54 protein-coding genes and 4 tRNA genes (1 of these 58 running past the window's edge) are annotated in these 57,671 nt (G+C 63.6%); 49 read left to right on the top strand and 9 right to left on the bottom strand.

The genetic code is table 11. The annotated features are described in order from the left end of the window. The 4 genes in view from IEX97_RS04810 to leuD are tightly spaced (at most 27 nt apart) and all read left to right on the top strand, a layout consistent with a single transcriptional unit that may run on beyond the window. A protein-coding gene (locus IEX97_RS04810) for a 2-isopropylmalate synthase (RefSeq protein ID WP_188881455.1) crosses the window boundary here: on the top strand, positions 1-1,357 show its 3' portion. It extends 197 nt beyond the left edge of the window; 1,357 of the gene's 1,554 nt are visible here — the last part of the coding sequence; its start codon lies beyond the left edge, outside the window; its stop codon occupies positions 1,355-1,357. Next, a complete protein-coding gene (leuB, locus tag IEX97_RS04805) occupies positions 1,350-2,444 on the top strand; it encodes a 3-isopropylmalate dehydrogenase (protein WP_188881454.1) in 1,095 nt (364 codons plus the stop codon). The genes IEX97_RS04810 and leuB overlap by 8 nt, the downstream gene beginning before the upstream one ends. 27 nt (positions 2,445-2,471) lie before the next feature. Further along, entirely contained in the window at positions 2,472-4,028 is a 1,557-nt protein-coding gene (gene leuC, locus IEX97_RS04800; RefSeq protein ID WP_229776404.1) for a 3-isopropylmalate dehydratase large subunit, read from the top strand. After that, complete coding sequence (gene leuD / locus IEX97_RS04795; RefSeq protein WP_188881453.1) at positions 4,006-4,620, top strand: 3-isopropylmalate dehydratase small subunit; 615 nt, start codon at positions 4,006-4,008, stop codon at positions 4,618-4,620. Before leuC ends, leuD begins: the two co-directional genes overlap by 23 nt. Positions 4,621-4,812: 192 nt before the next feature. Here the strand turns inward: leuD and IEX97_RS04790 are convergent, their stop codons facing one another. Both IEX97_RS04790 and IEX97_RS04785 read right to left on the bottom strand, forming a co-directional pair. Beyond that, positions 4,813-5,334, bottom strand: a complete 522-nt coding sequence (locus IEX97_RS04790; RefSeq protein WP_188881452.1) for a disulfide bond formation protein B — start codon at positions 5,332-5,334, stop codon at positions 4,813-4,815. After that, complete coding sequence (locus IEX97_RS04785) at positions 5,331-5,996, bottom strand: DsbA family protein (RefSeq protein ID WP_188881451.1); 666 nt, start codon at positions 5,994-5,996, stop codon at positions 5,331-5,333. The genes IEX97_RS04790 and IEX97_RS04785 overlap by 4 nt, the downstream gene beginning before the upstream one ends. Before the next feature lie 270 nt (positions 5,997-6,266). Here IEX97_RS04785 and IEX97_RS04780 point away from each other — a divergent pair, with 270 nt between their 5' ends. The 13 genes from IEX97_RS04780 (at position 6,267) to IEX97_RS04720 (ending at position 19,737) form a co-directional block, all read left to right on the top strand. Then, positions 6,267-7,715 carry an alpha-L-fucosidase gene (locus IEX97_RS04780; RefSeq protein WP_229776402.1) on the top strand — a complete coding sequence of 483 codons (1,449 nt, stop codon included), beginning with the start codon at positions 6,267-6,269 and terminating at the stop codon, positions 7,713-7,715. 55 nt (positions 7,716-7,770) lie between these two features. Continuing rightward, positions 7,771-9,069, top strand: coding sequence for a glycoside hydrolase family 27 protein (locus tag IEX97_RS04775; protein ID WP_188881477.1), 1,299 nt, complete (start codon positions 7,771-7,773; stop codon positions 9,067-9,069). Further along, positions 9,066-10,082: a zinc-binding alcohol dehydrogenase family protein gene (locus tag IEX97_RS04770; RefSeq protein ID WP_188881449.1), complete on the top strand. Its 1,017-nt coding sequence runs from the start codon at positions 9,066-9,068 to the stop codon at positions 10,080-10,082. Before IEX97_RS04775 ends, IEX97_RS04770 begins: the two co-directional genes overlap by 4 nt. Positions 10,083-10,112: 30 nt before the next feature. Continuing rightward, positions 10,113-10,880 carry an SDR family NAD(P)-dependent oxidoreductase gene (locus IEX97_RS04765; RefSeq protein ID WP_188881448.1) on the top strand — a complete coding sequence of 256 codons (768 nt, stop codon included), beginning with the start codon at positions 10,113-10,115 and terminating at the stop codon, positions 10,878-10,880. 100 nt (positions 10,881-10,980) lie between these two features. Beyond that, positions 10,981-11,175, top strand: a complete 195-nt coding sequence (locus IEX97_RS04760) for a hypothetical protein (protein WP_188881447.1) — start codon at positions 10,981-10,983, stop codon at positions 11,173-11,175. Then, positions 11,172-11,558, top strand: coding sequence for a D-ribose pyranase (rbsD, locus tag IEX97_RS04755; protein WP_188881446.1), 387 nt, complete (start codon positions 11,172-11,174; stop codon positions 11,556-11,558). The genes IEX97_RS04760 and rbsD overlap by 4 nt, the downstream gene beginning before the upstream one ends. 85 nt (positions 11,559-11,643) lie before the next feature. After that, complete coding sequence (locus IEX97_RS04750) at positions 11,644-12,624, top strand: aldo/keto reductase (protein WP_188881445.1); 981 nt, start codon at positions 11,644-11,646, stop codon at positions 12,622-12,624. A gap of 149 nt (positions 12,625-12,773) precedes the next feature. Continuing rightward, entirely contained in the window at positions 12,774-14,030 is a 1,257-nt protein-coding gene (locus IEX97_RS04745) for an alpha-L-fucosidase (protein ID WP_188881476.1), read from the top strand. A gap of 29 nt (positions 14,031-14,059) precedes the next feature. Continuing rightward, a complete protein-coding gene (locus IEX97_RS04740; protein WP_229776400.1) occupies positions 14,060-14,989 on the top strand; it encodes a fumarylacetoacetate hydrolase family protein in 930 nt (309 codons plus the stop codon). A 26-nt stretch (positions 14,990-15,015) separates the two neighbouring features. Continuing rightward, entirely contained in the window at positions 15,016-16,215 is a 1,200-nt protein-coding gene (locus IEX97_RS04735) for an ROK family transcriptional regulator (protein ID WP_188881443.1), read from the top strand. Positions 16,216-16,516: 301 nt separating this feature from the next. Then, positions 16,517-17,680 carry a Gfo/Idh/MocA family protein gene (locus IEX97_RS04730; RefSeq protein WP_188881442.1) on the top strand — a complete coding sequence of 388 codons (1,164 nt, stop codon included), beginning with the start codon at positions 16,517-16,519 and terminating at the stop codon, positions 17,678-17,680. Between the two features lie 42 nt (positions 17,681-17,722). Next, positions 17,723-18,523: a 5-deoxy-glucuronate isomerase gene (gene iolB / locus IEX97_RS04725; RefSeq protein WP_188881441.1), complete on the top strand. Its 801-nt coding sequence runs from the start codon at positions 17,723-17,725 to the stop codon at positions 18,521-18,523. 62 nt (positions 18,524-18,585) lie between these two features. Continuing rightward, positions 18,586-19,737 carry an MFS transporter gene (locus tag IEX97_RS04720; protein WP_188881440.1) on the top strand — a complete coding sequence of 384 codons (1,152 nt, stop codon included), beginning with the start codon at positions 18,586-18,588 and terminating at the stop codon, positions 19,735-19,737. Here IEX97_RS04720 and IEX97_RS04715 read toward each other — a convergent pair. After that, positions 19,718-20,701, bottom strand: coding sequence for an aldo/keto reductase (locus tag IEX97_RS04715; RefSeq protein ID WP_188881439.1), 984 nt, complete (start codon positions 20,699-20,701; stop codon positions 19,718-19,720). The genes IEX97_RS04720 and IEX97_RS04715 overlap by 20 nt on opposite strands. Before the next feature lie 159 nt (positions 20,702-20,860). Between IEX97_RS04715 and larE the strand changes: the two genes are divergently transcribed. The 4 genes from larE (at position 20,861) to IEX97_RS04695 (ending at position 24,766) form a co-directional block, all read left to right on the top strand. After that, complete coding sequence (gene larE, locus IEX97_RS04710; protein WP_188881438.1) at positions 20,861-21,688, top strand: ATP-dependent sacrificial sulfur transferase LarE; 828 nt, start codon at positions 20,861-20,863, stop codon at positions 21,686-21,688. Positions 21,689-21,752: 64 nt separating this feature from the next. Next, a complete protein-coding gene (gene larB, locus IEX97_RS04705; RefSeq protein WP_188881437.1) occupies positions 21,753-22,547 on the top strand; it encodes a nickel pincer cofactor biosynthesis protein LarB in 795 nt (264 codons plus the stop codon). Then, positions 22,544-23,860 (top strand): nickel pincer cofactor biosynthesis protein LarC, encoded by a 1,317-nt coding sequence (gene larC, locus IEX97_RS04700; RefSeq protein WP_188881436.1) that lies wholly within the window; start codon positions 22,544-22,546, stop codon positions 23,858-23,860. The genes larB and larC overlap by 4 nt, the downstream gene beginning before the upstream one ends. Before the next feature lie 33 nt (positions 23,861-23,893). Then, complete coding sequence (locus IEX97_RS04695; RefSeq protein ID WP_229776398.1) at positions 23,894-24,766, top strand: aldo/keto reductase; 873 nt, start codon at positions 23,894-23,896, stop codon at positions 24,764-24,766. Between the two features lie 172 nt (positions 24,767-24,938). Here the strand turns inward: IEX97_RS04695 and IEX97_RS04690 are convergent, their stop codons facing one another. Next, positions 24,939-26,132: a GntR family transcriptional regulator gene (locus IEX97_RS04690; protein ID WP_188881434.1), complete on the bottom strand. Its 1,194-nt coding sequence runs from the start codon at positions 26,130-26,132 to the stop codon at positions 24,939-24,941. A 213-nt stretch (positions 26,133-26,345) separates the two neighbouring features. Between IEX97_RS04690 and IEX97_RS04685 the strand changes: the two genes are divergently transcribed. From IEX97_RS04685 to IEX97_RS04610, 16 genes are all read left to right on the top strand, one after another. Continuing rightward, positions 26,346-28,424, top strand: a complete 2,079-nt coding sequence (locus IEX97_RS04685) for a beta-galactosidase (RefSeq protein WP_188881433.1) — start codon at positions 26,346-26,348, stop codon at positions 28,422-28,424. Between the two features lie 42 nt (positions 28,425-28,466). After that, a complete protein-coding gene (locus IEX97_RS04680; RefSeq protein WP_188881432.1) occupies positions 28,467-30,140 on the top strand; it encodes a ribulokinase in 1,674 nt (557 codons plus the stop codon). A 79-nt stretch (positions 30,141-30,219) separates the two neighbouring features. Next, positions 30,220-31,629, top strand: coding sequence for an L-fucose/L-arabinose isomerase family protein (locus IEX97_RS04675; protein ID WP_188881431.1), 1,410 nt, complete (start codon positions 30,220-30,222; stop codon positions 31,627-31,629). Positions 31,630-31,712: 83 nt separating this feature from the next. Then, positions 31,713-32,810, top strand: a complete 1,098-nt coding sequence (locus IEX97_RS04670; protein ID WP_188881430.1) for a M24 family metallopeptidase — start codon at positions 31,713-31,715, stop codon at positions 32,808-32,810. 150 nt (positions 32,811-32,960) lie between these two features. Then, positions 32,961-34,118 (top strand): Gfo/Idh/MocA family protein, encoded by a 1,158-nt coding sequence (locus tag IEX97_RS04665; RefSeq protein ID WP_188881428.1) that lies wholly within the window; start codon positions 32,961-32,963, stop codon positions 34,116-34,118. Between the two features lie 20 nt (positions 34,119-34,138). Continuing rightward, the gene (locus IEX97_RS04660; protein ID WP_188881427.1) at positions 34,139-35,107 is read left to right on the top strand and encodes a sugar phosphate isomerase/epimerase family protein; all 969 of its coding nucleotides are present in this window, start codon (positions 34,139-34,141) and stop codon (positions 35,105-35,107) included. Continuing rightward, positions 35,098-35,739, top strand: a complete 642-nt coding sequence (locus tag IEX97_RS04655; protein ID WP_188881426.1) for a ThuA domain-containing protein — start codon at positions 35,098-35,100, stop codon at positions 35,737-35,739. The genes IEX97_RS04660 and IEX97_RS04655 overlap by 10 nt, the downstream gene beginning before the upstream one ends. Before the next feature lie 110 nt (positions 35,740-35,849). Further along, positions 35,850-36,974 carry a Gfo/Idh/MocA family protein gene (locus IEX97_RS04650; protein ID WP_188881425.1) on the top strand — a complete coding sequence of 375 codons (1,125 nt, stop codon included), beginning with the start codon at positions 35,850-35,852 and terminating at the stop codon, positions 36,972-36,974. 54 nt (positions 36,975-37,028) lie between these two features. Beyond that, positions 37,029-37,850, top strand: coding sequence for a sugar phosphate isomerase/epimerase family protein (locus tag IEX97_RS04645; RefSeq protein ID WP_188881424.1), 822 nt, complete (start codon positions 37,029-37,031; stop codon positions 37,848-37,850). 46 nt (positions 37,851-37,896) lie between these two features. Next, positions 37,897-38,868 carry a Gfo/Idh/MocA family protein gene (locus IEX97_RS04640; RefSeq protein WP_188881422.1) on the top strand — a complete coding sequence of 324 codons (972 nt, stop codon included), beginning with the start codon at positions 37,897-37,899 and terminating at the stop codon, positions 38,866-38,868. 30 nt (positions 38,869-38,898) lie between these two features. After that, the gene (locus tag IEX97_RS04635; protein ID WP_229776396.1) at positions 38,899-39,969 is read left to right on the top strand and encodes a Gfo/Idh/MocA family protein; all 1,071 of its coding nucleotides are present in this window, start codon (positions 38,899-38,901) and stop codon (positions 39,967-39,969) included. A gap of 77 nt (positions 39,970-40,046) precedes the next feature. Next, the gene (locus tag IEX97_RS04630) at positions 40,047-41,438 is read left to right on the top strand and encodes a bifunctional folylpolyglutamate synthase/dihydrofolate synthase (protein ID WP_188881421.1); all 1,392 of its coding nucleotides are present in this window, start codon (positions 40,047-40,049) and stop codon (positions 41,436-41,438) included. A gap of 91 nt (positions 41,439-41,529) precedes the next feature. Further along, the gene (comA, locus tag IEX97_RS04625; protein WP_188881420.1) at positions 41,530-42,501 is read left to right on the top strand and encodes a phosphosulfolactate synthase; all 972 of its coding nucleotides are present in this window, start codon (positions 41,530-41,532) and stop codon (positions 42,499-42,501) included. Between the two features lie 177 nt (positions 42,502-42,678). Beyond that, positions 42,679-43,812: a citrate synthase gene (locus IEX97_RS04620; protein WP_188881419.1), complete on the top strand. Its 1,134-nt coding sequence runs from the start codon at positions 42,679-42,681 to the stop codon at positions 43,810-43,812. 183 nt (positions 43,813-43,995) lie between these two features. Then, positions 43,996-44,217 (top strand): alpha/beta-type small acid-soluble spore protein, encoded by a 222-nt coding sequence (locus IEX97_RS04615; protein ID WP_188881418.1) that lies wholly within the window; start codon positions 43,996-43,998, stop codon positions 44,215-44,217. Between the two features lie 272 nt (positions 44,218-44,489). Then, positions 44,490-44,876, top strand: a complete 387-nt coding sequence (locus IEX97_RS04610) for a phage holin, LLH family (RefSeq protein ID WP_188881417.1) — start codon at positions 44,490-44,492, stop codon at positions 44,874-44,876. Between the two features lie 73 nt (positions 44,877-44,949). On the opposite strand, the gene IEX97_RS04605 is transcribed toward IEX97_RS04610, so the two are convergent. Further along, positions 44,950-45,369 carry a CBS domain-containing protein gene (locus IEX97_RS04605; RefSeq protein ID WP_373289404.1) on the bottom strand — a complete coding sequence of 140 codons (420 nt, stop codon included), beginning with the start codon at positions 45,367-45,369 and terminating at the stop codon, positions 44,950-44,952. A gap of 120 nt (positions 45,370-45,489) precedes the next feature. Then, positions 45,490-45,855 (bottom strand): hypothetical protein, encoded by a 366-nt coding sequence (locus IEX97_RS04600; RefSeq protein WP_188881415.1) that lies wholly within the window; start codon positions 45,853-45,855, stop codon positions 45,490-45,492. 301 nt (positions 45,856-46,156) lie between these two features. Between IEX97_RS04600 and IEX97_RS04595 the strand changes: the two genes are divergently transcribed. The 4 genes from IEX97_RS04595 to IEX97_RS04580 all read left to right on the top strand — a co-directional run bounded on the left by IEX97_RS04595 (position 46,157) and on the right by IEX97_RS04580 (position 49,802). After that, entirely contained in the window at positions 46,157-46,672 is a 516-nt protein-coding gene (locus tag IEX97_RS04595; protein ID WP_188881414.1) for a hypothetical protein, read from the top strand. Positions 46,673-46,858: 186 nt separating this feature from the next. Next, the gene (locus tag IEX97_RS04590) at positions 46,859-47,917 is read left to right on the top strand and encodes an efflux RND transporter periplasmic adaptor subunit (RefSeq protein ID WP_188881413.1); all 1,059 of its coding nucleotides are present in this window, start codon (positions 46,859-46,861) and stop codon (positions 47,915-47,917) included. After that, complete coding sequence (locus IEX97_RS04585) at positions 47,914-48,600, top strand: ABC transporter ATP-binding protein (protein WP_188881412.1); 687 nt, start codon at positions 47,914-47,916, stop codon at positions 48,598-48,600. The genes IEX97_RS04590 and IEX97_RS04585 overlap by 4 nt, the downstream gene beginning before the upstream one ends. Then, positions 48,600-49,802: an ABC transporter permease gene (locus tag IEX97_RS04580; protein ID WP_229776395.1), complete on the top strand. Its 1,203-nt coding sequence runs from the start codon at positions 48,600-48,602 to the stop codon at positions 49,800-49,802. The genes IEX97_RS04585 and IEX97_RS04580 overlap by 1 nt, the downstream gene beginning before the upstream one ends. 74 nt (positions 49,803-49,876) lie before the next feature. On the opposite strand, the gene IEX97_RS04575 is transcribed toward IEX97_RS04580, so the two are convergent. Next, a complete protein-coding gene (locus IEX97_RS04575; protein ID WP_188881410.1) occupies positions 49,877-50,716 on the bottom strand; it encodes a zinc metalloprotease HtpX in 840 nt (279 codons plus the stop codon). Between the two features lie 348 nt (positions 50,717-51,064). On the opposite strand from IEX97_RS04575, the gene IEX97_RS04570 reads away from it, so the two are divergent. Then, positions 51,065-52,195 (top strand): glycosyltransferase, encoded by a 1,131-nt coding sequence (locus IEX97_RS04570; protein WP_188881409.1) that lies wholly within the window; start codon positions 51,065-51,067, stop codon positions 52,193-52,195. On the opposite strand, the gene IEX97_RS04565 is transcribed toward IEX97_RS04570, so the two are convergent. Further along, entirely contained in the window at positions 52,170-52,802 is a 633-nt protein-coding gene (locus IEX97_RS04565) for a hypothetical protein (protein WP_188881408.1), read from the bottom strand. The genes IEX97_RS04570 and IEX97_RS04565 overlap by 26 nt on opposite strands. 143 nt (positions 52,803-52,945) lie before the next feature. Between IEX97_RS04565 and IEX97_RS04560 the strand changes: the two genes are divergently transcribed. Further along, complete coding sequence (locus IEX97_RS04560) at positions 52,946-53,611, top strand: rhomboid family intramembrane serine protease (protein WP_188881407.1); 666 nt, start codon at positions 52,946-52,948, stop codon at positions 53,609-53,611. A 239-nt stretch (positions 53,612-53,850) separates the two neighbouring features. Further along, positions 53,851-54,246, top strand: a complete 396-nt coding sequence (speD, locus tag IEX97_RS04555) for an adenosylmethionine decarboxylase (protein ID WP_188881406.1) — start codon at positions 53,851-53,853, stop codon at positions 54,244-54,246. Positions 54,247-54,695: 449 nt separating this feature from the next. On the opposite strand, the gene IEX97_RS04550 is transcribed toward speD, so the two are convergent. Next, on the bottom strand, positions 54,696-55,043 hold the full coding sequence (locus IEX97_RS04550) for a PepSY domain-containing protein (protein ID WP_229776393.1): 348 nt from the start codon (positions 55,041-55,043) through the stop codon (positions 54,696-54,698). Positions 55,044-55,708: 665 nt separating this feature from the next. Here IEX97_RS04550 and IEX97_RS04545 point away from each other — a divergent pair. The 5 genes from IEX97_RS04545 (at position 55,709) to IEX97_RS04525 (ending at position 57,582) form a co-directional block, all read left to right on the top strand. Then, positions 55,709-55,783: transfer RNA gene (locus IEX97_RS04545), tRNA-Ala, on the top strand. An 81-nt stretch (positions 55,784-55,864) separates the two neighbouring features. Then, positions 55,865-55,940: transfer RNA gene (locus IEX97_RS04540), tRNA-Phe, on the top strand. 60 nt (positions 55,941-56,000) lie between these two features. Next, positions 56,001-56,075: transfer RNA gene (locus tag IEX97_RS04535), tRNA-Gly, on the top strand. A gap of 70 nt (positions 56,076-56,145) precedes the next feature. After that, positions 56,146-56,220, top strand: a tRNA-Cys gene (locus IEX97_RS04530). A 723-nt stretch (positions 56,221-56,943) separates the two neighbouring features. After that, entirely contained in the window at positions 56,944-57,582 is a 639-nt protein-coding gene (locus IEX97_RS04525) for a hypothetical protein (protein ID WP_229776392.1), read from the top strand. Positions 57,583-57,671: the final 89 nt, after the last annotated feature.

Genomic DNA, 57,671 nt, shown 5'->3' with positions numbered 1-57,671 from the left:
CTGCGTCGTCGCCGGACTGGCGAGATCGACGGAGCGGGACATCGATGCGGTTTGGGAGGCGGTCCGGGAGGCCGCGCAACCGCGCCTGCATGTGTTCATCGCCACGTCGCCCATCCACATGGAGTACAAACTGCGCATGACGCCGGAACAGGTGCTGGAGACGGCGGTGGCGGCGGTGCGTTACGGCGCCAGGCACTTCTCGGATATCGAGTGGTCGGCCGAAGACGCCACCCGCAGTGATTGGGATTTTTTGGCTTTGATCATCGAGCGGGTGATTGACGCCGGCGCCACCGTGATCAATCTGCCGGACACGGTGGGATACATCACGCCGGACGAATACAAGCGGATGTTTCAATATCTGCTGGAGCGGGTGCCGAACATCCACCGCGTCAAGCTGTCCGCGCACTGTCACGACGACCTCGGGTTGGCGGTCGCCAACACGTTGGCCGCCATCGAGGCGGGTGTCCATCAGGTCGAGGGGACCATCAACGGGATTGGCGAGCGGGCGGGCAACGCGAGCCTGGAAGAGGTCGGTGTCGCGCTGGCCATTCGCAAGGAATATTACCAGGCGACGACGCGCCTGAACCTGCGCGAGACGGTCCACACCAGCAAGCTGGTGAGCAAGCTGACGGGCATGGTGGTGCCGCCGAACAAGGCGGTGGTGGGCGTCAACGCGTTCGCGCATGAATCGGGGATCCACCAGGACGGCGTGCTCAAACACAAGCTCACCTACGAGATCATCCGTCCGGAAATGGTGGGATGGACCAGCAACTCGATGGTCCTCGGCAAGCACTCCGGCCGCCACGCGTTCCGCGAAAAGTGCGCGGAGCTGAAGCTCGAACTGAGCGAGGCGGAGTTCGAGCAGTTGTTCAACGCGTTCAAGGCGTTGACGGAGAAGAAAAAAGAGATCACCGACGACGACATCCTGGCTTTGTACATGGAGATGAACAGCCAGGCGGCCGACAGCAAATACGAGTTGCAGTTCTTGCATGTGTGGTACGGGACGAACGGCACGACGACGGCGACGGTGGGCATCCGCTGCCCGGACGGCCGGGTGGTCGAGGAGGCGGCGACCGGCAAGGGCAGTGTGGAGGCCATCTACAACACCATCGAGCGGGCGCTCGGGACGTCGCTCCAGCTCATCGACTACCGGATCCAGTCGACGACGGGCGGGCGCGATTCGCTCGCGGAAGTGTACGTGAAGGTGGAGACGGAAGGATGGACGGGCAACGGCCGCGGCGTCGACAACGACGTGTTGGCCGCTTCGGCCAAGGCGTATTTGGACGCCATCAACCGGATCCATCTGAAGCAACAGTGGGAGCAATCCACGACGACGGGGAGTTCTGCGCATGCGTGAAGGGGTAAAACGGATTGCGGTCCTGCCGGGAGACGGCATCGGACCGGAAATTACCAGAGAAGCGGTACGTGTCCTCGAACTGATTGCCGAGGTCCGCGGTCACCGGTTTGACTTGGTCTACGGGAAAATCGGCGGGATCGCCGTCGATGAAGAAGGGACGCCGTTGCCCGACGAAACGGTGCGGCTTTGCCGGGAGAGCGACGCGGTGCTCCTCGGCGCGGTCGGGGGGCCGAAGTGGGACAAAGGCCCGACGCATCTGCGGCCGGAGACCGGTTTGCTCGGCATCCGCAAGGCGATTGGGCTCTATGCCAATTTGCGCCCGATTACCGTGTTTCCGAGCTTAATCCATGCTTCCACCCTGAAGCCGGACGTGCTGGCGGGGGTCGACATCCTCATCCTGCGCGAGTTGACGGGCGGGTTGTACTTCGGCCAGCCGCGCGGCCGGCGCCAAACGGCGGACGGCGTCGAGGTGGTCGACACGCTGCAGTACAGCGAGCACGAGATCCGGCGCATTCTGCGCCTTGGTTTTGAATTGGCGCGGGCGCGGCGCAAGCGCCTCGTCTCGGTGGACAAGGCGAACGTGCTGGAGAGCAGCCGCCTGTGGCGGGAGATTGCCGAAGAGGTGGCCCGCGACTACCCTGACGTGGAGCTGGTGCACATGTTGGTCGACAACGCGGCGATGCAGCTCGTCCGCAACCCGCGCCAGTTCGACGTCCTGGTGACGGAGAACATGTTCGGCGACATCCTGAGCGACGAGGCGGCGATGATCACGGGGTCCATCGGGATGCTGCCGTCCGCCAGCCTGGGGTCCGAAGGACCGGGTCTGTATGAGCCCATCCATGGTTCCGCGCCGGACATCGCCGGGCAAAACGTGGCCAATCCGCTGGCCACCATCCTGTCGGTGGCGCTGATGCTGCGCCATTCGCTCGGGATGGAGGACGAGGCGCGCGCGGTGGAAGCAGCCGTCCGCGCGGTGCTCGACGCCGGCCACCGCACGCGCGATCTCGCCGGGCCGGGGGAACCGGCGTTGACCACGGCGGAGATGGGCGATAAGGTGCGCGCTGCGCTGCGGGCATGCTTGTCCTGACGCATGCCGCGGGATGGCATGCAGGCCATGGCATGCCGGGGGACGTGCCGCTTCGGGGCGGACATGGAGCGGACATATGGAGCGGACATTCTGAGTCAGAAGGACGAGGTGAGGACGGTGACGCAACAGTCGCCCAAAACGCTGTTTGATAAAATCTGGGAGTCGCACGTCGTCGTGGCGGAGGAAGGCAAGCCCAGCCTGCTTTACATCGACCTGCACCTGATCCACGAGGTCACCTCGCCGCAGGCGTTTGAAGGCTTGCGCCTCGCCGGCCGCCGGGTACGCCGGCCCGACCTGACGTTCGCGACGATGGACCACAACGTCCCGACCGATAATCCGTTTGACGTGCGCGATCCCATCGCCAAGAAGCAGATTGAGACCCTGATTCAAAATTGCCGTGAGTTCGGCATTCCGCTCGCGGACCTGGAGAGCCCGGACCAGGGAATTGTGCACGTCATCGGGCCGGAATTGGGTCTCACGCTGCCGGGCAAGACCATCGTGTGCGGCGACAGCCATACCTCCACCCACGGCGCATTCGGCGCGTTGGCGTTCGGCATCGGCACGAGCGAGGTGGAGCACGTGCTGGCGACCCAGTGTCTCTGGCAGGCGCGTCCGAAGACGATGAAGGTGGAGATTTACGGCGAGCGCCATCCGGGGATCACCGCCAAAGACATCATCCTCGGCGTCATCGCGAAATACGGCGTCGGATTCGGCACCGGGTATGTCATCGAGTTCGCCGGCCCGGTCGTTCGCGACATGAGTATGGAAGAGCGCATGACCGTCTGCAACATGACCATCGAGGCCGGAGCACGCGCCGGCTTGGTGCAGCCGGACGAGAAGACGTTCGCTTACTTGCGCGGCCGCCGGTTTGCGCCCAAGGGCGAGGCGTTCGATCGCGCCGTGGAAGCGTGGAAACAGCTCGCGACCGACGAGGGCGCTGTGTACGACAAGGTGCTGACGTTCGACGTCTCATCGCTCGTGCCGCAGGTCACGTGGGGGACCAACCCCGGCATGTGCGTCGGCATCCACGACGTCGTGCCGGATCCCGATTCCTTCCCGACGGAAGTGGAGCGCAAAGCGGCGCGCCAGGCGCTTGCGTACATGGGTCTTACACCCGGGATGAAGATCACCGACATCAAGATCCAGCACGTGTTCATCGGCTCGTGCACCAACGCGCGCATCGAGGACCTGCGTGCCGCCGCGCGCGTCGCCAAAGGCCGCAAGGTCGCACCGGGCGTGCGCGCCATCGTCGTACCCGGATCGAAGCATGTGAAGGCGCAGGCGGAGAAGGAAGGCTTGGACAAGGTCTTCATCGAAGCCGGGTTCGAGTGGCGCGATCCGGGGTGCAGCATGTGCTTGGCCATGAATCCGGACTTTGTCCCGCCCGGCGAGCGGTGTGCGTCCACGTCGAACCGCAACTTCGAAGGGCGGCAAGGGCGCGGCGCGCGCACGCACCTGGTGAGCCCGGCCATGGCCGCCGCGGCTGCCATCGCCGGCCGTTTCGTCGACGTGCGCGAGCTGCTCGACGGCAAGGTCGCACTTCCGGAAGGAGGGGATTCGCTTGGAGCCGCTCATTCGGCATAACGGCTTGGTCGCGGTGCTCGACCGCGTCAACGTCGATACCGACCAGATCATCCCGAAGCAGTTCTTGAAGCGGATTGAGCGGTCCGGGTTCGGCCAGTTCCTGTTCTACGACTGGCGGTACCTGCCGGACGGGTCGCTCAATCCGGATTTTGAGTTGAACCAGCCGCGGTTCCAGGGCGCGACCATCCTCTTGACCCGCGACAACTTCGGGTGCGGTTCGTCGCGGGAACACGCGGCGTGGGCCTTGCTCGACTACGGGTTCCGGGTCATTCTGGCCCCGTCGTTTGCGGACATCTTTCATAACAACTGTTACAAGAACGGGATCCTGCCCATTGTCCTTCCGGCGGCCGACATCGATACCCTGTTCGAGCGGGCGCGGCAAGAGGGGTATCGCCTGACGGTGGACTTGGAACAACAGGTGATCACCGACGACGCCGGCTTGACCATTCCCTTTCAGATTGACCCATACCGCCGGCAGCTGCTGATGGAAGGGCTCGACGACATCGGCGTCACGTTGAAGCACGAGGCGGCCATCGCCGCGTATGAGGAGCGGCGCAAGTCGTTCCCCCATGCGGCAGAATTCGCAGGCTGAACAGGGTTCGCGGTGAACGAGGGTACACGGTGAACAAGCGCAGGAGCTGTCCGTTCATTGGGGAGGCTCGGTGTGAGTTGGCCCCCGCGGATGGCTCCTGCGCTTTTTTTGTGGCTTTTGCATGGTGCGGTACGACGAGAAGCTTGCGCACGTGGTGCTTCGCGCGAGCGGCCTTCGGAGAGATGGCTTGCATCATGCGGAGGGCCGGGATGCACGCGGACGGAGGCGTTCTGTGCGCCGTACGCGATCCAGGCATCCCGCGATAATGACGAACGCCAGCAGCGAGAGCAGCGGGACGCGGATGAAGCCGAAAAGGTGAAGCGGATCGGATGTGCATGGCGTCTGCGGAGCACACGGGATCACACGCCCCAAACCGGGGATGAGCTGTTCGAGCCACTGCGTCAGGGCGATGGCCGCACCGCCGAGCGCGAGGGGCAGTGCGTACCGGGTGACGCCCGCGTCGTCGTGGTACACGGCGATACCGAGCATCACCGGCAGTGGAAACATGCAGATCCGTTGGTACCAGCAGAGCGTGCACGGCACCGCGCCGAGCACGAGGCTCAGAAAGAGGCTGCCGAGCGTGGCCGCGAGCGACGTCACCCAGGCGAGGTACAGCCATGTCCGGCACGCCGCGCGCGGGTGTGCCGGATGCACGCCGTTCTCGGACGGTGACCCGGTGGCATTCGCTTGCGAAGGCGCAGCTTGACGTTTCATCGCATCGCCGCCTTGATCATGGATTCAATCTGTGAGGCGTCGAGCGGGTCGGGCACCGGTTGGCCGTTGACGAACACGCTGGGCGTCGCGTTCACGCCCAGTCTCTCGCCTGCGGCGAGATCGCGTTCCACGCTTGTGCGCTCCCGCCCATCGGCCAAGTCGCGCAACACCTGCCTTGCGTCGACACCGGGCACATCGGCCGCGATGAGCCGGGCGAGAAAGGACGGTGTGGCCCAGATGGCCGCCTCAGCTTGCTGATGGCGGTAGAGCGCGTCGGCGAACGTCCAAAACGCAGCCGGGCGCTGCCGGTACACGCTGTAAGCAGCTTCGGCCGCCGTGAACGAGTCCTTGTTGATGATGGGGAAGGCGAAAAAATAGAGCTTGGCCTTTCCTGGCCGAATCGCGTCCCGCCAGAGCACAGGCAGGACGTGAGTTTGCCAGTATTTGCATGACGTGCATTTGAAATCCGCGAATTCCAGAATGGTCACCGGCGCGCCGGCTGACCCGAGCCGAGGGTGATCGGCCACGCTCAGGTTTTTCGCTGCCAGCGATTGTTGCATGCGGATGCCGCGCTGGTGCAGGACATCCCACGTGACGATGGCCGTGAACAAGGCGATGGCCGCGCCGAGCGTGGCCAAGAAGAGCGTTCGGGTGTGTGACATGGATCTGTTTCCGCTTCCTCGTGCGACCTTGTTTGCGTGGCACGGGCAAGAAATGCCACTCCTTCTGCTGCTGCGCCAACAGCAGCACAAAGGGCGTCGGCCACTCGATATGGACAGTATATCAAAATGCTTGGGGATCGGCTCCATGAATGAACTGAACATTGATGAAAGTGGATGAAGAAGTACAATGATGATTGAGCATTCATGGATAGCCATCCGTTCGGAAGAATCGGTCTTGCAATCTTTTTATGGAAAGAGAGGCGTGAGACGATGTACCTGCAACACAAACGAGCTGTTTTGGAGGTGATTCAGCAAGGCCCTTTCGCGGCGAACTGGGAGTCGCTGCAGGGGTATCAAATCCCGCAATGGTATCAGGATGCGAAATTCGGGATTTTTATCCATTGGGGTGTATATTCGGTTCCAGCGTTTGCAAATGAATGGTATCCTCGCAACATGTACATCGAAGGTTCGCGGGAGTATCACCATCATCGCGAAACCTACGGCCCACATACTGAATTCGGTTATAAAGATTTCATTCCGTTATTTCGAGCGGAGAAATTCGATCCGAATGAATGGGCAGGTATATTTCGAAGGGCGGGAGCCCAGTTCGTTGTCCCTGTGGCCGAGCACCATGACGGTTTTGCCATGTATGATTGCAGTTACTCTGAATGGAATGCGGTGAAGATGGGGCCAAAACGGGACATCATTGGCGAGCTTGCGGACGCTGTCCGTCGTCAAGGCCTGGTGTTCGGCGTATCGAGCCACCGAGCGGAACACTGGTGGTTCTTCAACGGAGGTATGAAGTTTCCTTCAGATGTTCAAGACGCGCGTTTTGCTGGATTGTATGGGCCAGCGCAACCTGAGACACTGCCTCCGAATGAAGAATTCCTTGACGACTGGCTGTTGCGGACCTGTGAGCTTGTGGATAAATATCAGCCGCAAATCGTGTGGTTTGATTGGTGGATTGAGCAACCGGTATTTCAACCTTATTTGCAGATGTTTGCTGCGTATTATTACAATCGCGCAGCGCAATGGCAGAGAGGTGTCGTCATCAACTATAAAAACCAGGCCTTCCCTGAAGGAACTGCCGTTTATGACATTGAACGCGGTCAGTTTGCGGATATTCATCCGCGATTTTGGCAAACAGACACATCTGTTGCCAAGAACTCGTGGGGTTATGTACAAGGGCAAGATTACAAGAGCGCAGAATCGCTGATTGGCGATCTTGTGGATATTGTCAGTAAGAACGGTGCGCTGCTCTTAAATATTGGACCGAGACCAGACGGCACCATTCCTGAGCCGGAGATGCAGATTTTAACAAAAATTGGTGATTGGTTAGCTGTCTATGGTGAAGCCATTTATGGTACGCGTCCATGGAAGGTATACGGTGAAGGGCCAACCAAGGTGGTAGGGGGGAGTTTCAACGACACCAAGCGTGCTACGTTTACAAGCGAAGATATTCGGTTTACCACGCGAGGTGAGATTTTGTATGCCATTGCGTTGGGATGGCCGAGCAACGGACAATTGGTGATTCGTTCGCTCGCAGATGGGATTGCGCTGTATCCTGGCGAGATTGGCAGGGTTGAATGGGTGGGTTCACATGCGTCTGTCACATGGCGGCGAGAGAAGCAAGGGCTCGTGATTGATTTACCGGAACAACGTCCGGCAGGGAATGCGTTTGCTTTGCGGATTATTCCCGCTGCAGAACAACGCAGATGAAAAATCGGAGCCTTCGGAAAGCCGTTTCACATCCACACGGAAAGCGGGGATGGGATTGAAACATTTCCAATTGGCGTGGACTCCTCCGATGGGTTGGAATAGTTGGGATTGTTACGGGGCCAGTGTGACGGAGGATGAGGTGCGCGGAAACGCGGAATACATGGCGAGATATTTAAAACCGTTTGGTTGGGAGTACGTGGTCGTCGATATTCAGTGGTATGAACCAAGCGCGGATTCATCCAAGTATCATGCGTTTGCGCCGTTGGTGATGGATGAATATTCACGTTTGCTCCCCGCCCCGGAACGATTTCCGTCGGCCGCGAAAGGTCAGGGATTTCGTCCCCTCGCGGATTATGTACACAGTCTGGGACTCAAGTTTGGGATTCATATCATGCGCGGGATTCCGCGGCAAGCCGTCCATGCCAATACACCGATTCTTGGTACGGATAAGCGGGCAAGGGATATCGCGCATACGAACTCCATTTGTCCGTGGAATACGGACATGTACGGAGTGGACGCGCACAAGGAAGGCGCCCAGGCCTACTACGATTCCTTGTTTGCTCTGTATGCCGAATGGGGGGTTGACTTTGTCAAGGTGGACGATATCGCGGCGTCACGATTATACGATTGTCATCCTGATGAGATTCGCATGATCCGCAGGGCCATCGATAAAAATGGCAGGCCCATGGTGCTGAGTCTTTCACCTGGTCCGGCACCTTTGGAATACGCGGAGCTCTTCCGGAAGCACGCCAATATGTGGCGGATGACCGATGATTTTTGGGACGATTGGCATCTGTTGCGCGCCATGTTCGAGCGGTGTGAGAAGTGGATGGTTCATTCAGGACCTGGTCATTGGCCTGATGCGGACATGCTTCCGTTAGGACATATCGGAATCCGAAATGTGGACGCTGGCGGTGACCGCTGGACGCGATTTACGAAAGATGAGCAGGTCACGTTGATGACCCTGTGGGTCATCTTTCGCTCGCCGCTGTTTTTTGGCGGAGAGCTGCGCGACAACGATGCGTGGACATGGTCGTTGCTCACCAACGAGGAGGTCCTGACCGTTCACAGGCAGAGTTACGGCAATCGCCAAGTATACCGTGACGAGGACAGGGTGTGTTGGATGGCGTATGCGCCGAGCGGTGACATCTACGTGGCGTTGTTTAACCTCTCGGATGTTCCGGCCACCATCGATGTATCGTTCCCGGAACTTGGTGTGGCCTCAGGTCGGTTTTGGGTACGAGACCTATGGGCGCGGGAAGATTTGGGAGAAAGGACGGACGGTCTGGAACCGAAGATTCCGGCGCATGGGGCAGTGTTGTACAAGTTATCCTCCACGGAGGCAAGCATATGAAATGCATTGTCTGTCAAGAACCAAAACGGTTCGTCAAGAAGGATGTTCCCATCCCGACCAGGCAACCCGGAGAGGCTCTGGTCAGGATTCTGCGTATTGGGATATGCGGTACAGACATCCATGCCTTTCACGGGAATCAACCCTATTTCACGTATCCTCGCGTTCTCGGACATGAACTGGCTGGTGTCATTGAAGAAATGGATTCCGATTCAGACCTCAGCGTCGGCGATCAAGTGGCCGTCATCCCCTACTTGCATTGCGGTACGTGTGTTGCGTGCCGAAATGGAAAGACGAATTGTTGTGTAAACATGCGCGTGCTTGGCGTCCATGCCGACGGTGGCATGGCAGAGTTCATCACGGTTCCAACTTCCCATTTGATTCGAACGAATGGATTCTCACTTGAGCAGTCGGTCATTCTGGAACCGCTCAGCATCGGGGCGCATGCCGTGCGAAGATCGGGGCTTGCCGCCGGACAAACCGCATTGGTCATCGGTGCAGGTCCAATCGGGTTGGGCACCATGTTGTTTGCAAAACAACGAGGGGCAAGGGTCATTGCCATGGACATCGACCATGCACGGCTAGAGGTGTGTCACGCATTTGCGCGTGTGGATGCGACGGTGGATGCACGCATGCGGCCATGGGAAACACTCGCGGCGTTGACGAACGGAGAGTTTCCGTGGGTGGTGTTTGATGCTACGGGCAACGCCGAGTCGATGGCGGCGGCCATCCAAGCGGTCGCCCACGGCGGGACATTGGTCTACGTGGGATTGGTCAACGGAGAAATTCGTGTGTCCGATCCGGAGTTGCACAAGCGTGAATTAACCTTAATGGGTAGTCGAAATGCGACCAGGGAAGATTTTGAACTTGTACTCCACGCTGTGGCAAAAGGATTTGTGGACGTAAACCGTTATATTACGCATCGTGTGGCGTTTGACGATTTCATCGACACGTTTGCGGATTGGATAAACCGAAAAGCATGCGTGATCAAGGCGGTTATCCAGCTGTGTTCCTAGCTCGCGGATGCAACGAGAGGGGGATGGATGGTGCGCGTCGCAGATAAGGTCGCCATCATCACGGGTGCTGGTTCGGGGATTGGCGAAGCGACGGCGAAGCTGTTCGCGCGGGAAGGCGCCAAGGTGGTGGTGGCGGATGTTCATCGAGAGAACGGGGAACGGGTCGCACACGACATTGTGGCCGGTGGCGGGGAGGCGGTGTTCATCCCCGTGGACGTGACGAACTGGGCGCAGGTGGAGGCGATGGTCGAACAGGCGCTCGCCACCTTCGGCCGCATCGATATATTGTTCAACAACGCCGGCATCGGTTGCGTGGGTATGCTGCACGAAATCGACGAGGCGGTCTGGGATCAGGTCATGGCTGTGAACGTCAAGGGGGTGTACCTGGTCGCCAAGGCGGTGGTTCCGCACATGATGGCGCAGCGAAGCGGGGTCATCATCAACATGTCGTCGTGCATCGCGACGACCGGCCTGGCGCTGCGTGCGGGATACGCGGCATCCAAGGGGGCGGTCTACTCCTTGACGAAGTCGATGCAGGTTGACTACGCGCCCTACGGCATCCGTGTGAACGCGCTGCTCCCGGGCACCATCTACACACCGTTTGTCGAAAACTACCTGCGCCACTCGTACGCCGACCCGGAGGAAGCGCTGGCCGCCATCAAGAAGCGCCAGTTGACCGGGGAGTTGGGCACGCCGGAGGACGTGGCGTACGCCGCTCTGTACCTGGCTTCCGACGAGGCGAAGTTTGTCTACGGTGCCGGGCTGGTGGTCGACGGCGGCGTGACGGCTGGGAAGTAGTCTTATTTTGTGATGCTTGGCATGTCAAAGCACGCCGGACCATGGGTGCACTACAGTTCACCGCAGTTCACCAAGCCATACACGGAGGGGGGCGGCCTGGATGACGAAGTGGGAATACACCACGTGCACGCCGGGTGAACTGGCTGCGCGCGGGGAGCAGGGATGGGAGTTGGTGACCGTGATCGTGCAGGACGGCCAGGCGGTGTGCTATCTCAAGCGGCCGCTGCCCTCGCTCAGCGAACGCATCACGTTGGAGCAGCGGCGGGCGTACGTGGGAGGAGAACCCGCGCGATGAAAAAGTCCGGCATCCTGCATCCCCAACTGTTGTCTCTCCTCGCCCGTACAGGGCACACCGACTACTTCACCGTCTGCGATCGCGGCTTTCCGGTGCCCGCGCACGTGGAGCGGATTGACTTGGCGCTCGTCGACGACGTGCCGACGGTGCTCGATGTGTTGCGGGCGGTCGAGCGGGAGTTTTCCGTGGACCGTATCATCGTGAGCGATGAGATGAGGATGGTGAGCCCGGGGCGCTACGAGGTCATCCGTCGCGAGTTCCCGAGTATGAACATCGAGTCGGTGCCGCACCTGGAGTTGAAACGGCTTGCCGCCCAGGGCAAGGCGGTGGTGCGCACCGGCGACACCTGTCCGTACGCGAATTTGATCATTGTCTCCGGTTGAGTAGAATGGGGAGGTGTTGGGTGAATTTTATGACTTCACCGCCCAGCCAGCACACTATCCAAACCGAGTGCAAGGAGGCGTGGACATGGAGTACACCTATCTTGGCCGTTCCGGTCTGAAAGTGAGCCGTCTGTGCCTGGGCACGATGAACTTCGGGCCGAAGACGGAGGAGAAAGAAGCGTTTCGCATCATGGACGCGGCGCTCGACTTTGGCATCAACTTTTTCGATACCGCCAACGTCTACGGCGGCGTGGAGCACCGCGGCTGGACCGAGGAGATCATCGGCCGCTGGTTCGCGCAGGGCGGCGGCCGCCGCGAGAAGGTGGTGTTGGCCACCAAGGTGTACGGTGACGGCATGGACCCCAATGATGGCCCAAACGGCGAACGGGGCCTGTCCGCGTTCAAGATTCGGCGGCACCTGGACGCGTCGCTGCGCCGGCTGCAGACGGACCACATCGAGCTGTACCAGATGCACCACGTGGACCGGAACGTCACGTGGGACGAGCTGTGGGAAGCGTTCGAGATCGCGGTGTATCAGGGTAAGATTGGCTACGTGGGCGCCAGCAACTTCGCGGGATGGCACCTGGTCAAAGCGCAGGCGGCCGCGAAGGAGCGCCATTTTCTGGGCTTGGTTTCGGAACAGCACAAGTATCATCTGTTGTGCCGCTGGCCGGAGTTGGAGGTGTTGCCGGCGGCGCAGGACCTCGGCATCGGCGTGATCCCCTGGAGCCCGCTTGCCGGCGGTCTGCTCGGCGGTTCCGCCCTCCATCCGCAGCCGGGGACGCGCACGTACGAGCAAGAGGGTGCGCGCCAGAAGTACCGGCCGCAGCTCGAAGCGTTCAGCAAGCTGTGCCGGGAGATCGGCGAGCGTGAGGACGTGGTGGCGTTGGCATGGCTGCTCGCCAATCCGGCGGTGACCGCGCCCATCATCGGGCCGCGCACGGTGGAGCAACTGGAGCGTTCCCTGCGCGCGGTCGAAGTGAAGCTCGACGCCGAGGTGATGAAGCGCCTCGACGAAATCTTCCCGGGTCCCGGCGGTCCGGCGCCCGAGGCGTACGCGTGGTGAGACGGACGCCCGGCGGCCTTGCCGGAAAGAAGTGCGTCCCTGTGGCGGGGAAGCCGCCGCAGGGACACATTTTCTCCGCGCTGGCGCCAAGCCAGTGTGCATGAGCGAGGGGGGATGAGTCCGTGGCGCACGGCACATATGCCACCGATATGGAACGAATGGGGTGGTTTTTGGACGCCCGGTTCGGGATGTTCATCCACTGGGGGTTGTACGCTATCCCGGCGCGGGGGGAGTGGGTGCGCAGCCAGGAGCGGTTGAGCGTCGAAGACTATCGGCCCTATTTTGAAGCATTCAATCCAACCCGTTACCAGCCGCGGGAATGGGCCAAAGCGGCGAAGGCGGCCGGGCAAAAGTACGCGGTGATGACCGCCAAACACCACGACGGGTTCTGCCTCTTCGACAGCGCGCTGACCGATTACAAGGCGACCAACACGCCCGCCGGCCGGGACCTCATCCGGGAATACGTCGAAGCGTTCCGGGCGGAGGGGTTGAAGGTGGGCTTGTATTACTCGCTCCTCGACTGGCATCACCCCGATTACCCGGCGTACGGCGATCCGCACCACCCGATGCGCGACAACCCGGCGTTTCGCGACCGCAAGCACGACTTCTCCCGCTACGTCGCTTACCTGCACGGCCAGGTGCGGGAGCTGCTGACGAACTACGGCCGGATCGACATCATGTGGTTCGATTTCTCGTACGGCGAGATGGCGGGGGAGGCGTGGCGGGCGACCGATCTGGTGCGGATGGTGCGGGAACTGCAGCCGCACATCATCATCGACAACCGGTTGGGCGGGAACATCCGCAGCGCGCACCCCGAGCCGTACGCCGGCGATTTCGCGTCCCCGGAGCAGATCATCCCGCCGGAGGGCGTGACGAATGAGCTGGGTCAACCGATTCCGTGGGAGGCGTGCATCACGCTCAACCACCACTGGGGGTATTGTGCGGCGGACAACGATTACAAAACCCCGAAGCAGGTGGTGCGCGCCCTGGTGGAGTGCGTGAGCAAGGGCGGCAACCTGTTGCTCAACGTGGGTCCGAACGCCAAAGGGGAGATCCCGCAGCCTTCGCTCGAGATTCTATCGGAGGTGGGGCGATGGATGAGAGCCAACGGCGAGAGCATCTACGGCTGCGGCCGCGCCGACCTGCCGAAACCCGAGTGGGGCCGCTATACGCAAAAGGGCAACCGCCTGTACGCGCATGTGTTCGACCGGCCGATAGGGCCCGTCAACTTCCGCGGTTTGGCGGGGAAGGTGAAGCGGGCGCGCCTCTTGGCGGATGGTTCCGAGCTTCGGCTGGAGCGGCCGTGGAACGCCACCGAGTATGCGGATGACGCGTTTGTAACCTTGCCCGGTGCCGGGCTGCCGGACGAGATCGACACCGTGATCGAGTTGGAACTCGTGGAGTAACCAGGACATGTCGAGCAGGAGGGAGCGCAGTGAAGCTGTTGATGTTTCAGCAAGCGGTCGATCGCGGTGAACACAGCGCGGGTGTAGTGCCGGCGCGCGGTGCGTGGCAGCTCGGTGTGGCCGAGGGCGGCCGGGTGCTCGACGTGGCTGCCGCCGCCGCGCGGGCGGGCATCCCTGCACCGACGACACTGGAGGCGGTGTGGTCGCAGTCCGACGGACTGGCGCGTTTGCGCGCGTTGGCGGAAACCGCCGCGGTTTGGGAAGACGTTTGGCTCGCCGAGCACGCCGTCCGCTTCGGCCCGTGCGTGCCTGCACCCGGCAAGATCCTCTGCGTCGGACTCAACTACCGGCGGCATGCTGCCGAGTCGAACATGCCGGTGCCGGAGACGCCGGTCTTGTTCCCGAAATACGCCAATGCCTTGGCCGCGCACGGTGAGACGATTTACGCGCCGCTTTCTGCGCAAAAGCTCGATTATGAGGCGGAGTTGTGCATCGTCATCGGGCGGCGGGCCAAGCACCTGTCCCGGGAAGAGGCGCTTTATGCCGTGTTCGGATACTGCAACGCGAACGACCTGTCGGCAAGGGATCTGCAGTTTCGCACCAGCCAGTGGCTGCTCGGCAAGACGTGTGACGGGTTCTGCCCCATCGGCCCGTACCTGGTCACCGCCGATGAGGTGCCCGACCCGAATGCGCTTTCCATCCGTTGCTTTGTCAACGGCGAGCTGCGGCAGGATTCCAACACCGCCGACATGGTGTTCTCGTGCGCCGAGTTGGTCCATTATGTGTCGCAATACATGACCCTCGAGCCGGGCGACCTGATTCTCACCGGGACACCCGAAGGGGTCATTCTCGGCTACCCGCCCGAGCGGCAACGCTGGCTCGACGCGGGGGATGAGGTGACGGTGGAGATTGAGGGGCTGGGACGGTTGACCAACCGGTTGGCGCGCGAGCAGATCTGAAGGCTGGAAGAACAGGAGGGGGCGAGATGCCGAGGAACTCGACGGACACCACCATCGCCCGGGAACGGAACAAGCGGACCATCCTGAACCTCATCCGCACGCGCTACCCCATCTCGCGCACCGAATTGGCCGCCATCAGCCGGCTGAACAAGGCCACGGTGTCGATGGTGGTCAGCGATCTCATCCGCAAAGGCATCGTCGCCGAAGCCGGGTGCGCGGCTTCGGCGGTCGGCCGGCGGCCGGTGTTGTTGCGCTTCCTGGCGGACAGCGCTTACGTGATTGGCGTGGTGTTGAATGTCGATCGCGTTCGTCTCGCCGTGACCGATCTCGAGGGCCGCGTGGTGCACGAGGCGGAGCGAGCGCTCACCGACGTGCGCCAGGCGCAGATCTTACAGGAAATGACACGCATGATGGAGGAAGCGATGGCGGCCGCGGCGAAGACGCCGCGCGGTGTGGTCGCCATCGGGATTGGGTTGCCGGGGTTGGTCGATGACCGGCGCGGAGCCGTGCTGTTCACGCCGAACATGGACCTCCATCACGTCGAGCTCAAGCGGTACTTGCGCGAGCGTTTTTCCGTCCCGGTGTTTGTCGACAACTCCGCCAACGTGTCGGCGTTTGGTGAAAAACTGGTCGGTGCGGGCCGCGCATGGGATCATTTTGTCTACATCAGCGTTTCGACCGGCATCGGGGCGGGCATCGTCATGAACGGAGAGCTTCAGCGCGGTGCGGACGGGTTCGCCGGGGAGATTGGCCACATGGTGGTCGAGCCGGACGGCCTGCCTTGCTCGTGCGGTTCAAACGGCTGCTGGGAAATGTACGGGTCGTTGAAAGCGCTCTACCGGTGGGTACAACCGTACGTCGCCGGCGAGTTGCCCGCGTATCACCCATCCGTGCTCGATCACGTGATGGCGGCGGCCGCCGCGGGTGAGGTGTGGGCGGCGGACGCGCTGGCCAAGGTGGGCCGGTACCTCGGCATTGGGTTGGCGAACATCGTGAACATCCTGAATCCGCAAGCGGTGCTCATCGGCAACGACATGGCGCGCGCGGAGCCGTGGCTGCGGCCGGTGGTGACCGAGGTCATCGCGGCGCGTTGCTCTCCGGAATTGCGTGAACACCTCGCGGTGGTGTTCGTCCCGAACGGACACAACACCGCCGTGGTGGGGGCCGCGTCGCTCGGCATTCACGGCTATCTGGAGAGCCTGGTGCGCCAAGGGGCGCGCGCCTAGAACCATCCCGGCACGCTCCCGGCACGCATCCGGCAGGACCGTCGATCTGGTGCACACAGGAGGACGAAATCCGCACCACGGCGCACGGCAGAGATGAACGAACGCGGGAACGAGATCGCAGGCGTTTGCGCGGCATGCGGCTTTGCAAAGCGGAGCAGGCGGATCGTCCGATGTGCCCAATTCGTTTGTTTTCTTAAACTAGCCTTGCTACGCTGAACGCGAGGAGTCGCACCAGGTCCGCGCGGCCGCATGCAAGGCGCTGCGTCCGGCGCGGCGGTGCAGGGAAGAAAGGAGATGCCGGATGGAAGAGGTTCGCATTGGCATCATCGGGATCGGCAATATGGGGACGGGACATGCCACCTACCTGGCGCGCGGGGAGGTGCCGGGCGCTCGTTTGACCGCGGTGTGCGACACCAATCCGGACCGCCTGGCATGGGCGCGTGCCAACCTGGGAGAAGGCGTGGCGCGGTTTGAGCACCCGGAGGCGCTCATGGACTCCGGGCTCGTCGACGGGGTGATGATTGCGGTCCCGCACTACGACCACCCGCCACTCGCCATCGCGGCGTTACGGCGCGGCCTGCATGTGCTGATTGAGAAGCCGGCCGGCGTCTATACCAAACAGGTACGCGAGATGAACCGGGTGGCGGCGGAGAGCGGCAAGGTGTTCGGCATCATGTTCAACCAGCGCACCAATCCGCTCTACCAAAAGCTGCGCGACCTGATCCAGAGCGGCGAACTGGGTGAGCTCAAGCGCACCATCTGGATCATCACCAACTGGTACCGGTCGCAGAGCTATTACGATTCCGGCGGCTGGCGCGCCACCTGGGCAGGCGAAGGGGGCGGGGTGCTCGCGAACCAAGACCCCCACCAGCTCGATTTGTGGCAATGGACGTTGGGCCAGCTGCCGAAGCGGGTGCGGGCGTTCTGCGGCTTTGGCAAGTGGCACGACATCGAGGTCGAAGATGACGTGACGGCGTACGTGGAGTATGAGAACGGGGCGACCGGCGTGTTCATCACCTCGACGGGCGAGGCGCCGGGGACCAACCGGTTCGAGTTGTCCGGCGACCGCGGGAAGATCGTGATTGAGGACGGGAAGCTGACGTTCTGGCGGCTGCGGGTGCCGGAGCGGCAGTTCAACCGGGAGTACCGCGGCGGATTCGGGCAGCCGGAGTGCTGGAAGTGCGAGATCCCCATCCAGGGCACGGAGACCGGCCACAAGGGGATTACCGCCAACTGGGTGAGCGCCATCCTGCACGGGACACCGCTTTTGGCACCTGGCGAGGAAGGCATCCGCGCCCTCGAGCTTGCCAATGCCATGCACCTGTCGGCCTGGACGGACGACTGGGTCGAGATCCCGGTGGATGAGGACTTGTATTATCACCACCTGCAGGAGCGCATCCGGAACTCCAAGTACAAGAAACCGGCCGGACCGGCGCGGACGCTCGACATCGAGCGGTCGTTTTGATTGGATGCCGCCCGCGCACTGGCGGCGAAGGGGTGAACGCAGATGCTGCTGATTCGTCACGTTCCTCATATCGGATACCGCGAGGTGGTGGGCCCGGACAACGGCGTGCTGCGCCTGTTGCGCTTCGGGACGCTCACCTTGCCGGCCGGCGAGGCGTTCACGGCGGAGACCGGCGAAGACGAGGCGGTGCTCGTGTTGTTGTCCGGCCGGGCGAATGTGCAGGTGGACGGTTGGACGTTTTCGGGCCTCAGCCGTCAGGATGTGTTCACCGAACGGGCGACCGCCGTCTACGTCCCGCGCGCGACCCAGTACACCGTGCACAACGAGGGTGACGGCGTGCTGGAGCTCGCCGTATGCCGAACGCCGGCGCCGGTGCGTTATGAACCGTTTTTGGTCACGCCGCAGGACGTGCAGGCGCGGGAGGTGGGGCGGGACAATTGGCGGCGGTCGGTGCACGACATCGTGGTGGCCAACGCGGAGGGGCGCGTACACCGGATCATCGTCGGCGAGACGTTCAATCCGCCGGGGAATTGGTCCAGCTATCCCCCGCACAAGCACGACACCTACCAGCCTGGTGTGGAAGCATGCATGGAAGAGGTATATTATTACCGTCTCCGCCCGCGGCAAGGGTTTGGCCTGCAGCACATCTACACCGCAGACCGGTCGCTCGATGAGGCGCACGCGGTCCGGCACGGCGATGTGTTCCTCATCCCGCATGGGTATCATCCGGTCTGCGCGGCGGGGGGTTATGAACTCTACTACTTGTGGCTGATGGCTGGCGAGACGGACCGGGTGATGATCCCGCACGACGATCCGGCGCACGCATGGGTCAAACAGGTGTGAGACCGCCCCGGACATGCCGCCCGGGACGCGCGCCGCCACAGCTTGCGAACGGAGGCGTGCGCGTGCGCGGACGGATCGCCCTGTACTACCTGGTCTATTACGGCGGCCTCGGGGCCGCCTTCCCGTTTCTCACGTTGTATCTGCACGCGCGCGGGATTTCCGCGGTGGTCATCGGCATGCTGATGGCGGCCAATGCGCTGGCCGGCATGGTGGCACAGCCGTGGCTCGGCGCGCTGAGCGACAAAGCGCGCGACGCGCGCACGGTGCTGATGGTGAGTGCGCTCTTGTCTCCGGTGGCCTTGGCTGGATACGTGGCAGCACACCGCGGTTGGCTGCTCTGGGTCACCGCGGTGGTGACGGCCGTGCTGCAGTCGGCGAGCGGCCCCATCTTCGACGCCATCGCGGTGCGCGCGGGTGAGGAACACGGTTTCTCCTTCGGCCAAGCCAGGCTGTGGGGCGCGCTGGGATTCGCAGTGTCCACCGTGATCGCGGGATATGCGTACGGCCGCTTTGGCTATGCCCATTTGTTTTGGGTGTACGCGGTGTTCTCTTTGGCCAGCGCCGCGGTGCTCCTCGCCTTTCCGCCGCAGCCGCGGCGGGCCGGGATGCCCATCCTTTCCGGCGTGCGGGAGGTGGCGGGGGATGCCCGGTTCTTGGGGTTTACCTCCATCTGCTTTCTGCTGTCTTTGACGTCGGCGGTGAACTTCTCGTTCTTTGGGCTGTATTATCAAGCGCTGCACTACCCGTTGACGGGCCTTGGCGCCAATTTCTCCGTTGCAGCCGTCGTCGAAATTCCGTTCTTCTACATCTCAGGCTGGTTGCAGGCGCGGTTCGGGCGACCGGCGGTGCTTTGCTTTGGGGCGGGGATGTACGCCGTGAAGTACGCGGTCGTGGCTGCGGCTCCTCCCTTATGGGTGTTGTTGGCCGTCCAGGCGTTGGATGGGGTCGGTTTCGCGCTGACGAACAGCGCATCGGTCGAGATGGTGAACGCGTTGGTGCCCGCGCGCTGGAAAGCGACGGGGCAGACCGCGTTCGCTGCCTTGTCGTCGGGGTTGAGCAACATCGTCGGCACCGCGGCCGGCGGCTTGGTGATGGCCGCCGCCGGTCCGCAGTGGTTGTACGGTGCCCTCGCGGCTGCGGCCGCCGCAGCCGCACTGGGGTTTGTCGCGTTCGGCAGATGGTCGGGCGAGCGGCTCAATACGGCCCCCGAATGAACGGTTTGACCTTCTCTTCATAGAACTGTTGCAGGCGTGCGCGTTCGTCCGCGCTGAAACCAGGGACGTCGAGGGTGGCCAGGTTGTCCTCCACCTGCGCGGCGTTTTTAAAGCCCGGGATGACGCAGCTGACTTCGGGGAAGTCGAGGATCCAGCGCATCGCGGCACGCGCCATGGTGCCGCGCCCTTCGGCAATCCAGCGCAGTTCGTCAGCCAGCTCCACGCCTTTCTCAAAAGGCAGACCCGCGAACGTCTCCCCGACGTTGAACGCCTGGCCGTCGCGGTTGAAGTGGCGGTGGTCATCGGGCGGGAACGTGTCCGTCTTCTTGAACTTGCCGGTCAACAGGCCGCTCGCGAGCGGCAAACGGACGAGGATGCCCACGCCTTTCGCGGCCGCCTGCGGAAACAGTTCGGTCGCCGGCTTTTGGCGGAAGATGTTGAAGATGACTTGCAGGGCGCGTACGCCGGGGTATTGGATGGCGGTCAGGCCCTCGGCCACCGTCTCCACGCTGACGCCGTAATGGCGGATCTTGCCCTCCTGCTGCAGCTTGTCCAGGACTTCGAACACCGTGCCCTGGCGGATGATCTCATGCGGCGGGCAGTGTACCTGGTAGAGGTCGATGGTATCGCGCTCCAGCCGGCGCAAGCTGGCTTCGCAAAAACGGCGCACCGAGGCTTCGGAGTACGTCTGGGGATCGTGGATGTCGGCGGCGCGGCAAAACTTGGTGGCGATGTAGATGTCGTGCTTGCGCCCTTTGGTGGCGATGGCGAGCAGCCGCTCCGCCCGGCCGTCCCCGTAGACGTCGGCGGTATCGAAGAAGTTGACCCCCGCGTCGATGGCCCGCGCCAAGCCGTTCAGCGCCTCGCGTTCGTCGACGGTGCCCCAGCTGCCGCCGATGGCCCAGGTGCCGAAGCTGACTTCGCTGACGCGCAGGCCCGTGTTGCCCAGTTCGCGGTAACGCATCCGTCTCCCCCTCAACTTCTTGTTGTTCAAACGTAAACATTCTATACTAGTCTCGTGCCTGGGCGAAAGCGCTGCCCAAGGCCCTGCCGTCGGCTGTGCAGCTATCACAAAGTTTTGACGATGCGGCGGTTCTGCCTGCCGCCAGGAGGTGCGGTCGTCATGGATCAGATTGCACAAAAATTCGAGACGTTGCAAGCCATCCTGGCTGAATTGCAGCGGGTGGTCGTCGCGTTTTCCGGCGGCGTGGACAGTACGTTCCTGTTAAAAGCGGCGCTCGATGTGCTTGGGCGGGACAACGTCCTGGCCATCACGGCGGATTCGGAGACGTATCCCGCGCGCGAGCGGGAGGAGGCTGTCCAGTTGGCGGCCGAGCTGGGCGCGGTGCACGAGGTGATTCATACCAGCGAGCTGGACATCCCCGGGTACGCGGAGAATCCCGTCAACCGCTGTTATTTCTGCAAACAGGAGTTGTTCTCGCACCTCATCCCCATCGCGAACGCACGCGGCTTCTCCCATGTCGTCTTCGGCGCCATCGCGGACGATCTCGGTGAGCACCGTCCGGGCTTGCAAGCGGCGCGGGAACGCGGCGTACGGGCGCCGCTGCTCGAAGCCGGGTTGAAGAAAGCGGAGATCCGGCACCTTTCCCGGCAGATGGGGCTGCGCACATGGGATAAACCGTCGTTCGCCTGCTTGTCCTCCCGCATCCCGTACGGAGAGCGGATCACGCTCGAGAAGTTGTCGATAATTGAACAGGCGGAGGCGTTCCTGATGCAGCTTGGTTTCCGCCAGGTGCGTGTGCGTCAGCACGACAAGCTGGCGCGGATTGAGGTGGCGCCCGACAAGCTGATGGACGTGGTGGCGGTGGCGGAGACCATCACCGCGAAGTTGAAAGAGATTGGTTACGCGTACGTCAGTCTCGACCTGCAGGGCTACCGTTCGGGCAGTCTGAACGAGGTGTTGCCGGTGCAGCAGGTGCGCGGGGCGTAAGGCCACGGCGTGTGACAGGGCGTAAGACCACGGCATGTGACTGATTGAGGATGAGGAGCGGAAGATGCGCACATATCGAGACATCCTGACTGCGGTGGCATCCGGACAGCTTGCGGTCGATGAGGCGCTCGCCGCATTGCGCGGTGCCGACAGTGAGGATTTGGGTTACGCGAACATCGACCATCAGCGCACGTTGCGCAAGGGATTTGCCGAGGTCGTCTATTGCGAGGGCAAGACGGTGGAGCATGCGGCGGAGATCCTGGCCCGCCTGGCGGCGCGCGGTGAATCGAACGTGCTCGGGACGCGCGCCAGCGAGGCGGTGTACCTGCGGTTGCGCGAAGAGGTGGCGGACGCGGAGTACCATCCCGTGGCGCGAACCATCCTCATCCGGCGCGGGCCGCAACGTGCGGCGGGCGAGATCGCCGTCGTCGCGGCCGGAACGTCCGACCTCCCGGTGGCCGAGGAGGCGGCGGTGACCTGTGAGGCGATGGGCAGCCGCGTCACGCGCGTCTACGACGTCGGCGTCGCTGGGTTGCACCGGCTGTTGCGGCGGATCGACACCATCCGGCGCGCGCGCGTGATTGTCGCGGTGGCTGGCATGGAAGGGGCACTGGTGAGCGTCCTCGCGGGATTGGTGGATAAACCGGTCATCGGCGTGCCCACCAGCGTGGGTTATGGCGCTCAGCTGCGCGGGTTTGTGCCGCTCATGTCGATGTTGACCTCTTGCGTCCCCGGCATGGCGGTGGTCAACATCGACAACGGGTTCGGTGCCGGGTACTTGGCGAGCATGATCAACCGCATGGCCGGGCATGAAGGTTCGGCCGCAGCGCACGAAGAAGGGGACGACGAAGCGAGATGAACGTGGCGAAGATCGAGTGTCCGGCCGGCGCCAGCGGCGACATGTTCCTCGGGGCTTGGTTGGACCTGGGGGTGGATGAAGCATCCTGGCGGCGCATGCTCGCCGGGTTGGCGGTGGACGAGTACGAGATTGTGGTGGAACGGGTGAAGCGGCGCGGCATTGCGGCGACGAAGGTGCACGTCCATACGCGGCCGAGTCCCCATCACCGCCACCTGCGCGACATCCGGGCCATCGTGGATGCGAGCGACCTGCCGGACGTCGTGAAGGAGAAGACGATGGAGGCGTTCACCCATCTGGCCGAGGCGGAGGCGGCGGTGCACGGCACCACGCCCGAGTCGATCCACTTTCATGAGGTGGGGGCGGTCGACGCCATCGTCGACATCGCGGGGACGATGATTGCATGGCACCTGTTGGGGCAACCGGAGTGTGTGGTGGGCCCGATTGAAGTGGGTGGCGGGACCGTCGAGTGCGCGCACGGCCGCATGCCGGTGCCGGCTCCGGCGACCGAACGGTTGCTGCAGGGGTATCCGACGTACTCTTCAGGCGTCTTTGGCGAGACGACGACCCCGACCGGCGCGGCCATTTTGCGTACATTGGCCAAGCCGGCCGAGCGGCGGGTGTTCATTGGGCACAAGAGCGGGTACGGTGCGGGGACGAAGGAATTGCCGGTCGCCAACGTCCTGCGCATCCAGCTCGGTGCATGGGCGGACGTGTCTGCGGACGCTGCGGCCATCCCGGACACGGCGGGTGTATTCGCGCGCATCCTCCCCGTAGCGGCGGGCGATGCCGCCGCCCGCGCGGCGGGATGTGCAGCCGGGGATGTGCGCCAGGTGGAGGCGGTGGTCATCGAGGCGAACGTCGACGACATGAGCCCGGAGGCTGCGGGTTACGTCCTCGAACGGCTGCTGGGGGCGGGCGCGATGGACGCCTGGTGGGTGCCCGTGGTGATGAAGAAGGGGCGGCCCGCGCTCATGTTGCGTGCCCTGTGCGCACCGGACGCTGCGCATCAGGTGGCGCGGGAGGTGTTTCTCCAGACCTCGAGCATCGGGCTAAGGGCGTACCGGGTCGACAAGCTGGAACTGGCACGCGAGTGGGTCGAGGTGACGACGCGTTGGGGGCCGGTGCGCGTCAAGCTCGCCCGCTGGGACGGGCGGATGGTCAACATGGCGCCGGAGTTTGAAGACTGCCGCCGGATCGCCGAGTCCTGTCAGGTCGCGGTGAAAGAGGTGTATCAGGCCGCGCTGGCCGAATGCGTGTTGCGGTTCCAGACAGAGCATCCTGGAGATGGCAGCCATCGTGGTTTGGAACCGTGACCATAGATCCTGATGTGCACCCCTGAGGGAGGGATGAGCGTGGAAACGCGCCGGTTGGGCCGGATTGGCCACATGAGTTCCGTCATCATCTTCGGGGCGGCGAGCCTCAGCGACGTGTCGCAGGAGGAGGCGGACGCCTCCATCCAGTTCGCGCTCGACAGCGGCATCAATCACTTCGATACCGCCGCTTCGTACGGCGAATCGGAGCTCCGCCTCGGGCCTTGGATGCCGAAGATCCGGAACAAGATCTTCCTCGCGACGAAAACGGGGGAACGGACCCGCGATGAGGCCATGCGGTCGATTGAGCGGTCGCTCAAGCGCTTGCAGGTGGATTCCGTCGATCTGATGCAGCTGCACGCGGTGACGTCGTTTGAAGAGCTGGACCAGTGCACGCGCAAGGGGGGTGCGTTGGAAGCCGCCATCGCCGCCAAGGAGCAAGGCATGGTGAAGCACATCGGCATCACCGGCCACGGCCACCTGGCTCCGAAAGTGCACCTTGAAGCCCTGCGCAGGTATCCGTTTGAGACGGTGCTGACGCCGTACAACTTCATCCTCTACAACAACCCGGAATACCGCCAGGCGTTCGACGCCTTGGTGGAAGAAGTCAAGCGCCAGGATGTGGGCCTGATGACCATCAAGGCCATCGCGCGGGGCCCGTGGCCGAGCGAGGACGCCAAGAAGTACGCCACGTGGTATGAGCCGTTCGACGACCAGGAGCACATCGACCGTTGCGTGTCGTTTGTGCTGTCGCGGCCGGAAATCACGGGGCTCGCCAGCGCGGGGGATGTGCGTCTTTTGCCCAAGATCGTCGAGGCGTACAAGCGGTACCGGAAGCTGTCGGGCGAGGAGCAGGAGGCCTTGATGGCGACCGCGGGCAGCTATGCCTCGCCGTTCGGGCCGTTTTGAGCGCGGTCGCGGCGTGCAGCATCCTCTCGTTTCTTGGACGGAAGCGTGCGCGCCGGCCGCGCCGGATCTGCGCATCCGCGTGGTCTAGCCCGTGCGAAAGCGGCCGGCCTGCAGAGGCCGGCCTGTTTTCGCACGGGCTGCTCCGTTTGCGTACGCATCTCCGTTCCGCGGGTCAGTCCAGGGGAACGCGCCGCACCGACGTGCCGAGGACGAGTTCGGGTGTAAACACAAATTCGCGCGGGCGCTCTGCCGCCGTTTCGTTTCCGCCGTCGGCCGCGCCGGCGTGTTCGCGGGCGTTGGGCGTGGCACAAGGCACGGCGCGCGCCTCGGAAATCATTTCCAGAATCCACTCGGCTGCTTTGACGCCCATCCGAAACTTGGGATGGCGCACGGTGGTCAGTTGCACTTCCCCGGCCAACGCCAGCTGAAAGTCGTCGAACCCCACCACGGAGATGTCCTCCGGCACGGAGAACCCATGCTGCTTGCAGGCTCGGATCAGCTGCAGCGCGATGTAGTCGTTGTAACAGACCACCGCCGTCGGCCGTTGTCCCGGCAGATGACGGGCAAAGCGGTCGATGTACAGGGCGGCGACCGTATCCATGTCGGGCGTTTCATAAGACAGCAGCCACTCTGGGTGGAGCGGGGCGCCGAACGCGCGCAACGCACGGACGAAACCGCGCAGGCGGTGCCTGCCTTGCATGTCGTCCTGCTTGAAGATGCCGCCGATGAAGCGATGTCCCATCTCGAGCAGGTGGCGGGTGACCTGTTCACATCCGCCTGCATCGTCGACGCGGATGCACGGCACGCCGAGCTCCAGATAATCGCTGTGCAGCATGACCATCGGCACCTGCCGCTCCAATAAGCGAAAATAGTGAGCCAGGTTCGGATTCGGATAACTGCTCTTCGTCGCTTCCACGATGACCGCTTCTGCGCCGTGTTCTAGGATGGATGAGATGGCCTGAGCCTCCTGCTGGAAATCATTGCGGGTATTGAGCAGCAGGATGGTGAAACCGCGCGGGGTGAGCACCGACTCCATGCCTTCGATGATGGACGGAAAGATGTAATCCGAAATGTAGGTCGTGACGACCGCGACCAGGCCGGAGCGCGGTCTTTGCACGTGGACGTGCGGGTCTGGCGCCGGTTGCCCCGATGCCACGAACGTGCCTCTCCCTTGTTCGCGGATCAGCCAACCCTCGTGTGCAAGCTCCGTGATGGCCTGGCGCACGGTATGGCGGCTGATCCCGTACTGGCTTGCCAATTCGTGTTCGGATGGAATGGCGTCTCCCGGTTGAAACCTGCCGCTGTGAATCCAACTCAGAATCTCGTGTTTCAATTGTCGGTACTTCGGTGTCGTCTTCCGCTTCATCGCATGCACTCGTTCCCTGTTTTTCTCCAGCGTACCACAAACCTCGCCGTGATGTTTTGTACGTACCACATGATCGTAAGCCTTGTCAACCAGACAAGTTTATCCTGTTTGGCGTTCCGGTTCATTTCCGTGTGATGAGTTGACAACGCTTGCATTTGTCTATAGTATGACAGTATCCATGACCTTGTTCGTACAATATGCGGGGGGCGTAAAATGGCAAAGCGGCTCCATGTGGACCGTTTCATGCTCGGGGTGTGTTACTACCCCGAACAGTGGCCGGAACACCTTTGGGCGGACGATTTTCAACGCATGCGGGAACTCGGTTTTTCCATCGTGCGCATGGGGGAGTTTGCTTGGTCCATCTTCGAGCCGGAGGAAGGCCGGTTCACATTCGACCTGTTTGACCGGGCCATCGATCTCGCCCACCAGCACGGGCTCAAGGTCATTCTCGGCACACCGACCGCGACGCCGCCCGCGTGGTTGACGCACAAGTACCCGGAGGTGCTGAACGTCTCCCGGGAAGGCGTCGTGTACCAGCACGGCCAGCGGCGGCACTACAACTACAACGCGCCCATCTACCGCGCTTTGTGCGCGCGCATCGTCGAACAATTGGCGAGCCATTACAAAGACCATCCGGCGGTCGTCGGCTGGCAGATCGACAACGAGCTCAACTGCGAGATCGACGTCTTCTATTCTCCGGCCGATCACGCCGCATTCCGCGAATGGCTCAAGCGCAAATACGGCACCCTCGCCGCCCTCAACGAGGCGTGGGGCACGGTCTTCTGGAACCAGACGTACTCCGATTGGGACCAGGTTCACCTCACGCGCCCCACGGTGAGCCAGTCGCCGAATCCGCACCAAGCGCTGGATGAGAAGCGGTTTTTCTCCGACAGCGCCATCTCGTTCGCCAAGCTGCAAGCCGACATCATCCGGCGGATTGCACCGCACCACTGGATCACGACCAACGGCATCTTCGGGCACTTGGACAGCCATCGGCTGACGGAGGAAGCGCTTGACTTCATCTCTTACGATTCTTATCCCAACTTCCATACCATATGGCCCGATGAGGGGCCGCGGCCGCTGTTCGACCGCAGGTGGAGTTGGCATCTTAGCGTGGCGCGGAGCATCTCACCAAACTTCTGCGTGATGGAGCAGCAGTCCGGACCCGGCGGCTGGGTGAACCGGATGGCCGCGCCTTCTCCGAAGCCTGGACAGATGCGCTTGTGGACCTACCAGTCCATCGCGCACGGCGCGGACATGTTGCTGTACTTCCGATGGCGCACGGCCGTGTTCGGCACGGAGATCTACTGGCACGGCCTCAACGACTACCACAACCGGCCGAACCGGCGCCTGGCCGAGGTGGCGCGCATCGGAGAGGAACTAAGCAGGATTGGAGAGCGGATCGTCGGCAGCCGGTATGTGGCTGACGTAGGGATCCTGTGCGATTACGACAACGAGTGGGACGGTGAGTTTGACGTCTGGTACGGGCCGCTCATGCGCAAGAGCGTGCTGGCGTGGTGCAAGGCGCTGCAGCGCAACCACATCCCGGCGGACGCCGTATTCATCCGGCCCGAGACGACCGTGGGCGACCTGGCTCGGTACAAGGTGCTCATCTATCCGCATCCGGCCATCCTCACGGAACGGGTGGCGCAGGTGTTGTCCGATTACGTGCAGGCGGGCGGGACGCTCGTCTTCGGTTGCCGCACCGGCTACAAGGACGAGCGCGGCCACTGCCGGATGGCGCCCATGCCCGGGCCCGTGGCCGGCTTGTGCGGCATCGAGGTCGCCGATTTCACCCTCATCGGGCCGCAGCAGACGCCGCCGGTCATCCATTGGATGGATGCCCGGCTGACCGACGTGGCCGCGGAGGGGTTCAATGACATCTTGCGCGTGACGGCCGGCGACGCGGAGGTGGTGGCGGTGTACAAGGGGGACTATTACGACGGCGAGCCGGCGGTCGTCCGGCGCCGGGTTGGCCAAGGCCAAGTGGTGTATTACGGCGCGGCGTTTCATGAGGAGGCCGCGCGGCAGGTGTGCCGCCTGCTCGGGCTGCAATCCCCCATGTCCGGCGTGATGGACCTGCCGGAAGACGTGGAACTGGCCGTCCGGGCGCATGAGCCAGGCGGTGCGCGGTACGTCTTTCTGTTGAATTACAGCCATGCACCGCAGTCTGTGCGCCTCCATCAGTCGTTTGCCGATGTGCTGACAGGGCGCTCGGTGCACGGCCGGGTCGAGATGGCTCCGTTCGACGTGTTCGTCCTGGCGAGCGGGGAGCCGGCTGCCCGCGCGTGAAGAGCGCACAAAGGTGAAAGGTCGAGAAGGAGGGGGTTTGCCGTGTACAGCATCGGGATTGATTATGGTACCGAGTCCGGGCGAGTGCTCATCCTCAACCTCGCCAACGGCGAGGAGATGGCGACCGTGGTCGTGCCGTACCGGCACGGCGTGATCGACGACGTCCTGCCGGAGACGGGAGAGCCGCTGCCGCCCGATTGGGCGTTGCAGGACCCGGATGATTACATCCATGTGCTCACGGAAGGCATTCCGGCCGCATTGGCGAAGGCCGGTATCCGGGGCGAGGAGGTCATCGGCATCGGGATCGACTTCACGTCGTGCACCGTCCTGCCGGTGACGCGGGACGGGATCCCGCTGTGTGCGCTGCCGGAGTGGCGGCGGAACAAGCACGCGTGGGTGAAACTGTGGAAGCACCACGCGGCGCAGCGCATCGCGGACCGCATCAACGAGGTGGCGGCGGCGCGCGGGGAGACGTTCCTCTCCCGCTACGGCGGGCGGATTTCGTCCGAATGGTATTTTCCCAAGTTGCTCGAGGTGTTCGAGGAAGCGCCCGAGGTCTACGCGGCGTGCGACCGTTTCATCGAGGCCACCGACTTCATCGTTTGGTTTCTCACCGGGCGCGAGGTGCGTAACTCGTGCACCGCGGGGTACAAGGCGATGTGGTCGGAAGAGGAAGGGTTGCCGAGTGACGACTTCTTCCGGGCGCTCCATCCGTCGTTCACGCAACCGGCGGAGAAGCTGGGCACCACGTTTTATCCGCTTGGCACCCGCGCCGGATACCTGCGCCCGGACGTGGCCGACATGCTCGGGTTGACGACCCGTGTCGCGGTTGCGGTGGGCAACGTCGACGCCCATGTGTCGGTGCCAGGGTGCGGGGTGTCGGAGCCGGGCACCTTGGTCATGGTGATGGGGACGTCCATCTGCCACTTGACGGTCACGAAGGAGGAGATTCGCCTCCCGGGCATCACCGGGGTGGTCAAGGACGGCATTCTCCCGGGTTGGTACGGCTATGAGGCCGGCCAAGCCGCGGTGGGCGACATGTTCGCCTGGTTCGTGCAGCACGCGGTCCCCGGTGACTACTTCGCGGCAGCCGAAAAGGCGCACTTGAACATCTATGAGCACCTGGAGCGCTTGGCGGCCCGGTTTGCTCCCGGGGAAACGGGATTGGTTGCGCTCGATTGGTGGAACGGCAACCGCAGCATCCTCGGCGACGCGGATCTGACCGGTGTCATCGCCGGCTTGACGCTGGCCTCGACGCCGGAAGCCGTCTACCGGGCGTTGCTCGAATCGACCGCGTTCGGCACGCGGCGGATTGTGGAAAACTTCCAGGCGCACGGCGTCGCGATCCGCGACCTTGCCGCCTGCGGCGGCATCGCGCACAAGAGCCCGCTCTTGATGCAGATTTACGCCGACGTGTGCGGACTGCCGGTGACGGTGCGGGCGTCGAGCGAGATCCCGGCGCGCGGCGCCGCGATGTTCGGCGCGGTGGCCGCAGGGCCGGAGGCGGGCGGATTCCGTACGATTCAAGAGGCGAGTGCGGCCTTGGCGCCGCCGGTGTTGCGGGTGTATCAGCCGAACGGCGCGGCGAAGTCCGTGTACGATCGCGTCTACGCCATCTACAAGGATTTGTACGAGATGTTGGGCCAGTCACGTGTGGATCTGTTGCATGCACTCAAGCGCATTCGCTTGGATGTCACGGGATCGCAACGTATCTAAGCAGGAACCCGGCAACGGCTGTCGAATTGCACTTGTCGGCAGCCGTTTGGGCCTGACCACGAAGGAGGACGCGACGAGGATGAAGAAATCGCTGACATTCGGTCTTATCGTCGGGAATCGCGGCTTCTTCCCGAGCCATCTCTGCGAATCCGGGCGCCAACACATGATTGAGGTGATTGAGGCGGCGGGGCATCGCGTCATCGCCCTCACGCCGGAGGATACGCCGTACGGCAGCGTGGAAAATTATCACGACGCCCAGAAGTGCGCCAACCTGTTCAAGGCGCATGCCGACGAGATCGACGGCATCATCGTGACCCTTCCGAACTTCGGTGACGAGCGTTCCATCGCCCAGACCATCCGCCTCTCCGGGCTGCGGGTGCCGGTGCTCGTGCAGGCGACGCCGGACGACGCGGGCAAGATGGGGATCAGCTCCCGGCGCGACAGCTTCTGCGGCAAGATCTCCGTCTGCAACAACCTGTATCAGTACGGCATCCCGTTCTCCTTGACCGCGCTGCACACGGTCGACCCGAAATCGGAGGCATTCCGGCAAGATTTGGAGCGTTTCGCCCAGGTCTGCCGCGTGGTCGGCGCGACGCGCAACCTGCGCATCGGGGCCATCGGCGCGCGGCCGGCCAACTTCAACACGGTCCGCTACAGTGAGAAGCTGCTCGAGCGCTATGGCATCTCGGTCGATACGCTCGACCTCTCGGAGGTGCTCGGCCGCATCGGCCGCCTGGCGGATGACGATCCGGCGGTCACCCGCAAGCTGGACGAGATCACGTCATACGTCCAGACGCGCGGCATTCCGCGGGAATCGCTGATCAAGATGGCGAAGTTCGGCGTCGTCGTCGAGCAGTGGATGAACGACCTCGAATTGAAGGCGTCCGCCATCCAGTGCTGGACGGCCATCGAGGAGTTCTTCGGGGTCGTGCCCTGCACGCTGATGAGCATGATGAGCAACAACCTGTTGCCGAGCGCCTGCGAAGTCGACGTCATGGGCATGGTGTCGATGTACCTCCTGCAGGCCGCGTCGGGGACACCGAGCGCCATTCTCGACTGGAACAACAACTACCAGGGCGACCCCAACAAGGCGGTGGTCTTCCACTGCAGCAACCTGCCCAAGCACTTCTTCCAACAGGCGGAGATGCATTATCAGGAGATCATCGCCGGCACCGTCGGCAAGGAGAACACGTACGGCACGGTGTACGGCCGGATCCGCCCCGAGGCGTTCACGTACCTGCGCCTCAGCTCGGATGACACCGCCGGCAAGATCAAGGCGTACGTCGGCGAGGGCCGCTTCACCGACGACGAACTCAAGACGTTCGGCGGGTACGGCGTCGTCGAGGTGCCGCGTTTCCAGAGCCTGCTTCAGTACATCTGCAAGAACGGGTTCGAGCATCACGTCTCGGTCAACCTGTCCAGGACGGCTGCGGCCATCCGCGAGGCGCTCGAAACGTATCTGGGTTGGGAAGTCTATTTGCATGAATGAACGTGTATGCTTCGGGAGGAACACGGCTTGCGCCGCGGTCGAGCAGGACGGCGGCGCGGGCGGAACGCGAGGAGGCGAGGTTGGTGCGGTTGCGCGCCGAGTTTGACGAGAAGGTCGCACGCGTCCGCCGCTTGGCGGAAGAGAAGAAGTTGGACGGCATCCTCATCGCGGGTGTCGCGAACTTCCGCTGGTTGTCTTCCGGGGCGCTGAACGTGGTGTCCCGGCAGGCGGTGCAGGGCGAGGTCGCCTTGTACGTGACCCAGGATGCTGTGCACCTGTTGGCCAACGTGATCGAGATGCCGCGCCTTCTGGAGCAAGATTTTACCGGACTGCCTGTGGAGGCTCACGTGTTTCCGTGGTACCAGTCGTTGGCGGAGCAGGTGTGGAAACTGCCCGGGTCGCGCCGAGGAAGCGACATCCCTTTGCCGGGCCTGGTGGCGCTCGGGGATGAGGTGCGCAGCCTGCGCTATCCCATGACCTCGTATGAGGTGGAGCGGTACATGGAACTCGGCCGCGATGCGGCCAGGGTCATCGAAGACGTGATGGCCGGCGTGCAGCCAGGGATGACCGGCCGCCAGATCATGGCCAAAGTGGACGGGGCGTTGCTCGAGGCAGGCATCCTCCCTATCGTGTCCCTGGTCGGCATTGACGATCCGGTCCTCAAGTACCGCCATCCCATCCCGAACGACCGGCCGTTCCACCATACGGCGATGATGGTGTCGTGCGCGGAGCGGCACGGTCTCATCGTGGCGCTGACCCGGACGGTGCACAACGGACGGCTCAGCGACGAGGCGCGCCAACATCACCACCGTGTGCAACGGGTGCTGAGCGAAATGGTCGCCGCCACCAAACCCGGGCGCAAGGTGGCGGACGTGTTGTCGCACGCCCAGGCGGTGTACGAGCGGCTCGGGTATCCCGGAGAGTGGCAAAAGCACCATCAAGGCGGCGGGATTGGCTATGAGACGCGCGACTTTATCGCCACGCCGCAGTCCACGGAGGTCGTGCACAGCGGGCAGGCGTTCGCATGGAACCCCTCGATCCCTGGGTACAAAGCGGAAGACACGTTCCTCATCACGGACAGCGGGCCCGTCCTCGTCACCGCGAGCGGCGGACCGTGGCCGCGCAGCGAGATTACGGTCGGCGAACTCACGTTGTCGCAGGCGGATATCTTGGAACTGTGAACAGGGCACGCGGCCCGGGCGGAATGCCCGGGCTGTTTGTTTCAATCAAGCGTTTTCAAACGGGATCGGATATTTTAGAATGGTCATGGGGCGAACCAAGTCTTGCACAGCGGTGGCCATAGGAAACCGTCGCAAAGGAGTGTGAGGCGAATGCAGGAAGTCCGTGTCGGCATCATCGGGTACAAGTTCATGGGCAAAGCCCACAGCCATGCCTATCACGACATCCCGCTGTTCTTCCCGGACGTGCCGAAGCCGGTGAAGCAGGTGATCTGCGGCCGGGACGCTTCCGACGTGGAAAAGGCGCGCCAGCAGTTCGGCTGGGCGCACGCCGTGACCGATTGGCGCGAGGTGGTGGCGCGCGACGACGTCGACTTGATTGACATCTCCGCCCCCAGTGACGTGCACCATGAAATCGTCCTTGCGGCGGCGCGCCACAAAAAACACGTGTTTTGCGAAAAACCATTGGCGCTCACGCTTCAACACGCCCGCGAGATGTTGGCGGCGGTGCAGGAAGCGGGCGTCGTGCACATGATTGGTTTCAACTACCGGTTCGCGCCCGCCGTCCAATTGGCGAAGTCGCTCATCGCCAGTGGCCGCCTTGGCACCATTTACCACTTCCGTGGTTGGTTCTTGCAGGATTGGATTGTAGATCCGGAATTTCCGCTGGTGTGGCGGTTGCGCAAGGAGGTGGCAGGGTCCGGGGCGCTCGGTGACTTGGGGGCGCACGTGATCGACATGGCGCGCTTTTTGGTGGGCGAGATTTCGGAGGTCGTCGGCCTCGCGGAAACGTTCATCAAGCGGCGGCCGCTCGCGGCGGAAATGACCGGACTTTCGGCCAGCGGTGAGGCGTCCGGCGAGTACGGCGAGGTCACGGTCGACGACGCGACGGTCTTTTTGGCGCGGTTCGCCAACGGCGCCATCGGCACGTTTGAGGCGACGCGGTTTGCGCCGGGCCACCGCTGCACCCACGCGTTCGAGATCAACGGCAGCAAGGGCAGCGTCCGCTTCGACTTCGAGCGGATGAACGAACTCGAGGTGTTCTTCCGCGACGACGACGCCGACGTGCAGGGCTTTCGGCGCATCCTGGCCACCGATCCGCCGCACGCGTTTGCCGACCGCTGGTGGCCGGCCGGTCACGGCCTCGGCTACGAGCACACCATCGTCCATGAGGTGGTGGAGTTGCTCGCGGCGCTGCGCGACGGGCGGCAACCGGTGCCCAACTTTGAAGACGGGCTGCGCTGCCAGGCGGTGCTGGAGGCGGTGGAGCGCTCCATCGCGGAGCGGGCCTGGGTGAAGGTTGAGATTTGACCACAAGGAGCGGATGCACAGTGAAACTGGGCGTGTTCACGGTACTGTTCGGTCAAAAACCGCTGGAGGAAGCGTTGGACTACATTGCCGCGAGCGGCCTCGAAGCGGTGGAGATAGGCTGCGGCGGGTATCCCGGAAAGGCGCACTGCAATCCGGAAGAGCTCCTGGCGGACGAGAGCAAGCTCAAGGCGTTCCGGAAGGCCGTCGAGCAGCGGAACCTGGAGATCAGCGCCCTCAGCTGCCATGGGAATCCGTTGCATCCCAACAAAGAAATTGCGCGCCGCTTCCACGAGGATTTTGTGAACGCCGTCTTGTTGGCGGAGCGGCTTGGCGTGAAGACCGTCATCACCTTTTCCGGTTGCCCGGGAGAGTCGGAGCACTCGCAGAACCCGGCTTGGGTGACGTGCCCGTGGCCGGAGGACTTCCTCCACGTCCTCAAGTGGCAGTGGGAAGAAAAGGTCATTCCGTATTGGCGGGAGCAGGATAAGTTCCTCAAGGCGCATGGCGTACGGGTGGCCATCGAATCCCATCCGGGCTTTGTCGTCTACAACTCGGAGACGATGCTGCGCCTGCGCGAGGCGTGCGGGGACAACATCGGGGTCAACTTCGACCCGAGCCACCTCTTCTGGCAAGGTATGGATCCGGTCGCCTGCTTGAAGGATCTGGCGAAGGCGGGGGCGCTGTACCACTTCCATGCCAAGGACACCGCCATCGATCCGCAGAACACCGCGGTCAACGGCGTGCTCGACACGAAGAGCTACCGCGATGAGCTCCACCGGTCATGGATCTTCCGGACGGTGGGCTACGGCCACGGCGAGGAGACATGGCGCCGGATCATCAGCACCCTGCAACTCGTCGGCTACGACGGCGTCATCAGCATTGAGCACGAGGACAGCCTGATGTCGGTCGAGGAGGGCTTCCAGAAGGCGGTCCGCTTCCTCAAGGATCAGTTGATCAAAGAGCGAGTGGGTGAAATTTGGTGGGCGTAAGCCGCAGACGGGCGCTGATTGTCCAAGGAGGTTGGCAAGGTCACCAACCGGCGGAAGTGGCGGAAATCCTCGCCGGACTGCTCCGGGAGGAGCAGTTCGACGTCGAGGTTTACGATACCCTCGATTGCTTTCTCGATGCGGAGCGGGTGCGGCAGATGGACCTCATCGTCCCCATCTGGACGATGGGGACCATCCGGCCGGAACAGCTCAATCCGTTTCTGGAAGCCGTGCGCCGCGGCACCGGCGTGGCCGGGTGTCACGGCGGCATGGGGGATGCGTTCCGCAACGAGCCGGAGTACCAGTACATGGTCGGTGGTCAGTGGGTGGCCCATCCGGGCGGTGACGGCGTCACCTACACGGTCCACATCGAAGACCGCGCGCATCCCATCACCTCGGGCCTCGACGATTTTACCGTCACATCGGAGAAGTACTATATGCATATCGATCCGGCCATTCACGTGTTGGCCACGACGGATTTCGACGGTGTGAAGATGCCGGTGGCCTGGACCAAGACGTACGGCGAGGGGAAGGTGTTTTACTGCTCTTTGGGCCACCAGGCGGACATCGTCCGCATGCCGCCGGTTCTGACGTTGATGCGCCGAGGCATGGTATGGGCCGCGCGCGCCCGGTGAAGGTCCAAGCGTCTGTCACCGCCAAGCGGGACAGGATTGCCTCGGTTCAGGAAAAAGCGTGAACGTTCGCTTCAACCACCCCAAGTCATCGCGGATAAGGAGTTTTCAAAGTGACACCAAGAGAAACCATCAAGGTCGGCGTCGTGGGTTGTGGCAACATCAGCGCTGTCTACCTCAGAAACCTGCGGTCGTACGACGTCGTGGACGTGGTGGCGTGCGCAGACATCGATGAGGCGCGGGCGCGGGCACGGGCGGCGGAATTCGGCATTCCGAAGGCGTGCACAGTGGAAGAACTGCTGCGGGACGACGAGATCCAATTGGTGGTCAATCTTACGGTGCCGCAGGCGCACGCCGAGGTGTGCCTTGCGGCGCTCGCGGCAGGCAAGCACGTGTACGTGGAAAAGCCGTTGGCGGTGAGCCTCGAGGATGGCCGGCACATCCTCGCGCTTGCTGCCGAAAAGGGGCTGCGCGTGGGAACTGCGCCGGATACCGTGCTCGGCGGCGGGATTCAGACCTGCCGCAAACTGATAGATGACGGGTTGATTGGCCGTCCGGTCGCCGCGGTGGCGTTCATGATGTCGCACGGGCATGAGAGTTGGCATCCCAATCCTGAGTTTTATTACCAGGTGGGCGGCGGGCCCATGTTTGACATGGGTCCGTATTATCTCACGGCGTTGGTGACGCTCATCGGGCCCATGCGGCGGGTGACCGGTTCTGCACAGATCACGTTTCCGGAGCGCACCATCACCAGCCAGCCCAAGTTCGGACAGACCATCCGGGTCGAGACGCCGACCCATATTGCCGGCGTGATCGACTTCGCAGGGGGCGCGGTGGGCACCATCATCACCAGCTTCGACGTCTGGTTCGCGCAATTGCCGTTCATTGAGATCTATGGAACCGAAGGGACCATCAGCGTCCCCGACCCGAACACGTTCGGGGGCCCGGTCCGTCTTCGCCGCCGCGGAGAGGACCGATGGCAGGAGGTGCCGCTCACACACGGCTTCACGGAAAACTGCCGCGGTGTGGGCGTGGCCGAGATGGCGTGCGCCATCTTGACAGGGCGGGAACACCGCTGCCACGGTGCGGTGGGATACCACGTGCTCGAGGCCATGCACGGGTTCCACCTCTCGTCCGCAGAAGGCCGGCACTACACGTTGCAGAGCCGGTGTGACCGTCCGGCCGCCCTCCCCGAGCCTGGCCCTGGGGACGACTTGCGCGCACGTCTGCGAGGCTGAAAGCTGTTCGCGTCACCTTGCCACAGCCTCGCAGGCCCGCGAGGGGGGATTGCGGTGAAAATCGCGGTGAATCAATGGTGTTTTCCGGATGGCACGCCGCTTGCGGACGTGTTTGCCCAGTGCGCGGCGGCCGGGCTCGATGGTGTGGAGTTGAACCTGGATGCGGCCGGCGGGGTGGGGTTGACGCTGGAGACGAGCGCGAGCGCGGCGCGGGCCATCCGTCGTGAAGCGGAAGCGGCAGGCTTGGAACTCAAGAGCCTGTCCACCGGCTTGCTGTGGTCGACGCCGCTTTCGGATCCCCATCCTGACGTCCGGGCCCGCGGCCAGGACGTCGTGCGCCGGCAACTCGAACTGGCACATGAGATGGAGATGGATACCATCCTCGTCGTCCCCGGCGTGGTGAACCGGGACGTCTCGTATGAAGCGTGTTATGCCCGCAGCCAGGCGGCCATCGCCGAACTGGTTCCAGTGGCGGAACGGCTCGGGGTGCGCATCGGGATTGAGAATGTATGGAATAAATTTCTATTGTCCCCGCTGGAGATGGCTCGTTACATCGATGAGTTCGGCAGCACGTATGTGGGGGCGTATTTCGACGTCGGCAACGTCCTCGCCTTCGGCTTTCCGGAACAGTGGATCCGCACGCTCGGGAAACGCATCATCAAGGTGCATGTCAAGGATTTCAAAACCCAGGTCGGCACCATCCACGGGTTTGTACCCCTGTTCGCGGGGGACGTCGACTGGCCGGCCGTCCGCACGGCGCTCGCGGAAGTGGGTTATGACGATTATGTAACTGCGGAACTTGTGCCATACGCCTCGGATCCGGCGGCCCTGATTGAGGATACGGCCCGCCATCTGCGCAGGATATTCCGAATCTGAATGATGATGGAATGTTCATACCATCTTGGCAGGAGGCGAGGCGAGGATGAGCTTGCGCATCGGGGTCGTCGGTGCTGGCGGCATCGGCAGGGTGCATCTGGATCGCATTGCGGCATCCGGCCTGGCGGAAGTCGTGGCCGTGTGCGACGTGGCGGAACCGGTGGCTGCCGAAGCGGCGGCGCGCGTGGGTGCAGCCAAGTATACGGATTATGGGCGGATGTTGGCGGCGGAGAGGCTGGACGCGGTATTTCTGTGTGTGCCGCCGTTTGCCCACGGTGAAATGGAAGAGATGGCCGCGCGCAGAGGCGTTCATCTGTTTGTCGAAAAGCCGCTCGGATTGGATATGGATGCTGTCCGGCACAAGGCTGAGGTCATCCAAGTGTCAGGCGTGTTGGCGGCGGCCGGGTATTGCCTTCGCTACCACGAACCTGTCGAATGGGCGAAGTCGTATTTGGCGGACAAAGAGATCGCCATGGTCGTCGGCTTTTACCACACGTCGTTCGTCCCCACCCCCTGGTGGCGCAGGATGGATTTATCCGGGGGCCAATTGGTCGAACAGAGCACGCATATCGCGGACTTGATGCGTTATTTGGCCGAGGAAGTGACGCGGGTGCACGCGGAGATGGCCCTCGTGGCATCGAGAGACGTCGCCGATCTCGACATCTACGATGTCGGGTGTGTGAATGTGCGTTTCGCTTCCGGTGCCGTCGGGGCGTTGACCACGACGTTTACGCAAGTGGATCATGCGGCAGGGGTGGAGGTATTCGGCCGTCATTTCCGCTTGCGGATTGACATGGACGGTGCAGTGCTCATCACATCCGCGGGCAGGGAAGTGGTGCCTGCCGGAGAAGACTTCTACGCGCGGCAGGACAAAGCATTTCTGCAGGCTGTCGCGACGGGCGACGCCAGCCTTATCCGTTCGCCGTATGTGGATGCGGCCCGGACGCTCGCATTGACCTTGGCGGCCAACGCTTCTGCGCGCAGCGGCCAACCCGTGGTGCCGGAGGATATCGAATAGAGAAAAGATAGAGAAAAGGAGGAAACGCAGGTGACCAAAGTGCGCATTGGGATCGTCGGGGTGGGCGCCATTGCCACGGTGGCGCATCTGCCCAGCTATGCGGCGCGCGAGGATGTCGAGGTGGTCGCGTTTGCGGACGTGGAAGCAGCGCGTGTGGAGCGCACCGCGGCAAAGTTCGCGGCCCAGACGGGGCGTCGAGTCCCCAAGGTGTATCCGGATATACACAGCATGTTGCAAGCGGAAGCGCTTGACGCGGTCAGCATCTGCACGCCCAACACCTCCCACGTGCAGCTCGCATTGGCGGCTCTCGACGCGGGGGTGCATGTGCTGTTGGAAAAGCCGATGACCACCCGTCCCGCGGACGCGGAGGCATTGGTGGAGAAGGTGGAGCAGACAGGCAAAGTCCTGATGGTCTGCATGAGCCACCGGTACCGCAATGATGTACAGGTTTTGAAGCGGTTCGTCGATGCCGGAGACCTCGGTGACATCTACTACGCGAAAACGCGCATTTTGCGCCGACGCGGCAGTCCGCGCGGTTGGTTTACCGATGTATCGATTTCCGACGGCGGCCCGCTGCTCGACATCGGCGTGCACGCACTGGACCTGACGTGGTGGCTGATGGGCAGGCCGCGCGCGGAAGCGGTGAGCGGGTATCTGGTCCAGGGCATCGGGGCGGATCACCTCGACTTCATCTCCACGTGGACCGCGCATTCGTCAGGCAATCAGGACAACGAGGTCTATACCACCGAGGATTTCGCTGCAGCGTTCATCCGGCTGGCGAACGGGGCCGTCATCCAAATGGAAGTGTCCTGGGCGCTCAACGGACCGCAGGATGACGCGCTCAAACTGGAGTTGTTCGGCCGCCGGGGCGGCGTGTCTCTCGATCCGCTGCGGGTTTACGGTACAGCGCATCAGGTGTTGACCGAGACGGTGCCTTCCGTCGACATGGGACCGCTGTATCAGAATCAGATTGACCACTTCCTGCACTGCATCCGCACGGGGGAGACGCCCATCAGCGACGTGCGCCAAGGGCGGGACGTGGTGTTCATGCTCGATGCCATCCGGCGCTCCTCGGAGGCGCGCGGGGAGGTTCGGCTCTGACAGCCTTCACCCGTGTGTGGTACACTGTTGGCTGACTTGGGGCGAGGGCGCCATCGGTGTGAACGGGGGCGTGCAGTTTGGAACAGACTGAACAGCGCAAGTGGATGGCTCGCGACGCCATTGCGAGGGTATACGCTTCGTATCAGCGGGTCAGACCGGACCTTGTTCGCACGTACGACCGGGAGGTCCGGCACCCGGAATGGACAGATCGCCTGTTCGACCATTTCGGCCGCCCGGACACCGCCGCGTACAGTGTGGCCATCACGGGGAGCAAAGGCAAGGGATCGCACGCCATCCTGCTGGCGGCCATCCTGCAGCAGTGCGGGCTGCGGGTCGGCTTGTTCACCGGGCCGCACCTGGTGGACTTTATGGAACGGTTTCGGGTGAACGGCCAGGTGATGCCCGAAGAACGGTTCATCGCATGGATGGATGAAGTGGGGCCGGTGGTCGAGGCGCTGCCGGTCCCGCCGCTGCAGTACGTCGGTCCGGTGGGGATTCTCGCGGTGATTGCGAGCCTGTGGTTCCGCGAGGAGAAAACGGATGTCAACGTCGTCGAGCTTGGGCGCGGCGCGCTCCACGACGACGTCAACCGCTGGCGGCATCAGGGGGCCATCGTCGGCCCGGTATTCATGGAGCACGTCCAGCAACTGGGACCGACGTTGCGCGACATCGCGATCGAAAAAGCCGGGGTGGTTACGCCGGAGACCGCATGGGTGTGCGCCCATCCGCAGGCGGACGTCGTGGCGGAAGTGCTTCGGGACGCCTGTGCCGCGCGCGGCGCCCGCCTGCGCGTGCTGGGGGAGGGTATCACGCACCGCATCGTGCGGGATGACCGTGCGGACGAACTTCTCGTCGAGGTGGCGGACGAAGACGGCGCCGCGGTGGTGCGCCTGCACGAGGATGTGGCCAGTTTGGCGCACAACGCCGCCGTCGCCCTGGACGCGGCCCGCCAGGTGTGGCGCGCCGTGCGGGGCGGGGAACCGTTCCCGCGGAGTCTCGACCTGCGGCATCTGCGCTTGCCCGGGCGGATGCACGTCCTGTCCGAGCAGCCGCTTCTGGTCGTGGACGGTACCATCCATCGCAGCTCGGCACAGATGGTGGCCAACTGGGTGCGGCGCAAGCGGGCGTCCGGCAAGGTGCGCATGGTGGGGGCGGTGCTGGGGCTGCCCGACGATAAAGACGGGGCCGGGGTGCTCGCCGCCCTCTGCGGCCACGCCGACTGGGTGGTGCTCACGCGGGCGCGCAACCCGCACTTGCGGTTTGACCGCGGCTGGTTGACGGAGGCGCGCAGCCTTTTTCCGGACGTGGCGACGGCACCGGACGTGGCGGCGGCGTGGGCTGTCGCCAAACAACGGATTGGCCGGGAGGATGCGGTGCTGTTTCTCGGGACGCAGTCGTTCGTCGGCGATACCTTGTCCTTGTTCGGGGCGGACACGACTTCGCTTTGGCGCGAACCCTGCGAGGGTTGAGCGCGTTCTATGCACGGATGACACGGTCCATGGCAGGCGCCCATATCCTGTAACGAACGATCCTAACAGGTGACGGAAGGAAGGGCGCAGCATGGAACATCCGTATTGGTCGCAAGTGTTGTCCAATCCTTTGCCGGGCCGTGTCGGCAAGCCGCGGATTGCCGGTCTGACCATGGTCATCGACACCGGCATCCCGTTGACTTGGATGCGCGACCTGCTCCAGATGGCGGCTGAACACATCGATTTCTGGAAGTTTGCGTTCGCCAGCGCGTCCGTGTACCCGCCGGAGCGGGTCATGGACAAGATCACCATCTGCCAGGAGTACGGCGTCTTCGCTTATCCCGGCGGGACGTCGCTGGAAATCGCGATCGCGCAAGGGGTATGGCAGGCCTACCTGGAGCGGTTGTGGGCAGGCGGCGTGCGGGCGGTCGAAGTGTCCGACGGGACCATCGATGTGCCGCCGCGGCTGCGGCGCGAGGTGATCCGGACGGCGCACCAGATGGGTTTCACGGTGCTCACGGAGGTGGGGAAAAAGGCGCCTGGCCATCACCTCGGGGTGCAGGAACAGGCACGGATGGTGCAGGCGGATCTGAACAGCGGCGCGGATTACGTCCTCATCGAGGGCCGCGCGTGCGGTCAAAACACGGAGATCTACGACCGCGAGGGCAACGTTCGGGAACAAGAGGTGCAGGCGCTCGCAGAAGTCCTTGGACCGCTCGCCACGCGGCTCATCTGGGAGGCGCCGCGGTTTGCGCAACAAGTGTATTACATCCGGACGTTCGGCAACCGGGTGAACCTGGGTAACGTGCGGCCGCGCGATGTGGTGGCGCTGGAGTCTTTGCGGCGCGGGCTGCAGAGCGACACCCTGCGCGTCGCCTTGGGCCTGCCGGAGGCGCCGCCCGCGCCGCCGGCGGGCGGACGGGAGCACGGATTGGGCAAGTCTGGCGATCTCGGAGTCGGTGGCGCGTCCGGTTGGGGAGCGGCGGGCGGATTGACCCTCTGGACGGACGGCGGTTCGCACCGTCCCGGCGAACGGCGGCCGCCCCGCCGATCCAGTTCATGACACCTGCCGCACGCATCTTCACCTGCACGCTCCGTCATCCACGTCCCTGTCCTGCCTCCGCCCCCGCCGGCAGCCCGGCGGGGCGCTTTGGTAAGGCCGGTCCCGTTGTAGTATAATAAACCATGTCTTTCCGAGCGGCGGTCGGGACGGCTAGCTCCACAGCGAGGAGGTTTGTCGATGTCGAAAGAAACGTCGTTTGTCGCGGGCTTGGAAGATGTCGTGGCCAGCCTGTCGGAAATCTGCTTCCTGGACGGGCGTGAAGGCCGCTTGTTGTACCGCGGTTACGATATCCACGACCTGGTCAACGGCGGGGCATCGTTCGAAGAGGTCGTGTACCTGCTTTGGTACGGGGACCTGCCGAACGCCGCCCAACTCGCTGAATTCAACCGCAGCATCGCCACGCAACGGTCGCTGCATCCCAGCGTTCTGGCCTTCCTGAAGGAAGTCCCCAAAGACGCCAACGCCATGGCGGTCCTGCGCACCGCGGTGTCGTACGCCGCCCTGTTCGATCCCGATGCGAACGACGACACCATGGATGCGAACCTGCGCAAAGCCGTGCGGCTCGTGGCCCAGATCCCGACCATCGTCACCTCGTATGAGCGGATTCGCAAGGGCCTGCAGCCGGTGGAGCCGGATGAAAGCCTCAGCATGGCGGCCAGCTTTTTTTATTTGTTGAACGGGGAAAAACCGGACACGTTCACCGAGCGGGCGTTCAACACCGCACTCATCCTGCACGCTGATCACGAACTCAATGCGTCGACCTTCTCGGCGCGCGTCACGGCGGGGACGCTGTCCGACATCTACTCGGCCATCGTGTCGGCCATCGGGACGCTCAAAGGCCCGCTGCACGGCGGGGCGAACGAACAGGTCATGAAGATGTTGCTTGAAATCGGCGAGATAGACCGGGCGGAGGCGTGGATTGACGAGGCGCTCGCAGAGAAGAAGAAGATCATGGGCTTTGGCCACCGCGTCTACCGGACGGAGGACCCGCGGGCAACCCACCTGCGTCAGTTGAGCAAAGAAGCGGGCGAACGGGTTGGCGTGACCAAGTGGTTCGAGATGTCCCAGGTCATCGAGCGGGTGGTCAAGGACCGAAAGGGTCTCAACCCGAACGTCGATTTTTACTCGGCGTCGTTGTATTATTCCCTCGGCTTGCCGACGCACCTGTACACGCCCATTTTCGCGTGCAGCCGTATCTCCGGGTGGACGGCGCACGTGTTGGAGCAGTACCGCAACAACCGTCTCATCCGGCCGCGTGCGGAATACGCCGGCCCGACCCGGCGCACGTTCGTGCCGCTGGCACAGCGCTGACCGCGGGCAGATGAACGCACCGCCGGCGGCGGCGCGTGCCGGCGGCGGTGGCGAGTTTGTCGTGACGGAGACGTGTCCGCGGTCGTGGCGCGTCTGTCGGCGGCGGTGGCATGCGGGGCAGAATGTGTCAGGGTACGACCTCCTGTGGCGGACACAATAAGGGCCACAAGGAGGTGATTCCGAATGGCACTCGGACAGAAGCGCAACACCCCCGTGGTGACCGGTGCGGCGAAGGCGCTGGATCAACTCAAGTATGAGGTCGCGGCGGAACTCGGCATCGCGACGCCGGCCGACGGGTATTGGGGTACCATGGCGACGCGGGACACCGGCGCCATTGGTGGCAACATCACGCGGAAGCTGGTCGCGCTGGCGGAGCAGCAGTTGGCGGGGCGCGCCAACGCTTGACACGCGACTTTCATGCGTCAATCGCATACGGTTTGTTGAGGGCCCAGCCGTGTGGCTGGGTCTTTTTCATGTGGCTGGGCGGCGTGCGGCGACGGGAGGATGGCGCGGTGAAGGCCTTGGCGCAGGCACGCGGCGGATCGGCCCCCGCATACGATATCCCGCATACGTTATCCCGCAGATGCGCGCGGCTGTTGGATACAGATGCAGCCACATGGCCGAGATGTCCCCGGTGGAAGGCCGGGCGTGCATCTTTCGGGACGGGGGGCGAGACGGTGAACGCGTTGTGGATGAGTGTGTTGCAACACCTTGCGTTGCTGTTGCTGCAACTGGTCGTCATCAGCCTGTTGGTGCTCGCACACCGCCTGCAGCCTGCGGTTGCGCGGTGGTTGGTCCAGCACACGACAGCCAAGGAGCGGGCGCTGTTGCGCGAGTTGGCACGCGAAGCGTATTGGTTGGCCGAGCAGAGCCTCCCTGGCGCCACAGGTCAGGAGAAGTTGAGCGTCGCACTTCAATACCTGGCCGGCATCGGCAAGCGGCTGGGTTTGGCCGTCACTCCGGACGAGGTCCGTGCCGCCATCGAGGTGGCAGTGGCGGAGGCCAAAGCCTTGGCAGCCCCGATGCAAGCAGGGAAGTCGTCTGGGACTGGCACGGGTGCGTAGGTGTACATGTGCATCCAGGCGACCCGGTCCATCGGCCTGGGTCGCCTGGGCGTGTGTTCCGGCGGGCAGGGGGTCAGTGCACCGCACTCTGGCTCTGCGTCCGCTCCGAGATGCGGCTTAAGGCGTCTCCCGCTTCATTGACGTGGATGTCCACCGTCGCCAGGTCGCCGATGGCGAGGATGCCCACCAAGCGGCCGCTCGTGTCGACGACCGGCAGGCGCCGGATCTGGTGCTGCGCCATCAGGTCGGCCGCCTCGTGCGCGTCGGTGTCGGGGGAACAGGTGATCACTTTGCGCGACATGCAGTCACTGACCTTGGTGTGGACGTCTTTGCCGGCGGCGACCGCCTTCAGGACGATGTCGCGATCGGTGATGATCCCCACCACACGCTGGTTTTCACACACAGGCAGGCTCCCGCAGTTGACGGACTGCATCAACTGCGCGGCGCGTTGAATGGTGTCGTTCGGCTGGCAGCACGAGACGTTCGCGGTCATCAGGTCCTTGACTTTCACCGTACCGCCTCCTTGGATCATGGTGCTGAGGACGAACCTCGCGTTTAATATGCATCCGCCGGCCACGGATATGCGATGCCTGGCCGTCCGCCGCGCAGGCGGTCACGCGGTTTTGCGGCGCCATGCCAACGCGTCCTCGACCGCAGCCACCATGCCCCAACCTCCGGCGACGAAGCGCAGCGCGTTCTCAAGCGGCTCCGTGGTGCGAAAGACACCGTTCGCGTTTAACCCGGCGAGCCCGGCGAGTCCCCACAAAAAGATCCCCATACCCAGCCAGAGGGCACAAAGCACGGCATAACGAGGCCGGCCGCGCGCCGCCAGGATCATCAGGCTTCCCGCCGCAGCGTAGATCAGCCGCTCCGCCGGCGTGATCGCCATGAAGTGGCTCACGCCGCCCCACACCCAGCCTGTCACCGCGGCCGCCACGCACAACCAGCCGCAGATGCGGTCGTACAATACGGAGTACATCGTCTTTCTCCTTCCCGCGCTGGGCGCGACCGTGCTTCGGCTGGCTCATGAACCCGAGCCGGTGTCCACTCCCACATGTATGTCCTGTTGCTGCGCGGTATGCTCCGCCGTTCCTCACGGCGGACGATGCGAATACTTCCGAAGGAACCATCCATGCTAAGCCTTGAGGAGGACGGGCGGCGGGCTGTGGTGTGGGCCATCGTCCGCCGCCCGGAACATCCGCTCCGCTGCGCCGGCGGGAAAACCGTTTTTGCGCCCGGTGTGCGCGCGAATCTTGTGCTGAAGCGAAGGAGGAACGAGGATGCACCAGATTGTTTCTCAATTGCAGCAGTTGCAAAACCAAGTGGCGCAGATTTCCCAGGAGATCCACTCGGTCCAGATGAAACTCAACGCCGTGACCGGCCAGGCACAGCAAATGGCACAGCAGCAACAGGCGGCGCAACCGTACGCCGCGCCGGCGTACGGACAAGCGTACCGCACCCCGGCGTACAACACGTACGGGCAGCGCCCCGCCCAGTATGGGCAAGGCTATGCGCACCAGGCCCCGGCCTACGGCATGACCGCGCAGGCGTCCGATGCGCAAGTGTCGGCGGCGGTCCAGCGCGTGAGCGCCGCTGTACCGGCGTCCGGCCATCAGGGCGCAGCGCAGTGGGCCTCGTCCAACGCGGCGCAAGCCGCAGTATCCGCAGCCCAATCCGCGCAGCAGGTGAATGCGGCCGCCCTGCAATCGGTCATGAACGCGGCGCCAGCCTCTCGTGGCGAACAGCAGGTGGTGGGCCGTCAGTCGGAGCAAAGCGCGTACGGGCGTCTGGTCTGAGCCAACATGCGCGCGCGCTGCGCTGGAAACACGCACGGCGGGAGGTGCAGCTCCCGCCTTTTGTATGGCTGCGCGCCGGCGTTGTACACTGGGTGGGGAACGGGCCGTGCGGCGGCGGCCACCCCGTTCCTTCGCCGCCGCGGCCTGCAGCAGCAGGCGTGAGTCTGTCGGCAGGGAGGATGGGAGATGGTAGAGCAGGTCCGGCGTGTGCGCGCGGGATGGTGGGGATTGGTTGTCCTCCTCCTCTTGTCCGTGGGCGCCGCGGTGGCCTTCTGGCTGCGCCCACGGCCGCCGATCGTCGCGGTGGAGGTCGTGCGGCCGCAGCGGTTGGTGAGCGACGTCTTCGCTTCCGGCACGGTTCGGCCTGTCCGCCGGCAGATCCTCATGCCAACCGCGCTCCCCGCCCCCGTGACGACATGGTATGTTCACGCGGGCGATCACGTCCGCCGTGGCCAGCTCCTCGCGCAACTGGACAATGCGGCGCAGCGGGCATCCCTCGCCAGCGCCCGGGTCGCGTACCAGAGCGCGCAAGCCATGTTCAACTCCGCGCAAGCACAATACCGCGCGGCTCCACCGGGGCTCAAGCCGCAGTTTCTCGGCACCTTGGAGTCTGCACGCACCCAGTTGGCGCAGGCGCGCGCGCAACTGGCACAGGCCCAAGCCGCCTATGATGCCACCTTGGTGCGCGCCGCGATCGACGGTAGCGTGCTGATCGCGGACGACGACGGCATGGCGGCGGACGGCACCCCGGCCCCCGTCCTCGAGGTCGCGAGCGACGAAAAACAGGTCGTGGTGGCGGTCGGCCAGGTGGACGCCGTCCACCTGAAGCCAGGCATGCTGGCGCGGTTGCAGAGCGACAGCTTTCCTGGCGTCACGTGGACGGGCCGCGTGGCGAGCGTGGCGCCGTATGCCGGTTCGGCAGGGGACGCGTCCGCAGGCCAGGTCGCGGTGACCATCCTGCCGCGCGGCCGCTTTCCGGTTCCGTACGGCTATCAGGTCGACGTCCACATCCGCACGGCGGCGGCAGCGCGTGCGTTGGCCGTCCCGTATGAGGCGCTGGTATCGGCCGGAGGCGGTTATGCAGTGTTCGTGGTGCAGGGTGGCCGGGTGCGCGAGGTGCCGGTCACGCTCGGCCTGACCACCGACACAGCGGTCCAAGTGGTCCATGGTCTGCGCGCAGGTGATGCGGTGGTCCTCAATCCGCCGCCGGGGCTTGTGAACGGGGAGGCGGTGCGGGTGACGTGATGGCGTTGAGGGGGGTATGGAAGACGTACCACGGCCCGGCCGGACCGGTGCATGCCCTGCGCGGCATCGATCTGACCATTGGGCAAGGGGAGTTCGTCGCCATCATGGGACCGTCGGGCAGCGGGAAATCGACGCTCATGCACATTCTCGGCTGTCTCGATGTACCGAGCCGCGGCGAGTACGTGTTTCGCGGCCGCCCTGTGCACGGGATGAGCCACGCGGAGTTGGCCGCGGTGCGCAATCGGGAGATTGGGTTTGTCTTTCAGAACTTTCATCTCTTGCCGCGCCTGTCCGCCCTGCGCAATGTCGAATTGCCGATGGTGTACGCCGGGGTGGATCGCCGGTCGCGGCGGGCGCGCGCGCTCGCGCTGTTGAAGGAGATGGGGCTGGCGGACCGGGCGGATCACCTGCCGAGTGAATTGTCCGGCGGGCAACGGCAACGGGTGGCCATCGCCCGCGCCCTCGCCAACCGCCCATCCCTGATCCTGGCCGATGAGCCGACCGGTGCGCTCGACTCCGCGACCGGGCGGGACGTGTTGCAACTGCTGGCGTCATTGAACCGGGAAGGGGTAACGCTCGTCATCATCACGCACGATGAGCAGGTGGGCCGGATGGCGCCCCGCATGGTGCGGTTGCTCGACGGACGGGTGGTATCGGACGAGAGGCAGGTGCAGGGCGGATGATGGGGGAGATGGTGCGCGCGGCGTGGGCGTCGCTCACCGCCCACAAGCTCCGCTCGTTTTTGACCATGCTCGGGATCCTCATCGGCGTCGGGGCCATCATGGTGATTGTCGCGTTGGGCGTCGGCGGCCAAGCCGCCGTGATTTCGCTGATTGAAAGCCAGCGCCTGCAGCGCACCATCCAGATCATCCCGACGGAACTGGTGCGGCCCGGGCTGCCCCAGCCCGGGCAGGTGCTGGCGTTTGTGCCGGACGACTTCGCGACGGTCCGTCAGTTCCGCGGCGTCGCGCGTGTGTATTACACCCTGTACGGAGAAGCCAATGTGGCCGCCGGGCGGCATTCCGTCAACGTCACCGTGGAAGCGGGCCCGAGCTTTCTGCCGGACATCGCGCACTTTGTCGTGACCGAAGGCCGGATGTACACCGATGTCGACGTGGCGGCCCACCGCCCGGTGACGCTCATCAGCCAGCCGCTCGCCGTCACGCTGTTTGGCACGCCGCACGCGACAGGCAGGGTTATCCGCCTCGGCGGTCACCCGCTCGAGGTCATCGGCGTCACCGCCTCCACCCAGGCCAACCTGCTCACCGGCCTGTTCGGCGCCAACGCGGTGTATCTGCCCGGCACCACCTGCCGCGACCTGTTTCCGTGGTGGTCCATCACGGAGATGGACGTCGAGGTGCAACCTGGCGTCGACAAGCAGGACTTGGCGCGGCGGATTGTCCTGGCATTGAACATCGCCCATCACGATCCGGACGGTTTTGCCGACAGCACCGGCTTGCTCGCGGGGTTGGAGCATACGGTGGGTGCGGTGACGACCGTGCTGACGCTCGTCGTCGGTGCCATCGCCGGGATTGCTCTGGTGGTGGGCGGCGTCGGGGTGATGAACATCATGCTGGTGTCGGTGGCGGAGCGGACGCAGGAGATTGGCATCCGCATGGCGCTCGGGGCGACGCGCCGGCACATCCTGCAGCAGTTTTTGCTGGAGTCGGTCATCGTGACGACCATCGGCGGCGGGCTGGGGGTCCTCTGCGGTGCGGCCGGGGTGATAGGGGTGCGCGCCGTCACCCATTTTCCGGCTGCGGTGCCGTGGTGGGCTGCGGCGGGCAGCGTGGTGTTTTCCGCCGCCGTCGGCTTTCTCAGCGGTCTGTATCCCGCCCGCCAGGCTGCGCGCTTGCATCCCATCGACGCCATCCGGAATGAATGAGCCCGCTCCGGGCAGCGCCGGAAGCGGGCACCTTGTCATCACCTTGCCATCGTGCGGCTTGGGCCATCCTCTGTTTACAGGATGCGCATGGCGCGCAGGCGACGGATACGTTCCGCCGTCGGCGGGTGGGTGCTGAACAGCTGCAGGATGCTCTCGCCGCGCAGCGGATTGACGATGAACATATGGGCGGTCGCCGGATTGAATCCGGCCGGGATCTGATGGGCGTAGTACTCCAACCGTTCGAGGGCGTCCGCCAGCGGATTGGGGTCTCCGACGAGGCGCGCCCCAATCTCATCCGCCTTGTACTCCCGCGCGCGCGAAATGGCGAGCTGGATGATGGTCGCCGCGATGGGTGCGAGGATGATGGTGGCGATTTCGCCGAGCCAGCTGCTGCGGTCCTCATCCCGGTTGCCGCCGAACCACATGCTCCACTGGAGCACGTTGGCGATGTACGTGATGACGCCCGCCAAGACGGCCGCCATCGAACTGATGAGGATGTCCCGGTTGCGGATATGCGCAATCTCGTGCGCCAGCACACCCTCCAGTTCGCGCGGCGTCAATGCCCGCAGGATGCCTTCCGTCACCGCCACCTTGGCGTGCCGTGGATTGCGCCCGGTCGCAAAGGCGTTCGGCTGCGGTGAAGGCGTGACATATATCTCCGGCATCGGCAGGCCGGCTCGATGGACCAGCCGCCGGACGATGGCGTACACCTCGGGCAATTCGTGCTCCGCCACCGGGTACGACCCGGTCATCGCGATCGCGATGCTGCCGCTCGCCCAGTAGCCGATGAAGTTCATGGCGACGGAGATGAGCAGGAACACCAGCATCCCGCGCGGTCCGCCGACGAAGTGGCCGATGAGCACCAGGATGACGGTCAAGAGAGCCATCAAAATCCATGTTTTCAGGGAATTCATCGGTCGTCATCAACCTCCGGTTCCATCTCATCCTGTCGCGCAACGCCGCATTTTGCGCGGCGTCATTTGCGCAGCGTCGAGCCGCGTCGTCGAACCGTATCCAGGACAGCTTGCGCAACAGGTTGCGGAGCCTTCATCCTTATTCTACAGGCACGCCCGTCCGGTGGGGAAGGCGTGCTGCGGCGGGATGTGGCGATTTTACGGCAATTTTCTGCTCTGCCGGCCGGCGCGGCCACGCGATGCCTCCTGGCTTCATTGTACGAGCCCGGGGCTTTCGATATACTTGGGACGACTATCATGGGCGCTTGGCGGGTTTCCTCCCGGGCGTCCGCGGCGGAGGACTGCGGCGTGGGTCCACAGCGCATCTTCATCCTGGCGGCAGGCAACGAGCGGGGCGGTGCGGCCACCCACCTCGTCACCTTGGCGCGCGCGGCGGTCGCGGCGGGCGCCGCGGACCGGTTTGTGTACCTGATGGCAGGAGAGGGGCCGTTGGCGGACCGGCTGCAGGCGGTGCCCATCCCGGCCGTACGCATGACCGGCGGGTTCATGTTCGTCCTGCGGCAAATACGCGCCACGTTGCGCCGCGCGGCCCATCCTGTGCTCCTGCACGCGCACGGACCGCGGATGAACGTCCTCGCCGCCCTGGCGGCGCGCGGGACAGGGGTGCCGTGGACTTCGACCATTCACAGCGACGTGTACCAGGACTTTCTCCGCAAGCGATGGAAGTCGGCGGTGTATCCACGGCTGGTGCTGGCGGCGCTGCGCTCCGCATCCGGGGTGTTCGTGGTGCACCCCCGGTTTGCTTCCTTCTTCCCCGGGAAATGGACGTGTCCGGTCCCCCATGCGCTGGAGGTCGCTCCGTTGCCGGAGCCGCGCCAGTTCCATCGCCAGCGCCTGCGCGCGCGGCTGGGGGTCGGCGAGGACGCGGTGGTCATCGGCATCGCCGCCCGGTTCGATCCGGTGAAAGACATCGTCACCGCGGTGCGGGCTTTGCGCCATCTGAGTCCCGCTGTCCATCTCGCCTTGGCAGGTGACGGACCGGAGCGGGAAGCCATCCTGCACACGGCGGCGGCGTGCGGCGTGACGGACCGGGTTCACCTGCTCGGTTTTCTGGATGATGTGCGGCCGTTTTACGCCGGGATTGACCTGCATGTGCTGCCGTCACGCAGCGAAGGGGTGCCCTCCGCCCTACTCGAGGCGGGATGGTTCGGGGTCCCGAACATCGGCTCGGACATCCCGGGGGTCCGGTATCTGGTGGAGGATGGGGTGACCGGACGCTGTTTCCCTGTAGGGGACGATCTGGCGTTGGCCAGCGTGATCGATGAATTGGTCCGCCACCCGGAGGAAGCCAGGCGCTTGGCGGAGCGATTCCGGGCGGAAGTGTTGCCGCGCTTCACGCCGGATTCGATGCTCAGAGCATATCTGGACGGGTACGAGCGGCTGTGGCGGGACGTCATTCGCGCGGGGTGCCGGCGGTGAGGACACGCGCCGCGGGCAGCCGGAACACGGTGCGGCTGCCTTGCCGGCCTTCCAACAGGGTGTCGGGGAACAGGGAGACGGGCTCGATGATACCGCCCGCGTGAAACCGGAACATGTCGGTCGCGCGCGGGTGGGCGGGATTGACGACCGCCATCGCGTCGATCCCGCGCGGCGCCCAGGCGCAGAGCCAGTAGGCGCCGGCAAGCCCGACGGCGGTGTTCGGGATGAGGGCCAATTGGACCTTCGCCCCGGAGCCGGGGTTGGCGCGGACGGAGACTGCGCGCCCTTGTCCGGCGACGACCCAACCGCCGTCGGCGGTGTAGCGCAAGAGCATGACACGTGTTGCGCCCGTCATGGCTTCGGCTTGCCCTGCGGCTGCAGGGACTTGCCCAGGTTCCGCATGGATTCGCCCTGCGGCGGCTGCCGGTGCCCGGCTGATGCCGATGGCCATCCCCGCCGCTTGGTACACGATGTGGCCGGCCGCAGCATCCATCACCTGTTGCGGCGCGTGGTTTCGCCACAGAACGTACATATAGATGGCGGTGCTGACGATGAGGACGGCTGCCAAAAAGGCCAACAGATGCCGGACGATGGCCAACTTGGGCACGTGGCGATCCCTCATTTCCCGGAATGTGCGCGCCAGCCGCTGTGCCGGGCGAGGCGCGGCTGTTCCGGCAGGCTTGCGGCAGGTTCGCGGCAGGCCATGCCGACAGACTCGGCAGAGGCGGATGGCAGGCGGAGGCGGATGGCATGAGATGGCGGAGGCTGCGTGATCGCCCCATGGTACGCCGGGCAAGCCAAGCGCCGGTGGCCTGGACGCTCATCTTCATCAATGTGGTGTGGTTTTTCACGGTCGAGGCTTGGACAGGGCTCAGTCCGGAGGGTACGCTGCGCGCGGGTGCACTCTATGCGCCGGCGGTCGCCGCAGGCGAGTGGTACCGCCTGGTCTCGGACATGTTCGTCCACATGAGCCTGCTCCACCTCATGATGAATATGATATCGTTGGCGTCGTTGGCTGTCATGGAGGTGCTGCTCGGGAGCGCGGCGTTTTTCGCGCTCTATTGGCTGGCCGGCGTCGCCGGCAGCCTCGTCAGCCTGGTGTTCCTGCCGGACGGGGTGGTCGGCGGAGCCTCGGCCGCCATCTTTGGTGTGTTCGGGGCGGCGCTCATGTTGGCGCTGCGCGGTGTCCTGTCGCGGGCGGCGCGCAACCAGTTGCTTGCCCTTTTGATCGTCAACCTCGTGTATGGGTGGGCGGCGCCCAACGTCGCCGTGGCGGCTCACCTCGGCGGCCTTGTCGCCGGCGCGGGACTGGCCTGGCCGCTCTACGCCGGGTGGTTCCCGCGGACAGGGGTGCGCGCGATGGCCGTTTTGTGCGCTGGATTCACCGCCGTGGCGCTTGGCGCCGTGCTAGCGTGAACGAGATCCGGTTTTCTCGTTGCTCCTTGCATCCTGGGCGATTTTCCTGTTGCAAATTGTCGGGGCAGGTCTTATACTAGTCGTCGTAATCTTTGCCTGCATGTCAAGAAACGGTACCAAACCTTCACTTAAAGGGTTAGGACCTCTAAGGACTAACTTTCCCCCGTGGTGAAATGTGAGGTACCGCGTGTCCGATGTGGGCACGGTATTTCATTGTTTTCAAAGGGGGAGGTTTTGTCATGGACACAATGGGTCGTCACGTCATCGCCGAACTGTGGGGCTGCCCGGCGGAAAAGCTCAACGATCTGCACGGAATCGAGCGCATCATGGTCAATGCCGCGTTGGAAGCCGGCGCGGAAGTGCGCGAGGTGGCGTTCCACAAGTTTGCGCCCCAAGGTGTCAGCGGTGTGGTCATCATTTCGGAGTCGCACCTGACGATTCACAGCTTTCCGGAACACGGCTACGCCAGCATCGACGTGTACACCTGCGGGGACCGGATCGATCCGAACGTGGCGTGTGAATACATCACCAAGGCGTTGGGAGCCACGAAGCTCGATGCGATTGAGGTTCCGCGCGGCGTAGGTCCCATCCAGCTGAAGGATGTGAAGATCCGCGCCCTCTCCGCCCAGGTCTGAGCCGGCGCGTCTGCACCGGTACATTTGAACCAAGTACCATGCTGCACCGGCACATGAGAGCAGCGGATCGCGGGGTTTTGTGAAGATCTTACCACAGGGTGCGCAGGCCGCGCCATCGGCACCGGGGTGTCAGGAGACGCCTTGCGGAGCGCCCGTCGTTGACATTCGCGCCTGGAATGAAATGAAGTGCTCGCCAGACGGCCGTGCGAGCGATCGCAGCCGAGATTCCGTGCCAGTGAGAGCAGCCCCATCCATCGACCCAGCATGGCGTCACTTCGTGTCTTGGCAAAACCGCGTCTGACGCGGCATGCGCCGGCCGGTTTGGCGCCGGCGAATCACCAGGATGGAATGCTTGGCTTGGCCCCATTCGCATGGGTGACAGACCATGCGGGTGGGGCCGGACGTTTCATATGGACGGGCCGGATGTTTCATGTGGACGGGCCGGATATTTAATCGGCGAAGACGCGTTCGTGATGCGTCGGAATGGGGCGGTCGAGCAGGATTTTGCCGTTGCCTGCGTCCACGATCACGAGGTACCTGTCCTCATCGTCTTCCGCAATCGCGACGTAGACCAGGTTGGTGCGGATGTTGCGCAGTTGGACTGTCTCCACCTTCATCCCCGGGTGCGCAGCCGCAACGGCTTTGGCGGCATCCGACGGGGTACACTTGGCGAAGCGCGCCAGTTTCTGCGTGTACGCCGCCCGGCTGGCTTCATAGGCCTCGCGCAACGCTTCGCGCGGGACCTGGACGCTGGAGCGGATCTCGAAATGGTGCAGGTGGTCGCTTCCAGGTGTCAAATAAGGGGCTGCAGAAGCGGGCAGCGGCCGCGCTGACCGCGGGCGCCAGACCGGTGCGCCCGTGGCACCGGCGTGCTCGAATGGACCAGCGTGATCGGCTGAAAAGGCGGGATCAGCTGGACCGTCGAGACCGGCAGGACCAGTGTAATTGGCGGAGGCAAAGGTGTTCGTTTCCGAGGCATAAACCCGCGGCTGTGAGGCGGGATCGGCCGGGACGGCCGCGCAGGCACAGACGGCTCCTGCCGCAAGGTGCATGACCAGGCTGCATGCGGCCGCGGTGATCCAAGCGGGAAAGGGTTTTGCGAGGATCATGGGACGAGCGTTCCTCCTTTGGTTGTGTCCTCTGTGGTGTCTGGCTGTTTCCTCCAGTTGTGTTGCCACACTTTGGGACTGTGTCACATCGCAGGCATGAGTGACCATACTTCCAGTGTGGCTGACGGAACAGGAAGTTATGTATGGCGCGAATATGTATGGTGGCGAACGTGATGTTTGGCGTTGACACTGCATTGAAGCGGCGAAGTGATGGATGGTGGCGATGAATTGGAAAGTACAGGTATTGACCCAACGAAAGACATGGAGTATAATCAAACACGTTCGCTGCGCCTCATCTTCGCTGTGCCTCATTGGTTGCCCAGCGCATGCGGAGGCAGGCAAATGGATTCTGCGGGACCGTAGCTCAAAGGGAGAGCACTGTGCTGGCAGCGCAGGGGTTGTGGGTTCGAGTCCCATCGGTTCCACCATGACAGTGGATGGCGGCGACCATGCCGCCGCGCCGCCGTCTCGCTGTTCGCGCTGATCCCCGCATCGGGCTGAGAAGTCGTGGCTCGGTAGCTCAGTCGGTAGAGCAGAGGACTGAAAATCCTCGTGTCGGCGGTTCGATTCCGTCCCGAGCCACCAAGCGTTCGCCGCTGTAACGTGTGATGGAAGCGGTCATCACGCTGAGAATACTGGGAATGCGCGGAAGTGGCTCAGGGGTAGAGCATCGCCTTGCCAAGGCGAGGGTCGCGGGTTCGAATCCCGTCTTCCGCTCCAGATGTTGACGAAGGCCCGGTGGATCACAGGCGCGGTTGCCGGGGTCTGATGACGCTTGCCGGGCTGTTTTGGCGCCATAGCCAAGTGGTAAGGCAGAGGTCTGCAAAACCTCGATTCCCCGGTTCGAATCCGGGTGGCGCCTCCAGAAAAATGCAAGTGTGACGCGGCCTTTCGGGGTGTCCGGGAGGCCGCTCTTTTTAATCGCTTCTACCATTTTTCTACCCTTCGGGTATCGAAACTGTTGTCTTTGGGTTTTTGGTTTTTGAAGCAGGCTACCGATTTGGCCGGTTGTTCGCTGCAGAAGGACGCGGAGGAGACCGCATCGTTCCTGAGGTGGTATCACATTGTATAGCCCGTGTCCACTAGGAGCGTGTCCGAGTAATCAAATTTATTGCATGTACATGCGAAATGCTGAGTAAAAACAGCGATGATATACAGTTCCATGAGCATTTTATACAGGAAAATCGAATACTTGGACACGCTCCTAGGCCGGTGTCGGGCTGTCGTACGGCTTGCGATCACAACATACAACGACTCGTAAACATTTCAATGGAAAGAGGCGAACGGCAAGTGGTGGATAGCGGGCAACACGTGGCGCAAGTACTATACGCCGCTCTTCACGTTCGAGCGCACGCTGGGGATTGCGCCGCGGCTCCTGGGCCTTCTCACGGAAGCACTCTTGCTTGATCCGTCCCTCAGACCTTTCTACGGCACAGCTTTTTTGCGGAACTGACGAACGCGAATATGATTCCTCCGAATGACTCCATCAACATTCCGCCCTCCAAGTGCGGCACGCCGTTGCCGCCGCAAGAGATCATCGACAAGTTCGATAAGGCCATTTCGCTGACAGAGTAAACGGACGCACGTGATGGATTCCTCCCACTTCGACACGGACGACGAGATCACGAAGGCGCTGATGCGGCTGGAGATTGTGAAGCCCCTGCACCATGACCTCACGATGCAGGGCGTCCGGTCGTGGATCATGTACGGGCCGGTGAAACTGCTCGACAACACCGAACCGCCGCCTTACGCCGATCCCGAGGAAGCCGCGGAGTACGAGGACATGGAGTGGGGCGACGAGGAGCCGGTAAAGTGGAACCTGTTCAACGACCGGACGCTCATCCGGTCGCTCATCCAGAACGAAGCGCTGATCGTGATGGAGCGCGCGGACGTGTTCGTGTTGCGCGGCGACGCGGCGCTGCGCAAGGCGCAGCAGGGCCACTGCGGGAGCTGCCGGTACTTCATACAAGACGAGCGGGGCGGCCTGTGTACGGCGTACTACCAGCGAACCGGCGAGGACGCGCCGATTGGGCGGTGCTGCACGGACTTCTATCCGCGGCCGAAGCGGGAGAAGCCCGCGGCGGACCGGTACGTGCGGATCGACGCGGACATGGTGTACATCCCGCCGTACACGGCGCAGGCGCTGTTCGAGGCGGACGGGGCGGAGAAGGACTGGTTGAAGGGACTCCGACAGGAAATCTTCGACAAGGGCTTGGGGGTGGATTAAATGCGCGTCGTCTTTGATGATGCGCCGGCGGTGTATTACCACGTCATGGATTCCAAAGATGCCGATGGATGTTTGGAAGTATTCGCGGA

The organism is Paenalicyclobacillus cellulosilyticus (genome assembly GCF_014647315.1).
Taxonomy (GTDB): Bacteria; Bacillota; Bacilli; order Alicyclobacillales; family Alicyclobacillaceae; genus Alicyclobacillus_J; species Alicyclobacillus_J cellulosilyticus.
This window is presented reverse-complemented; position numbering and strand designations above follow the sequence as displayed.

What these genes read in the sequence shown, in the direction of transcription:
- IEX97_RS04690 (WP_188881434.1), bottom strand. Translation starts at nt 26,132, where the DNA reads ATGAAGCGGAAGACGACACCGAAGTACCGACAATTGAAACACGAGATT.
- leuC (WP_229776404.1), top strand. Translation starts at nt 2,472, where the DNA reads ATGGCATGCCGGGGGACGTGCCGCTTCGGGGCGGACATGGAGCGGACA.
- IEX97_RS04600 (WP_188881415.1), bottom strand. Translation starts at nt 45,855, where the DNA reads ATGTACTCCGTATTGTACGACCGCATCTGCGGCTGGTTGTGCGTGGCG.
- IEX97_RS04560 (WP_188881407.1), top strand. Translation starts at nt 52,946, where the DNA reads ATGAGATGGCGGAGGCTGCGTGATCGCCCCATGGTACGCCGGGCAAGC.
- IEX97_RS04665 (WP_188881428.1), top strand. Translation starts at nt 32,961, where the DNA reads ATGCAGGAAGTCCGTGTCGGCATCATCGGGTACAAGTTCATGGGCAAA.
- IEX97_RS04715 (WP_188881439.1), bottom strand. Translation starts at nt 20,701, where the DNA reads ATGCGTTACCGCGAACTGGGCAACACGGGCCTGCGCGTCAGCGAAGTC.
- IEX97_RS04575 (WP_188881410.1), bottom strand. Translation starts at nt 50,716, where the DNA reads ATGAATTCCCTGAAAACATGGATTTTGATGGCTCTCTTGACCGTCATC.
- IEX97_RS04590 (WP_188881413.1), top strand. Translation starts at nt 46,859, where the DNA reads ATGGTAGAGCAGGTCCGGCGTGTGCGCGCGGGATGGTGGGGATTGGTT.
- comA (WP_188881420.1), top strand. Translation starts at nt 41,530, where the DNA reads ATGGAACATCCGTATTGGTCGCAAGTGTTGTCCAATCCTTTGCCGGGC.
- IEX97_RS04790 (WP_188881452.1), bottom strand. Translation starts at nt 5,334, where the DNA reads ATGAAACGTCAAGCTGCGCCTTCGCAAGCGAATGCCACCGGGTCACCG.
- IEX97_RS04695 (WP_229776398.1), top strand. Translation starts at nt 23,894, where the DNA reads ATGAGCGTGGAAACGCGCCGGTTGGGCCGGATTGGCCACATGAGTTCC.
- IEX97_RS04750 (WP_188881445.1), top strand. Translation starts at nt 11,644, where the DNA reads ATGGAGTACACCTATCTTGGCCGTTCCGGTCTGAAAGTGAGCCGTCTG.
- IEX97_RS04620 (WP_188881419.1), top strand. Translation starts at nt 42,679, where the DNA reads ATGTCGAAAGAAACGTCGTTTGTCGCGGGCTTGGAAGATGTCGTGGCC.
- larC (WP_188881436.1), top strand. Translation starts at nt 22,544, where the DNA reads ATGAACGTGGCGAAGATCGAGTGTCCGGCCGGCGCCAGCGGCGACATG.
- larE (WP_188881438.1), top strand. Translation starts at nt 20,861, where the DNA reads ATGGATCAGATTGCACAAAAATTCGAGACGTTGCAAGCCATCCTGGCT.
- IEX97_RS04735 (WP_188881443.1), top strand. Translation starts at nt 15,016, where the DNA reads ATGCCGAGGAACTCGACGGACACCACCATCGCCCGGGAACGGAACAAG.
- IEX97_RS04640 (WP_188881422.1), top strand. Translation starts at nt 37,897, where the DNA reads ATGAGCTTGCGCATCGGGGTCGTCGGTGCTGGCGGCATCGGCAGGGTG.
- IEX97_RS04745 (WP_188881476.1), top strand. Translation starts at nt 12,774, where the DNA reads ATGGAACGAATGGGGTGGTTTTTGGACGCCCGGTTCGGGATGTTCATC.
- IEX97_RS04780 (WP_229776402.1), top strand. Translation starts at nt 6,267, where the DNA reads ATGTACCTGCAACACAAACGAGCTGTTTTGGAGGTGATTCAGCAAGGC.
- IEX97_RS04675 (WP_188881431.1), top strand. Translation starts at nt 30,220, where the DNA reads ATGAAGAAATCGCTGACATTCGGTCTTATCGTCGGGAATCGCGGCTTC.
- IEX97_RS04605 (WP_373289404.1), bottom strand. Translation starts at nt 45,369, where the DNA reads ATGACCGCGAACGTCTCGTGCTGCCAGCCGAACGACACCATTCAACGC.
- IEX97_RS04760 (WP_188881447.1), top strand. Translation starts at nt 10,981, where the DNA reads ATGACGAAGTGGGAATACACCACGTGCACGCCGGGTGAACTGGCTGCG.
- IEX97_RS04525 (WP_229776392.1), top strand. Translation starts at nt 56,944, where the DNA reads ATGGATTCCTCCCACTTCGACACGGACGACGAGATCACGAAGGCGCTG.
- speD (WP_188881406.1), top strand. Translation starts at nt 53,851, where the DNA reads ATGGACACAATGGGTCGTCACGTCATCGCCGAACTGTGGGGCTGCCCG.
- iolB (WP_188881441.1), top strand. Translation starts at nt 17,723, where the DNA reads ATGCTGCTGATTCGTCACGTTCCTCATATCGGATACCGCGAGGTGGTG.
- IEX97_RS04770 (WP_188881449.1), top strand. Translation starts at nt 9,066, where the DNA reads ATGAAATGCATTGTCTGTCAAGAACCAAAACGGTTCGTCAAGAAGGAT.
- IEX97_RS04685 (WP_188881433.1), top strand. Translation starts at nt 26,346, where the DNA reads ATGGCAAAGCGGCTCCATGTGGACCGTTTCATGCTCGGGGTGTGTTAC.
- leuB (WP_188881454.1), top strand. Translation starts at nt 1,350, where the DNA reads ATGCGTGAAGGGGTAAAACGGATTGCGGTCCTGCCGGGAGACGGCATC.
- IEX97_RS04580 (WP_229776395.1), top strand. Translation starts at nt 48,600, where the DNA reads ATGGGGGAGATGGTGCGCGCGGCGTGGGCGTCGCTCACCGCCCACAAG.
- IEX97_RS04730 (WP_188881442.1), top strand. Translation starts at nt 16,517, where the DNA reads ATGGAAGAGGTTCGCATTGGCATCATCGGGATCGGCAATATGGGGACG.
- IEX97_RS04615 (WP_188881418.1), top strand. Translation starts at nt 43,996, where the DNA reads ATGGCACTCGGACAGAAGCGCAACACCCCCGTGGTGACCGGTGCGGCG.
- IEX97_RS04595 (WP_188881414.1), top strand. Translation starts at nt 46,157, where the DNA reads ATGCACCAGATTGTTTCTCAATTGCAGCAGTTGCAAAACCAAGTGGCG.
- IEX97_RS04785 (WP_188881451.1), bottom strand. Translation starts at nt 5,996, where the DNA reads ATGTCACACACCCGAACGCTCTTCTTGGCCACGCTCGGCGCGGCCATC.
- larB (WP_188881437.1), top strand. Translation starts at nt 21,753, where the DNA reads ATGCGCACATATCGAGACATCCTGACTGCGGTGGCATCCGGACAGCTT.
- rbsD (WP_188881446.1), top strand. Translation starts at nt 11,172, where the DNA reads ATGAAAAAGTCCGGCATCCTGCATCCCCAACTGTTGTCTCTCCTCGCC.